At 71.5% G+C, this 42,906-nt stretch carries 37 protein-coding genes, 1 tRNA gene and 2 pseudogenes; 16 read left to right on the forward strand and 24 right to left on the reverse strand.

Going from position 1 to position 42,906, the window contains the following annotated elements; genetic code table 11:
- Positions 1-270 precede the first annotated feature (270 nt).
- Entirely contained in the window at positions 271-933 is a 663-nt protein-coding gene (locus AB0K65_RS16865; RefSeq protein WP_365717082.1) for a LysE family translocator, read from the reverse strand.
- A gap of 236 nt (positions 934-1,169) precedes the next feature.
- Here AB0K65_RS16865 and AB0K65_RS16870 point away from each other — a divergent pair, with 236 nt between their 5' ends.
- The 3 genes from AB0K65_RS16870 (at position 1,170) to AB0K65_RS16880 (ending at position 6,638) form a co-directional block, all read left to right on the forward strand.
- Positions 1,170-2,354, forward strand: coding sequence for a hypothetical protein (locus AB0K65_RS16870; protein ID WP_365717084.1), 1,185 nt, complete (start codon positions 1,170-1,172; stop codon positions 2,352-2,354).
- A 277-nt stretch (positions 2,355-2,631) separates the two neighbouring features.
- Positions 2,632-5,307: a cellulose binding domain-containing protein gene (locus AB0K65_RS16875; protein ID WP_365717086.1), complete on the forward strand. Its 2,676-nt coding sequence runs from the start codon at positions 2,632-2,634 to the stop codon at positions 5,305-5,307.
- A gap of 8 nt (positions 5,308-5,315) precedes the next feature.
- Entirely contained in the window at positions 5,316-6,638 is a 1,323-nt protein-coding gene (locus AB0K65_RS16880; protein WP_365717166.1) for an endo-1,4-beta-xylanase, read from the forward strand.
- Here the strand turns inward: AB0K65_RS16880 and AB0K65_RS16885 are convergent.
- On the reverse strand, positions 6,625-8,499 hold the full coding sequence (locus AB0K65_RS16885) for a rhamnogalacturonan lyase (protein WP_365717088.1): 1,875 nt from the start codon (positions 8,497-8,499) through the stop codon (positions 6,625-6,627). The two genes, AB0K65_RS16880 and AB0K65_RS16885, sit on opposite strands and share 14 nt — an antisense overlap.
- A 264-nt stretch (positions 8,500-8,763) precedes the next feature.
- On the opposite strand from AB0K65_RS16885, the gene AB0K65_RS16890 reads away from it, so the two are divergent.
- Together AB0K65_RS16890 and AB0K65_RS16895 are read left to right on the forward strand one after the other, a co-directional pair.
- Positions 8,764-8,837: transfer RNA gene (locus AB0K65_RS16890), tRNA-Met, on the forward strand.
- A gap of 199 nt (positions 8,838-9,036) precedes the next feature.
- Positions 9,037-9,684, forward strand: coding sequence for a dihydrofolate reductase family protein (locus tag AB0K65_RS16895; RefSeq protein ID WP_365717090.1), 648 nt, complete (start codon positions 9,037-9,039; stop codon positions 9,682-9,684).
- Positions 9,685-9,976: 292 nt separating this feature from the next.
- On the opposite strand, the gene AB0K65_RS16900 is transcribed toward AB0K65_RS16895, so the two are convergent.
- The 6 genes from AB0K65_RS16900 to AB0K65_RS16925 all read right to left on the reverse strand — a co-directional run bounded on the left by AB0K65_RS16900 (position 9,977) and on the right by AB0K65_RS16925 (position 17,175).
- Entirely contained in the window at positions 9,977-10,411 is a 435-nt protein-coding gene (locus AB0K65_RS16900; RefSeq protein WP_365717092.1) for a hypothetical protein, read from the reverse strand.
- Between the two features lie 237 nt (positions 10,412-10,648).
- A complete protein-coding gene (locus AB0K65_RS16905) occupies positions 10,649-11,125 on the reverse strand; it encodes a hemerythrin domain-containing protein (RefSeq protein WP_365717094.1) in 477 nt (158 codons plus the stop codon).
- A gap of 236 nt (positions 11,126-11,361) precedes the next feature.
- Positions 11,362-13,959, reverse strand: a complete 2,598-nt coding sequence (gene rph, locus AB0K65_RS16910; RefSeq protein WP_365717096.1) for a rifamycin-inactivating phosphotransferase — start codon at positions 13,957-13,959, stop codon at positions 11,362-11,364.
- A gap of 415 nt (positions 13,960-14,374) precedes the next feature.
- Positions 14,375-15,466 carry a PP2C family protein-serine/threonine phosphatase gene (locus AB0K65_RS16915; protein WP_365717098.1) on the reverse strand — a complete coding sequence of 364 codons (1,092 nt, stop codon included), beginning with the start codon at positions 15,464-15,466 and terminating at the stop codon, positions 14,375-14,377.
- 300 nt (positions 15,467-15,766) lie between these two features.
- Complete coding sequence (locus tag AB0K65_RS16920; RefSeq protein ID WP_365717100.1) at positions 15,767-16,411, reverse strand: dihydrofolate reductase family protein; 645 nt, start codon at positions 16,409-16,411, stop codon at positions 15,767-15,769.
- 341 nt (positions 16,412-16,752) lie between these two features.
- Positions 16,753-17,175, reverse strand: a complete 423-nt coding sequence (locus AB0K65_RS16925) for a MarR family transcriptional regulator (protein ID WP_365717102.1) — start codon at positions 17,173-17,175, stop codon at positions 16,753-16,755.
- Between the two features lie 175 nt (positions 17,176-17,350).
- On the opposite strand from AB0K65_RS16925, the gene eno reads away from it, so the two are divergent.
- The gene (gene eno / locus AB0K65_RS16930; RefSeq protein WP_365717104.1) at positions 17,351-18,658 is read left to right on the forward strand and encodes a phosphopyruvate hydratase; all 1,308 of its coding nucleotides are present in this window, start codon (positions 17,351-17,353) and stop codon (positions 18,656-18,658) included.
- Between the two features lie 346 nt (positions 18,659-19,004).
- Here the strand turns inward: eno and AB0K65_RS16935 are convergent, their stop codons facing one another.
- From AB0K65_RS16935 to AB0K65_RS16945, 3 genes are all read right to left on the reverse strand, one after another.
- Positions 19,005-19,280 carry a hypothetical protein gene (locus AB0K65_RS16935; RefSeq protein ID WP_365717106.1) on the reverse strand — a complete coding sequence of 92 codons (276 nt, stop codon included), beginning with the start codon at positions 19,278-19,280 and terminating at the stop codon, positions 19,005-19,007.
- Between the two features lie 204 nt (positions 19,281-19,484).
- Positions 19,485-20,009: a GNAT family N-acetyltransferase gene (locus AB0K65_RS16940; protein ID WP_365717108.1), complete on the reverse strand. Its 525-nt coding sequence runs from the start codon at positions 20,007-20,009 to the stop codon at positions 19,485-19,487.
- Between the two features lie 87 nt (positions 20,010-20,096).
- Complete coding sequence (locus AB0K65_RS16945; RefSeq protein WP_365717110.1) at positions 20,097-20,240, reverse strand: hypothetical protein; 144 nt, start codon at positions 20,238-20,240, stop codon at positions 20,097-20,099.
- Positions 20,241-20,652: 412 nt separating this feature from the next.
- Here AB0K65_RS16945 and AB0K65_RS16950 point away from each other — a divergent pair, with 412 nt between their 5' ends.
- Positions 20,653-20,847, forward strand: coding sequence for a DUF4236 domain-containing protein (locus AB0K65_RS16950; protein ID WP_365717112.1), 195 nt, complete (start codon positions 20,653-20,655; stop codon positions 20,845-20,847).
- A 124-nt stretch (positions 20,848-20,971) separates the two neighbouring features.
- On the opposite strand, the gene AB0K65_RS16955 is transcribed toward AB0K65_RS16950, so the two are convergent.
- Positions 20,972-22,504: a UDP-N-acetylmuramoyl-L-alanyl-D-glutamate--2,6-diaminopimelate ligase gene (locus AB0K65_RS16955; protein ID WP_365717114.1), complete on the reverse strand. Its 1,533-nt coding sequence runs from the start codon at positions 22,502-22,504 to the stop codon at positions 20,972-20,974.
- Positions 22,505-23,030: 526 nt separating this feature from the next.
- Between AB0K65_RS16955 and AB0K65_RS16960 the strand changes: the two genes are divergently transcribed.
- Both AB0K65_RS16960 and AB0K65_RS16965 read left to right on the forward strand, forming a co-directional pair.
- A complete protein-coding gene (locus AB0K65_RS16960) occupies positions 23,031-23,384 on the forward strand; it encodes a hypothetical protein (RefSeq protein WP_365717116.1) in 354 nt (117 codons plus the stop codon).
- A 927-nt stretch (positions 23,385-24,311) separates the two neighbouring features.
- Positions 24,312-25,073, forward strand: coding sequence for a hypothetical protein (locus tag AB0K65_RS16965; protein WP_365717118.1), 762 nt, complete (start codon positions 24,312-24,314; stop codon positions 25,071-25,073).
- A 146-nt stretch (positions 25,074-25,219) separates the two neighbouring features.
- On the opposite strand, the gene AB0K65_RS16970 is transcribed toward AB0K65_RS16965, so the two are convergent.
- Complete coding sequence (locus tag AB0K65_RS16970) at positions 25,220-25,588, reverse strand: VOC family protein (protein WP_365717120.1); 369 nt, start codon at positions 25,586-25,588, stop codon at positions 25,220-25,222.
- Between the two features lie 202 nt (positions 25,589-25,790).
- On the opposite strand from AB0K65_RS16970, the gene AB0K65_RS16975 reads away from it, so the two are divergent.
- A complete protein-coding gene (locus AB0K65_RS16975) occupies positions 25,791-27,221 on the forward strand; it encodes a DUF2252 domain-containing protein (RefSeq protein ID WP_365717122.1) in 1,431 nt (476 codons plus the stop codon).
- Between the two features lie 49 nt (positions 27,222-27,270).
- Here AB0K65_RS16975 and AB0K65_RS16980 read toward each other — a convergent pair whose 3' ends face one another.
- Both AB0K65_RS16980 and AB0K65_RS16985 read right to left on the reverse strand, forming a co-directional pair.
- On the reverse strand, positions 27,271-27,954 hold the full coding sequence (locus tag AB0K65_RS16980; protein ID WP_365717124.1) for a response regulator transcription factor: 684 nt from the start codon (positions 27,952-27,954) through the stop codon (positions 27,271-27,273).
- Positions 27,951-29,162, reverse strand: a complete 1,212-nt coding sequence (locus AB0K65_RS16985) for a sensor histidine kinase (protein ID WP_365717126.1) — start codon at positions 29,160-29,162, stop codon at positions 27,951-27,953. Before AB0K65_RS16985 ends, AB0K65_RS16980 begins: the two co-directional genes overlap by 4 nt.
- Before the next feature lie 278 nt (positions 29,163-29,440).
- Here AB0K65_RS16985 and AB0K65_RS16990 point away from each other — a divergent pair, with 278 nt between their 5' ends.
- Entirely contained in the window at positions 29,441-31,660 is a 2,220-nt protein-coding gene (locus tag AB0K65_RS16990; protein ID WP_365717128.1) for an MMPL family transporter, read from the forward strand.
- A gap of 413 nt (positions 31,661-32,073) precedes the next feature.
- On the forward strand, positions 32,074-32,478 hold the full coding sequence (locus AB0K65_RS16995; RefSeq protein WP_365717130.1) for a type II toxin-antitoxin system PemK/MazF family toxin: 405 nt from the start codon (positions 32,074-32,076) through the stop codon (positions 32,476-32,478).
- A 249-nt stretch (positions 32,479-32,727) separates the two neighbouring features.
- On the opposite strand, the gene AB0K65_RS17000 is transcribed toward AB0K65_RS16995, so the two are convergent.
- Positions 32,728-33,159 carry a hypothetical protein gene (locus AB0K65_RS17000; protein WP_365717132.1) on the reverse strand — a complete coding sequence of 144 codons (432 nt, stop codon included), beginning with the start codon at positions 33,157-33,159 and terminating at the stop codon, positions 32,728-32,730.
- Positions 33,160-33,208: 49 nt separating this feature from the next.
- On the opposite strand from AB0K65_RS17000, the gene AB0K65_RS17005 reads away from it, so the two are divergent.
- A complete protein-coding gene (locus AB0K65_RS17005) occupies positions 33,209-33,370 on the forward strand; it encodes a hypothetical protein (protein WP_365717134.1) in 162 nt (53 codons plus the stop codon).
- Positions 33,371-33,453: 83 nt separating this feature from the next.
- On the opposite strand, the pseudogene AB0K65_RS17010 reads toward AB0K65_RS17005, so the two are convergent.
- Positions 33,454-34,244: pseudogene (locus AB0K65_RS17010) on the reverse strand (chlorophyllase).
- A 150-nt stretch (positions 34,245-34,394) separates the two neighbouring features.
- Between AB0K65_RS17010 and AB0K65_RS17015 the strand changes: the two are divergent.
- Together AB0K65_RS17015 and AB0K65_RS17020 are read left to right on the forward strand one after the other, a co-directional pair.
- Positions 34,395-34,737: pseudogene (locus tag AB0K65_RS17015) on the forward strand (TetR family transcriptional regulator); the annotation flags it as partial.
- Between the two features lie 164 nt (positions 34,738-34,901).
- Positions 34,902-35,180 carry a GlsB/YeaQ/YmgE family stress response membrane protein gene (locus AB0K65_RS17020; RefSeq protein WP_365717136.1) on the forward strand — a complete coding sequence of 93 codons (279 nt, stop codon included), beginning with the start codon at positions 34,902-34,904 and terminating at the stop codon, positions 35,178-35,180.
- 435 nt (positions 35,181-35,615) lie between these two features.
- On the opposite strand, the gene AB0K65_RS17025 is transcribed toward AB0K65_RS17020, so the two are convergent.
- From AB0K65_RS17025 to AB0K65_RS17055, 7 genes are all read right to left on the reverse strand, one after another.
- Complete coding sequence (locus AB0K65_RS17025) at positions 35,616-35,780, reverse strand: hypothetical protein (RefSeq protein WP_365717138.1); 165 nt, start codon at positions 35,778-35,780, stop codon at positions 35,616-35,618.
- A gap of 174 nt (positions 35,781-35,954) precedes the next feature.
- The gene (locus AB0K65_RS17030) at positions 35,955-36,305 is read right to left on the reverse strand and encodes a MerR family transcriptional regulator (protein WP_365717140.1); all 351 of its coding nucleotides are present in this window, start codon (positions 36,303-36,305) and stop codon (positions 35,955-35,957) included.
- An 18-nt stretch (positions 36,306-36,323) separates the two neighbouring features.
- On the reverse strand, positions 36,324-37,262 hold the full coding sequence (locus AB0K65_RS17035; RefSeq protein WP_365717142.1) for an aldo/keto reductase: 939 nt from the start codon (positions 37,260-37,262) through the stop codon (positions 36,324-36,326).
- Positions 37,263-37,468: 206 nt separating this feature from the next.
- Entirely contained in the window at positions 37,469-37,939 is a 471-nt protein-coding gene (locus AB0K65_RS17040; RefSeq protein WP_365717144.1) for a DUF1877 family protein, read from the reverse strand.
- Between the two features lie 307 nt (positions 37,940-38,246).
- Positions 38,247-39,047 (reverse strand): SDR family oxidoreductase, encoded by an 801-nt coding sequence (locus tag AB0K65_RS17045; protein WP_365717146.1) that lies wholly within the window; start codon positions 39,045-39,047, stop codon positions 38,247-38,249.
- 194 nt (positions 39,048-39,241) lie between these two features.
- Positions 39,242-40,453, reverse strand: coding sequence for a globin domain-containing protein (locus AB0K65_RS17050; protein ID WP_365717148.1), 1,212 nt, complete (start codon positions 40,451-40,453; stop codon positions 39,242-39,244).
- Between the two features lie 568 nt (positions 40,454-41,021).
- On the reverse strand, positions 41,022-41,609 hold the full coding sequence (locus AB0K65_RS17055; RefSeq protein ID WP_365717150.1) for a CGNR zinc finger domain-containing protein: 588 nt from the start codon (positions 41,607-41,609) through the stop codon (positions 41,022-41,024).
- An 85-nt stretch (positions 41,610-41,694) separates the two neighbouring features.
- On the opposite strand from AB0K65_RS17055, the gene AB0K65_RS17060 reads away from it, so the two are divergent.
- The gene (locus tag AB0K65_RS17060; RefSeq protein WP_365717152.1) at positions 41,695-42,591 is read left to right on the forward strand and encodes an alpha/beta hydrolase; all 897 of its coding nucleotides are present in this window, start codon (positions 41,695-41,697) and stop codon (positions 42,589-42,591) included.
- Positions 42,592-42,906: the final 315 nt, after the last annotated feature.

Consider the following 42,906-nt stretch of genomic DNA (forward strand, 5'->3'; position numbering starts at 1 on the left):
CCGGGCTCCTCTCCATGGCCGGGCCCGCGCTGGACCGGCCGGCGAAGCTCACGGCCTCCGGGACGCACCGCCCCGACCGCGCGACCGTCGCGGTCAGCGTCGAATCCCGGAGCCGGCACGCCCGTGCCCGACACCTTCCTGCCCGCCTGCGCCGACGACATCGACGCGCCACGGGTCATCCCCTGCGTCACCGCGCCCACCCCGTCACGATCGTGGCGTACGTCGAAGAGCGCCTGACGACCCGTCCGGCCGATCACGTCCGGCAAGTCGTCAGGCGGCGGTGGCGAGCCCGATGCCGATGGCGATGAACAGCCAGCCGGTGGTGAGCTCCCAGCGACGACGGACCTTCGGCCGGGCGAGCAGGGACCGCAGTCGTGCGGCGACCAGGACGAGGGCGAACCAGTAGACGACGCCGATGAGAACGTCCAGGATCCCCAGGAAGAGGATCGGCTGCCACAGCGGACCGTCGCCGTCGACGAACTGCGGCAGGACGCTCAGGAAGAAGAGGGCGGCCTTCGGGTTGAGGACGTTCGTGACCAGGCCTGCGGCGAAGCCGGACCGCTCCTGCCCCGCGGCGTGAGCGTCCGCCCTCCCGGCGTCTTGTGATCCCCCCGCCGCGCGGGTGTCCTCGCGCCGCCGCCTCTCGCCGGCCCGCCTGGCGGCGAGGACCGCCCGCACCCCCAGGTAGACCAGGTAGGCAGCGCCCAGGAGCTTGAGGCCGTTGTAGAGCAGGGGGGACCGGGCGGCCACGACGGCGAGTCCGAAGGCAGCGGCCAGCATGTGCACGCACAGGCCGGCTTGCGCACCCCATGCGGCGGCTCGGCCTTTCGAGGGGTCCTCGGCCGCCGCTCGCACGACCACGAGGAAGTCCGGGCCGGGGACGACGTACGCCACGAGCACCACGCCCAGGAATCCGACGACGTCGACCGACATGGGCTCTCCTGTTCGTCCGTCCTCACGCTGGCGTCCGCGCGCCCTGGATCGCCTACCCCGTCGCCGCGCGACGACGCCGTGCGCAGTCCTCGGGCAGCTGAACGGGGACCCTCGCACGCACGTTCCGTCAACGGGGTGAATCGGTCGACATCTCAGCCGACAGCCCGCTTTTCCCACTGTCGGCGATGACGGAGACTTCCGACACGCGAACGACGCGGTGAAATGGGGGGAATCGTATGGACCTTGCCCAGGCGAAGCAGGCGCTCGGTGTGCTCAGGGCGGCCGAGCCGTCGTTCGAGCCGCCCGACGAGGCGCGTGCCAAGACGCTCCTCGACCAGCCCGATGCCGTCAACCAGGGGTACTACGGCACCTGCGGCCTGACCGCGATCGTCCGCAGCTACCTGCAGCACGACCGGGCGCGCTTCGTCGAACTGCTGCGAGCGGTGTACTCCGGGACGCCGTTCAACGGCATCGCCACCGGCCGGGACGTGCTGCTGGGCCGGCGTACGGTCCAGCGGGACAACAAGGCGGCCCAGGTGAGTCAGACGACCCCGGTCCCTTACGTCCCGCTCTTCGATCTGGACTTCGTGCTGGCGCGGAGCCTCGGCAAGCTCCTGAAGATCCGCTCGCCCGAGATGTACGAGGCGCAGGCCCTGGTGTCCGAGGAGATCGCCCGGCTGTTCAACGCGAAGGAGGCCTTCCTCGACGTGTTCACCCTGGACGCCGAACACGTGGCCGCGCTCGACGCGGCGGCGGTGGACCCCGGCCTCTCCTTCGACCTGAACCTGAAGGGGTGGCGGCTCGCTCAGGTCGCGGGCTTCACCGTGGACCCGGGCAGCCTGCGGATCCACCCGCAGACGCCGGGACGTCACTGGGTGCTCGTCTTCCAGGCCGGCGGCCGGGAACGGGTTCTGCGCATCCTGCGCGCCGCGACGGGAGTCCTTCGGGTCGCCGTCGACGTCCGCAACAGCGAGTCGGCCTTCCGCGACCAGGGAGACCTCGCCCTGGACTCCGACGGCCTGCGGACGGTGCTGCAGAACGTCGCCGGCGCCTCCCGTGTCACCGTCACCCGCATCAGGCCCGACAGCCCGCAGAGCGCCGTCGACGCGGTGAACGCGGAACTGGCGGGCGGCAAGCCGTACGTGTACGGGTTCGTCCGCAGCTTCGACGACTGGGCATCGGCACAGCGCGACGCCCACCAGCGCACCTTCGGCAAGGCGGCGACACCTCCCGCGCCGATCTGGGGCCGGGGGGAGCCCGAGGGCGAGCACATCATCGCGCTGAACGGTCCGATCCGGAGGGAAGGCGGCTCGTTCGTCGTCCCCGTGTGGACCTGGGGTGCCGCGTTCGAGATCCGGGTCGCCGAGGCGCACCTGGCGGGCTACCTCCCGGTGGTGGTGCACGGCCGGATCAGCGCCTGAGTCCTGGCGCCGGCGGGCGGGAGCGCCGTCGAGCACGCACAGGGGCGGGGACCCGAGGGTTCCCGCCCCTCGGCGATCCGGAGGCCCGTGCCGGAGGCGAGGCGTTCCGAGGCGACCTCCTCCCTCGGCGGACGCAAGGGGGCCGCGTCGCGGGCGGGTTCGACGGGAGGGGCCGGGCCGGGCAGTCGAACGCCTTCGACTCGGCACGCATCTTGACCGTCATCCGACAAGGCTTGAAGAGTGGGAGCGCTCCCATAGTCGTTCACAGGAGAACTCCATGCGCGGAAGACGCCCTCTGCTGGCCGGGCTCGCCCTGGCCCTCGGCCTGTTGACCGGTGCCCTGCCACCCACCGCCCACGCGGAGACGGCACCGGCCCCGTCCCCGTCCCCGGCCGCCGCCGACACGTACACCTGGAAGAACGCCCGGATCGACGGCGGCGGCTTCGTCCCCGGCATCGTCTTCAACCGGTCCGAGAAGAACCTCGCCTACGCACGCACCGACATCGGCGGCGCCTACCGCTGGGAACAGGCCACGAAGTCCTGGACCCCGCTCCTCGACGCCGTCGACTGGGACCATTGGGGCCACACCGGAGTGATCGGCCTGGCCTCCGACTCCGTCGACCCCGACCGGGTCTACGCCGCCGTGGGGACGTACACCAACGACTGGGACCCGGGCAACGGAGCCGTCCTGCGCTCCACCGACAGGGGCGCGACCTGGCGGAAGGCCGACCTTCCGTTCAAACTCGGCGGCAACATGCCGGGCCGGGGCATGGGCGAGCGGCTCGCGATCGACCCGCACCGCAACAGCGTGCTGTACCTCGGCGCGCCCAGCGGCAAGGGCCTGTGGCGCTCCACCGACTCCGGCGCCACCTGGGCGCAGGTCACCTCCTTCCCCAATCCGGGGAACTTCCGGCAGGACCCGACGGACACCAGCGGCTACGACTCCGACAACCAGGGAATCGTCTGGGTCACCTTCGACGAGTCCACGGGCTCGGCCGGCGCGGCGACCCGGAACATCTACGTCGGCGTCGCCGACACCGAGAACGCCGTCTACCGCTCCACCGACGGGGGCGCCACCTGGACCCGTCTCCCCGGCCAGCCCACCGGGCACCTCGCCCACAAGGGCGTCCTCGACGCGGCGAACGGTCATCTCTACCTCGCCTACAGCGACCGGGCCGGACCCTACGACGGCGGCAAGGGCACCGTCTGGCGGTACGCCACGGCCACCGGCACCTGGACGAACATCAGCCCCGTCGCCGAGGCCGACACCCACCACGGCTTCAGCGGGCTCACCGTCGACCGGCAGAACCCCGGCACCGTCATGGTCGCCGCGTACAGCTCCTGGTGGCCCGACACCCAGTTCTTCCGCTCCACCGACAGCGGCGCGCACTGGACCAGGGCCTGGGACTACAGCTCGTACCCGACCCGCGCCAACCGCTACACGATGGACGTCTCCTCCGTCCCCTGGCTGAGCTGGGGCGCGAACCCCGCGCCGCCCGAACAGACGCCGAAGCTCGGGTGGATGACCGAGGCACTGGAGATCGACCCGTTCGACTCGAACCGGATGATGTACGGGACGGGCGCCACCGTCTACGGCACCGAGGACCTCACCAAGTGGGACACCGGTGCCGCCTTCACCATCAGGCCGATGGTGAAGGGCCTGGAGGAGACCGCCGTCAACGACCTCGCCTCCCCGCCCACCGGTGCCCCGCTGCTCAGCGCCCTCGGAGACATCGGCGGGTTCCGTCACACCGATCTGACCGCCGTGCCCCCGATGATGTACACCGGGCCGAACTTCACCTCGACCACCAGCCTGGACTTCGCCGAGACCGCGCCCGCGCGGGTCGTCCGGGCCGGGCACGCGGAGAGCGCCCCGCACATCGCCTTCTCCTCCGACAACGGCGCCACGTGGTCACCGGGCACCGACCCCGCGGGCGTCACGGGCGGCGGCACGGTCGCGGCGTCGGCCGACGGCAGCCGCTACGTCTGGAGCCCCGAAGGCACGGCCGGAGTCCAGACCGGCACGGGCGGCTCCGGCCCCTGGACCGCCGCCACCGGCATCCCCGCGGGCGCGGTCGTCGAGTCGGACCGGGTGGACCCCCGGCGCTTCTACGGTTTCAAGGCCGGGACCTTCTACGAGAGCACGGACGGCGGCGTGTCCTTCACCACGCGGGCCACCAACCTCCCGGTCAAGGGCGACGTCCGCTTCAAAGCGGTCCCGGGCACCGCCGCCGACCTCTGGCTCGCGGGCGGCTCCACGGACTCCGCCTACGGCCTGTGGCACTCCACGGACGGCGGTGCGCACTGGAGCCGGATCGGCGGCGTCGAGCAGGCCGACACCATCGGCTTCGGCAAGGCCGCGCCCGGAGCCGCTTACCAGACGCTCTACACCAGCGCGAAGATCGGCGGCGTCCGCGGCATCTTCCGCTCCACCGACGCCGGCGCGAGCTGGGTGCGGATCAACGACGACGCGCACCAGTGGGGCTGGACGGGCGCGGCGATCACCGGAGACCCGCGCGTGTACGGGCGGGTGTACGTGGCCACGAACGGGCGGGGCGTCATCTACGGCGACACGACAGGGGTGACGGACCCCACCGACCCGACGGACCCCACCGACCCGCCTGCGCCTTCGGGTGCCTGCTCCACCACGTACAAGATCACCAACCAGTGGTCCGGCGGCTTCCAGGCGGACGTGACCCTCACCAACACCGGCACGACCGCCTGGACCGGCTGGTCCCTCGGCTGGACCTTCCCCAACGGACAGAGCGTCACCCAGATGTGGAACGCCACTCCCGGCCGGGCCGGGACGGCGGTCACCGCGTCGAGCCTCGGCTGGAACGGGGGAGTGCGGCCCGGCGGCTCGGTCTCCTTCGGCTTCACCGGATCCTGGTCGGGGACGAACGGCGCCCCGACCGCCTTCACCCTGGGAGGTGCGTCGTGTTCCGTCTCCTGACAAGCGCGATGCTCGCCGCGACGGTGGCCGTCCTGCCCCTCCTGGCCGACGGACCGGTCCTGCGCGACCTCGCGGACACCCGCGGCATCACGTACGGCACGGCCGTGACCGCCTCCAAGCTGACCGGCGCGTACGGTGAGTTGGCCGGTGAGCAGTTCGGCGCCCTCACCCCCGGCAACGAGATGAAATGGGAGTCCGTCGAGCCCACCCGGGGCTCCTACTCCTGGTCCGGCGCGGACCGGGTCGTCGACTTCGCCGAGGCGCACGGGCAGAAGGTGCGCGGCCACACCCTGGTCTGGCACAGCCAGCTGCCGTCCTGGCTGACGGGCGGAGGGTTCCCCGCCGCCGAGCTGCGGACCCTGATGACCGACCACATCGCCGCCGAAGCGGGCCGCTACAAGGGTCGCGTCGACTACTGGGACGTGGTCAACGAGCCTCTCGACGAGGACGGTTCACTGCGCCGGTCGCTCTGGTACGAGCAGCTCGGCGAGTCGTACATCGCCGACGCCTTCCGCGCGGCCCGGGCCGCCGACCCGGACGCGAAGCTCTACGTCAACGACTACAACACCGACGGACTGGGCGCCAAGAGCGACGGGCTCTACGCGCTGGTCAAGCGGCTGATCGCCCAGGGCGTCCCGATCGACGGCGTCGGCTTCCAGGCCCATCTGATCATCGGCCAGGTGCCCGCCACCCTGGAGGCGAACCTGAAGCGCTTCGCCGACCTCGGCCTGGACGTCGCGGTCACGGAGCTCGACATCCGGATGGCGCTTCCCGTCACCGACGCCGGACTCGCCCAGCAGAAGGCCGAATTCGCGAGAGTCACCACGGCCTGCCTGGCCGTGGCGCGGTGCGTGGGCGTGACCGTCTGGGGCTTCGCCGACTCCGACTCCTGGATCCCGGACACCTTCCCCGGCCAGGGCGCGGCGACCCCGTACGACGAGAACTACGTGCCGAAGCCTGCGTACACCGGCATCGCGGAGGCGCTCGGCTGGACCGGAGGGGGCGATCCGCCCCCGGCCGGCTCGTCCTGCTCGGTGACGCACACGGTGCAGAACGAGTGGGGCAGCGGGTTCACCGCCGCACTCACCGTCCGCAACACCGGTACGGCGCCGCTCGACGGGTGGAAAGTGACCTGGGAGTACGGGGCGGGCCAGCGGGTCACCCAGGCATGGAACGCCACGGTCACCCAGTCCGCCGCCCGGGTCACGGCCGTGAACGCCGCGTACAACGCCGCCGTCCCGACCGGAGGTTCGGTGACCTTCGGACTCAACGGAAGCCGGTCGGGGACGAACCCGCCCCCGACCGGACTCCTCTGTACTACGGGGTCGTGATCAGCGGCCGCGGCGCCGTCCGCATTCCGCTCCCGATGTGGAAGCCCGGGTGCGGAGGCTGGTTGTAGGCGGTGTTCTGCCAGGCGAGCCCGGTGCGGTACATGGTGTCGTGCAGCAGGGTCGTGATCCGTGTCCCGGTCTCGAACGGCGTCGAGTAGATCCGCAGCGCGGTGTTGTCGCTCGTGCGCCACACCACCTCCTCACGCCAGTCGCCGAGGATGTCGCCCGACAGGGCGGGCGTGGCCTTCGTACCGTTGTTGGAGGCCACGCCCGCGCCGGTGAGGAGCCGGGTGTCGCCGCCCGTCCCGTACTTGTCGACGCGGGTGCCGTCGAGGAGTTCGCGGGTGGTGTCGCCGTCCCACCAGCTCAGGAAGTTCGCGGACGAGGGCTCGCGTCCCTTGGCGGCCCCGGCCTCGTCCCGTATCGAGGTGTCGGAGGAGGACCACACCTCCGCGCCGTCGTTCCCGGAGTGGATGTCCCCGGCGACCCCCCGCCCGTTGTCGCAGCAGGCGCCGAGCTGCCAGCGCACGGTGCCGTTCGCGGGGTCGACGTAGAGCGCGGCGGGCTGCGAGGTGGACTCGGACACCTTGAAGTACTCGAGGCCCGCCCTGCCCGGGTCGAGGTCGCCGAGGTGCTGGGCGTCACCGTGCCCGGTCCGGGTGGTCCACAGACCGCTGCCGTTGTCGTCGACGGCCATCGACCCGTAGACGATCTCGTCCCTGCCGTCGGCGTCCACATCGCCGACGGACAGACTGTGCGAGCCCTGACCGTCGTATCCCCTGCCGGCGTTCGTGGAACTCGACGAGTCGAAGGTCCAGCGGCGGGTGAACTGCCCGCCGCGCCAGTCCCATGCGGCGATCACGGACCGCGTGTAATACCCCCGCGCCATGATCAGCGAGGGCCGCGCTCCGTCCAGGTACGCGGTGCCGGCGAGGAAGCGGTCGACTCGATTTCCGTAGCCGTCGCCCCACGAGGAGACGGTGCCGCGCGCCGGGACGTAGCCGGTGGTGCCCAGCGCGGCCCCGGTCCGCCCGTCGAACATGGTCAGGTACTCGGGCCCCGCCAGCACGTACCCGCTGCTGTTGCGGTGGTCCGCCGAGGCGCTGCCGACCACCGTGCCGCGCCCGTCGACGGTGCCGTCGGCGGTCTTCATCGCGACCTCGGCCCGGCCGTCGCCGTCGTAGTCGTACACCTGGAACTGGGTGTAGTGCGCCCCCGAGCGGATGTTGCGGCCGAGGTCGATCCGCCACAGCCGCGTCCCGTCGAGCCTGATGCCGTCGACGATCGTGTTGCCGGTGTATCCGGCCTGCGAGTTGTCCTTGGCGTTGGTCGGCTGCCACTTCAGGACGAAGTCCAGGGCGCCGTCCCCGTCGAGGTCGCCGACGGACGCGTCGTTCGCCTCGTAGGTGTACGCCACCCCGTCGGGCGTCGTCCCGCCGGCCGGGGCGCTGATCGGCACGTCCTTGTATCCGGCGCGGAACTGGACGGCGTGCACCGAGTCGGCCTGCTCGACCCCGCCGACCACGGCGCGGACGGTGTAGTCGGCGTGGCTGGGCGCACCGGCGTGGAAGTAGTTGGTGGACGCGGTCACGGGCGAGGCGTTCACCTTCGTACCGGCCCGGTACACGTTGAAGGCGACGCCGTCCGGATCGGTACCCAGCCAGCGCCAGCTCACCAGGTTGCCGGTCCCGGTGTGGACGCTGACGACGCCCCGGTCGAGTCGCTCCGCCTGCCGGGCGACGGCTGCGGACGCGCTCCCGGCGGTGGCGGTGAGCCCGGCGACGGCGACGACCCCGGCGCACAGGGCGGCGAGCAGGGCGCGAGGCCGGTACGGGTGGGGGTGCGGGTGCGGGTGCTGCACGATTCCTCCTGGGGGAAGAGAGCGTTGCGTACCTCACAGTGGTCGCCGGTCCGGGTTTGGTTGCCCGGCATGAGCGTGGCCTCGGTTCATCGCGCGGAGGCTCCGCCTCCGCGCTGGTGATCGGCGCGGTGGGGCGGCCACTGCGGCCGGCCTCCGGCCGGGAGCGCCTGGCCTCGCCGAGGGGGACGACCGCGCCTCCCGGCCGTGGCCCGCTGTGCGTGGGTCACGCCGCCCCGCGGAATGTGTGTAGAGTGGCGTTACCGACGCGGGGTGGAGCAGCTCGGTAGCTCGCTGGGCTCATAACCCAGAGGTCGCAGGTTCAAATCCTGTCCCCGCTACGAAAAGGAAGGGGCCCGGCACAAGCCGGGCCCCTTTCGCGTTCCCGTGGCCGCGTCCGGCCGTGTGCGCCGTGAGCGGGGGGCGCCGGACGTCGAGGGCAGAGGGTTTGCTCCCGATTCCGAGCGGTCACGGATGCAGCGATGAGTCTCGGCGGCCCGGAGAGTCTCACCACCGTTGCCGACAACACAGGAGGAACACGTGGCTCAGCTGCTGAGAGTCCAGAACTTCAACGTCTCGAGCGACGGGATCGGCGCCGGTGAGGACCAGAGCCTCGAGAGTCCGTTCGGCCGCGCCATCGACCCGTCGCAGCTGTTCGCCTGGGCCGGTGCCACGGCGAGCTGGCCCATGCGCACCGATCCCGGAGGCAGCCGGGGCCTGGACGACTACTTCACGCGCGACTACACGCGCAACATCGGCGCCGAGATCATGGGCCGCAACAAGTTCGGTCCTCAGCGCGGGCCCTGGAGTGACCACGAGTGGCTCGGCTGGTGGGGTGACGAGCCTCCGTTCCACACCCCGGTGTTCGTCCTGACGCACCACAAGCGTCCGTCGTTCACGCTCTCCGACACCACGTTCCACTTCGTCGACGGCTCTCCGGCCGCGGTCCTGGAGCAGGCGCGGGAGGCGGCGCAGGGCAAGGACGTCCGGCTCGGAGGCGGGGTGAGGACCATCCGGGAGTTCCTGGACGCCGACCTCGTCGACACCCTGCACGTGGCGGTCTCGCCCGTGAAACTGGGGTCCGGGCTACGGCTCTGGGAGTCACCCGATGAGCTGCTCGACCGGTTCCACCTGGAGGTCGTGCCCAGCCCGAGTGGCGTGACGCACCACCTGTTCTGGCGCAAGTGACCGGACCCCGGGCCGGCGCCGGAAGGCGGCGTGCCTGCCTGCCTCATGGCTCTGTATCCCGCAGGGCGTGCGGACTGACGTGCCCGGCCGGCGGCTTTCGCCACCTGCTCCGGACGCGTTGTCGGGGGACACCGTTTCGGGGGAGCCGCCCTTGGTTCCGCATCGCGCTCGGCCGCGGCGGCGACGGTGCCGTGGGGGGCGAGGACGAGGACATCGTCGCGGGTCCTCGTCACCGGCGTCGTGCTCGCTGCGTTCGCGCACGCCAGGGCCGCTGTGGCTGCGCAGGGAAAGGTCATGGGGAATCGGAGGGCGGGGAGACGGGATGCCGCTGTTCGCCGGATTCACCACGGGGCGCGGGCGGCTCGTCCGGCGCCGGCAGCGTGACGCCGTGAGCTGTGAACGGGGCGGTGTAGGAGGCGTACTGGTCGGCCGTCAGACGGTCGCGCTTCCAGACGGCCTGTGCCGTCAGGGTCGTATGCGCGAGGGCGGCCCGAAGCCCGCCGGGACGCCCGGCTCTGAGCTCCTCGCAACGGTGGCCGAAAGCCTCACGAACCAGTTTCCTCAGGGCGCTGAACTCGGAGGCGGACAGCCCGGGGACGTCGGAGGGGCCGTACGCTCCGGAGGCCACCGCCACGGCGGTGGCCTGCCGGATCGCGTCCAGCGTTCGCTCGGGCAGCCGGGCTGCGGCGGCGACGAAGGCCGTCACGTCGGGCGGAACCATGGACATGCGCCCACCGTAGCCGGTGGGTGTGCTGTCGTGGGCGCAGCCCCCGTGCCGGCGTACGCCACGACAACGGGAAGCGGGCGGACTTCGTGGGGCCCGCCCGCCAGGGGAGCGCGGTGACCCGTGAGCCTGGAGGACGTGCGTCAGCCTTCGATGCGGACGCGCGTCGGCCGTCGATGCCGGCGGCGTGCGGGACGTGCCCCCGCGCAGGTGTGCCCCGCCCTCGAACGGGCCCCGGTGTCATCGGCTGCCGGCGCTGGGAGTGGCCAGCGGGTCCCGCGGCGCCTTCGGCTTCTCGGCCTCCAGCCGTTCGCCGACCTCGGTGAGCCGGTTGCGGCCCATGGCCTTGCGGACATCGGGGAACCACTCCTTCTCCTCTTCCTCGACGTGGTGGCGGACGTTCTCCATCAGGACGCTCATCTTCGCCTTGAACCGCTCGTCGGCCGCGTCCATGCCTTTGAGCTCGGACAGCATCCACACGACCGCGTGGTGCTCCTCGATGCTCTCCAGGATGTGGTCCGTGGTCTCCGGCGCGGCTTCCCGGGCGGCGGGGTAGAAGACCTGTTCCTCGATCCAGGCGTGGACGGTCAGCTCCTCGATGACCTGATCGGCGATCCTGCGCCGTTCGCCGGTGTCCTCGTCTCCGGTCTTCTCGAATTGCTTGAAGAGCTTCTCGACGGTCTTGTGGTCGTCACGCAGAAGCACGATCGCGTCCATAAACTTCCTCCGAACATGCGGCTCACGGGAGAGACGTCTGTGCGGACATCGCCTACCCGCGGAAAGCGATTCCTTGCCGTGGAGGCGCACCGATGCCGCCCGAGTGGACCAATCCCCTCGCTGGCCCGGACGGCGTGCGCCTGAAGGGGCCGCTGCCATGGCCCCCACGCGGGCCCTCGGACGTCGTGACCGAGCGCGGCGGCAACCGCGTACAGCCGGGGGAGGCGTGTCGTCGGTCAGGACAGGATCTCGACGTACCCGTCGGCACCGTGCACGCGGATCCGCTGGCCGTCCCGGATCAGGCGCGTGGCCTGCTCCACGCCCACGACCGCGGGCAGGCCGTACTCCCGCGCGATCACCGCGCCATGGGTCATCAGGCCGCCGACCTCCGTCACCAGGCCCGAGATGCCGACGAACAGCGGCGACCAGCTGGGATCCGTGAACGTCGTGACCAGGATGTCGCCCGCCTCCAGTTCGGCTTCCGCCATGTCGAGGACGACACGGGCCCGCCCTTCGACGGTCCCGGTGGAGACCGGCAGGCCGATCAGGGCGCCGGCCGGTGCGTCATCGCGACGGTACGCCCCGTTGATGGCCTCGCCGTCCGACGTGAGCACCCGGGGCGGGGTGAGCGCGTGGTACGAGCGGAAGTCTTCCTTGCGCTGCCGGATGAGCCGCTCGTCCACCTGCCGGGAGCGCACGACCTCGTCGAACTCCTGGAACGTGAGGTAGAAGGCGTCCTCCCTGTCGGCGAGCACGCCGGCCTGCACGAGGCGTTCGGCTTCTTCCAGGAGAGCCCGCTTGTAGAGGAAGGTACGGCAGACGATGGCGTACTTCGGGTACTCCCGATACCCGACGAAGGTGCGAACCCGGTCGATCATCCGCTTGGTCTCGTCGGCCTTCTGTGCCCCGTCCGGCAGGAACCGCAGGCGCGCCAGCACGTCCCGCTCCTTCTTCCGCGCCTCCTGCCGCCCTTGCTCGAAGCGCCTCGCGGCGGCCCCAGGCGCGAAGTTCCCGACGTGGTCGAGGAGTACGGGCACGAGCGTGGCGGGGCGCTCGCGCCAGCGCGGCCTCGTGATGTCGATCTCGCCGACGCAGCGCATGCCGTACCGGTCGAGGTAGGACTCGATGGCGTCGCGCGCCTCGGGTCCGCCCGTGACCTCGACCAGCTCGTCCAGGAAGTCGTCGTCCTCGACGTCCCGCAGGAACGCCACCACCTCCGGGAAGGGGCGGACGACGTCCGCGACGTCGAGCAGAGCCAGACCCATCTGGGAGGTGACATTGCCCGGCGCCGAGAGCGTGAGCGCATCGGCCGCGTTCTTCTCGCCGAGCCACTCCTGCAGCTTGTCGTTGAGCCACCACGTGGCCTCCATCCCCGCCATGATCGCCTGCATGCTGAGCGGATCGCCGAGGACGCGCTTGTGCTCCCGGAAGGCCTCCCGCAGGAAGTCGAAGAGCTCCGGTCCGCTCTTGCCCCGGATGTCGCGCTCCAGGGCGGCGATGGACTCCCGGCTGCGTCCGATCAGTTCGGTGACGATCGCGGGATCGGTCTCGATCGGGGCAGGCGCACCACCGGCCGGCGGCCCATCGGGAACCGCGTCCGGGAGGAGGGGCACGAAATCGTCGCGATCGAGAAGGGTCTGCAGCGCGTCCGTGATCAGCGGGTCGGACCTTCCCATGAGGCCGAGGAGATGGGCGCGGCTCGCGGGCGAGGCCAGTGCGCGGGTGGAGTCGACGAAGAGCCTTCCGCCGGCCGCGCGCATCGGCGCCATGGCGGTCAGCTGCCACATGGAAAGCCCCAGGGGCTTCATGGGGTCGGTCATCATCTGCTGGTGACCGACGGAGACGTAGACGTGTGGGTCCTGGTCACCGGCCTCGGGAACGGGGAAGAGGGTGGTGATCGGCCGGCTCTGCACGATGTGGAAGTCGTCGTCCACCAGGCACCACTCGATGTCCTGCGGACGGCCGAAGTGCCCTTCGATCCGCCGCCCTAGGTCCACGAGCCGCACGGCCTGTGCACGCGTCAGGGCCGGCCGCTCCTGTTGCCATGCCTCGATCGCCGTCTCCCGCGTACCGCCGCCCGGCAGGGCACGCACGGCGAGCCGCTTCGTGCCGATCGTCTCGGCGATGACTTCGCCGTCTCGCACTCTGAAGACGTCGGGGTTCACCAGGCCGGAGACCAGGGCTTCGCCGAGGCCGAAGCCGGCGTCCACGGTGGCGATCCTCCGGTTGCCGGTGACGGGGTCGGCGGTGAACAGGACGCCGGCCGCCTGCGGGAAGGCCATCCGCTGCACGACCACGGCCATGTGGACCGTACGGTGGTCGATTCCGTGGCGCTGACGGTAGGTCACGGCCCTCTCGGTGAAGAGCGAGGCCCAGCACCGGCTGACGTGCCGAAGGATCGCCCGCGCACCCACGACGTTCAGGTAGGTGTCCTGCTGGCCGGCGAAGGACGCTGTCGGCAGGTCTTCCGCCGTCGCGCTGGAGCGGACGGCGTAGGCCGCTTCCTCGCCGAGCCGGGCGAGCGTGCCGGTGATCGCCGCCGCGATCTCGCCCGGGACGGCGGTCTCCTCGACGATGCGGCGAATCTCCGCACTGAGCGCGCGGATCGCGTCACGGTCGTCCGGGTCCGTACGCGTCAGCTCGGCGATCCGACGCTCGAGCGCCGGATCCCCCGTCACGCTCCGCCGGAAGGCCGCGGTCGTCACGCAGAACCCGGCCGGCACGCGGACGCCGTCGATCCGCGACAGCGCGCCCAGATGCGCGCCCTTGCCGCCGACGGCCGCGGCCTGGGTCTCGTCGACCTCTCGGAGATCCCACACGTACTGCTCGGTCACTGCGTTCCCTTCGTGGCAGCGGGCTCCGCTGCCCTGCTGTGCCGTACACCGACGCGGCGCCGCAGCGGGCGCCGCCGGCTCGTCCGGCCTTCCGATCGGCCCAGGCGTCATGCGTGGTCGCGCTCTTTTCGGCAGGTCGGTCCTCTCTCGTCATCCGGTCTCCGCCCGCGCGCCGAGTGAGCGCCGTTTCCGCAGGTGGCGGACGTGATCCCGATGATTCTGCGCCCCGCCCCCGGCCTTGCCGCAAGCCCCCCGGTGCGCTATAACTTGGGAGAGGCAAGGAGAGGGATCTCCTGCCTTTTTCTTTTGCCTCGTTGCGGAACCGACGCCTTGACGTGGGCTTCGGGCGCCTCCGGGCGGGAAGCCGAGACCATCCCCGGCGGCGGTCCGGGCCGCCCCGCGGGACTCCGGTGGCTCAGAGCTCGCTCAGGCGTACGGCGAGGGCGGCGATGTCGTCGTCGAGGCGGCCTCTGGTGTAGCGGCGGAGATCGCGGTGGAGGGCCGTGAGCAGCTCGCGGGGTGGTGTCTGGGGCTGGAGGCGCATCCACGCCGTCAGCGGGAAGAACTCACCGTCGCGGGCGCGGGCCTCGGCGATGCCGTCAGTGTAGAGAAGGAGCAGGTCGTCGGGGGCGAGGCTGAAGGTGTCGATGGTGTACCGATCGCCGATCAGCTCCGCGAGACTGAGCAGTGGCGAGGGGTTGGCCGACTCGAGGACGCGGACTTTCCCGCGGTTCAGGAGCAGCGGCGGAGGATGTCCGCAGTTGAGGATGCTGATGTGCCCGCCCTCATGCGGGATTTCGACGAGAAGGGCGGTGGCGAAGCGCTCCATCGGCCCCTCGGGCGGGAAGGCGGCGTTGTAACGGGTACTGCTGGCGTCCAGCCTGCGCGCGACGTCGACCATGTCGCTCTCGCCGTAAGCCGCCTCCCGGAAGGCGTTGACGATCGCCGCTGCCGCCCCCACTGCCGGCAGTCCCTTCCCCCGTACGTCCCCGATGAGCAGCCGGACTCCGAAGGGCGTGTCGACCACCTCGTAGAAGTCTCCGCCGATGCGGGCCTCCGCCGCGGCCGCGAGGTACAGCGACTCGATCTCGACGCTGCCGAAGCGGCGTGGCATGGGGCTCAGCACGACCTGCTGCGCAGCGTCGGCGACGAGCCGCACCTGGAAGAGAGTGCGCTCCCGCTGCAGCCGGACATGGCTCCCGTACGCTGCGGCCACGGTGACCGCGATGATTCCCGCGGCGGTCCACCACGTCCCCAGGTCGGGGAAGACCATGCCGAGGCCGATCATCAGAATGAGGCAGACCGTACCGAGCAGCACGGTGGGAAGCACCGGCCACATGGCTGCCGCGAGGGCGGGCGCCGCGGGCAGGAGGCGGCTGAAGGCCAGCTCCGGCGGAGTGGCGTACGCCAGGCTGGCGATGACGACGGTCAGAAGGACCGGCGACAGCCGCACGAACCTTCCGCGGCCGTAGCGCCGACGGTGCCGCGGCCGTCCAGACTCGATCACGCTTACCACCATATCCGGGCAATAGGGGCATAGCGCTCCGATGCGCAGGGGCCTCCAGCTGTCCGGCTCCGGGGCGGGTACGTGTGCGGGGGCCCGACTCCGTCGCCGAATCGCTTCACTGCTCAACCTTTGCCAGGTGAGGGCCTGGGCCTCACGAGGCGCTGCCCGGGGCCACCCGCACGTGTGCGGCGCGCACGTCCCGGCCACTGTCCCCGCGCCGCGGCCCCGTGGCCCGAAGCGGGGCAGGGGTAGGGCCGTGTCGGTGGCGCGGCGACACGGGTCCGCGAAGCGCGGCGTACCTCAGCCGCCGCTGCCGGCGCCGCGATCGGGGGCGCTCATGTCGCCGGTCGCGGGAATGCCGTCGGCGAGCCCGTAGCGCAGATATACGGTGCCCTTCGGCCCGGCTGCCGGGGGCGCGAGGAGCGTGACGTTGGTGGGTACCGTGCCGTCGTCGAACACCTTCTTCCCCACGCCGAGCGTGAGGGGGTGCAGCCAGAGGTCGAGGCGGTCGAAGAGCTTCTCGCGCAGGAGGGTCTGCACGAGGTTCAGGCTCCCGACGACCTTCACGTTCTCATGCCGTTCGCGGACCTCACGCACCGCGGCGGCGAGGTCCGCCCCGAGCTGTGTGGACCCGGCCCACGAGAGGTCGGGCGTGCCGCGGGAGGCCACGTACTTCGGGACGCTGTTGAAGAGCGTGGCGATGTCGTCGTCCGCGCCACCCTCCTGGTGAGGCCAGTAAGCGGCGAAGATGTCGTACGTCCGCCGGCCGAGCAGGAGGGCGTCCGTGCCCTCGTACGCGGCGCTGACCTGCGCTCCGGCGGTCTCGTCCAGCAGGGGCGCCTGCCATCCGCCGAACGGGAACCCCACCGGGTCCTCGTCGGGGCCGCCGGGCGCCTGCCCGACGAGATCGAGGGTCGCGAACAGTTCGATGTGGATGAGGCCCATGGCTTGCTCCCGATGAGTAGGTCTTCCCTCAAGGGATAGACCGCCGGGTACCTGCGGACTCATCGCCGCGACCGAGCCCGCTTCCGGCCCACCCGTCGGGCCCAACCGGCCTCGGCGTCGGGCGGCGGAAGCGGGGTGCCGCGCCGGAGCGGCGGTCGGCCGGCGGGCCGCTTCCCGCTCCAGCGGCCCGGTGGGCGCATGGCCGGCGCAGTGACGGGCCTGCCGTCCATCAGGCAGAAGCCCTCGGCCGGCCCTCGGCCGTCGTCGCACGGGCCCTGCCCGGCCTTCCGGCCGGGCCGACAGGAGGGCTCGCGGCCTCGCGGCCGCTGCCTGTCAGGTGCCTACCGGGTGGCGAGCCGTTCCAGCAGCGCGGCGCTTCGGGCCAGCAACACCTGCTCCTCGGCCGTGAGTTCGGCCTCGATCGCCTGCGCGAGCCAGCCGGCCCTGCGGCTGCGCTCCGCTTCGAGCGCGGCCCGGCCGGCGTCCGACAGTTCGACCAGCGTCTTGCGGCCGTCCGTGGGGTGTGAGCGCCGTGTGACCAGGTTCTGTTCCATGAGCAGCCCCACCGCCCGGGCCATCGACTGCGGGCGTACGCGCTGGTCGGCGGCGAGATCGCTGGTGGTCATGGCGCCATCGCGGTCGAGTGCGCCCAGCACGGCGACCTGGCCCAGCGGGATGCGGTCCTCGTGGGTGACGCGTCGGGTGAGCTTGCCCATCGCGGTACGCAGTTCGGCGGCGATGGCGGCGGCTTCCGGGGTGGGCATAGGGCACTTTACCCCGTTGGTCAGCAAAGCTGTGCACCTGACCTGTACAGCGAAGCTGTGCAGCCAGACTGAACAGTAAAACTGTACAGTTTTGCTGTATGGTTTGGGTTGTCGGGCTCAGCGCCAGCGCTGTCGCAGCCAGGGGCACGACACACGACGACGCGAAGGACCTCCCATGTCCGCCATGACACCCGGAACCGTCAACGCCGCCATCGAGACCGTCATCGCCCGCCGGATCATCGACAGCCGGGGCAATCCCACCGTCGAGGTCGACGTCGTCCTGGCCGACGGGTCCATGGGGCGCGCAGCCGTCCCCTCCGGTGCGTCCACCGGCGCCCGCGAGGCCGTGGAGCTGCGCGACGGAGACTCCGCCCGCTGGCACGGCAAGGGCGTCGACCGGGCAGTGGCACACGTCAACGGAGAGATCGCGGCGTGCGTGCGCGGCCGGGACGCGTCGGACCAGGCGGGCCTGGACGCCGCACTGGCCGCCCTCGACGGGACCGCCACGAAGTCCCGGCTCGGCGCCAACGCGATCCTCGGCGTCTCCCTCGCCGTCGCCAAGGCCGCCGCCGCGGCGCACCGCCAGCCCCTCTACCGCTACCTCGGCGGCGCCGAGGCCCGTCTCCTGCCCCTGCCGATGATGAACATCGTCAACGGCGGTGCCCACGCCGACAACCCGCTGGACTTCCAGGAGTTCATGATCGCGCCCGTCGGCGCGGAGACCTTCGCCGAAGCCGTCCGCATGGGCAGCGAGGTCTTCCACACCCTGCGCCGCGATCTCCTGGCCGCCGGCCACTCCACGGGCGTGGGCGACGAAGGCGGCTTCGCGCCCGCGCTGCGCACAGCCGAGGAAGCGCTCGACTTCGTGACGACCGCCATCGAGAGCACCGGCTACCGCCCCGGCACGGACATCGGCCTGGTCATGGACCCGGCGTCGTCGGAGTTCTTCCGCGACGGGGTGTACGACTACGCCGGCGAGGGGGTACGCCGTACTCCCTCCGAGAACGCCGACTACCTCGCCACGCTCATCGACGCCTACCCGATCGTCTCCATCGAGGACCCGATGGCGGAGGACGACCTGGACGGCTGGCGGGAGCTGACCTCCCGTGTGGGCGACCGCTGCCAGCTCACCGGCGACGACGTGTTCTGCACCAACGAGACGCTGCTGCGCGAGGGCATCCGTACGGGCGTCGGCAACTCGGTCCTGGTCAAGGTCAACCAGATCGGGACCCTGACCGAGGCGCTGGCCACGGTGGCCACGGCCCATCAGGCCGGCTGGACGGCTGTCATGTCGCACCGCTCGGGAGAGACGGAGGACACCACCATCGCGGACCTGGCCGTGGCGACCGGATGCGGCCAGATCAAGACCGGCTCACTCTCCCGCTCCGACCGCACCGCGAAGTACAACCAACTGATACGGATCGAAGAGGAGTTGGGCCAAGCCGCACGCTACGCCGGCCGCTCCGCACTGCGTCGGGCCTGAACGCGCGGGGAGGGGGGCACGTGGGCCCCGAGCGCGATCGGGGGCCCGCCTCGCGTGCCGGGGCGCCGCGGCGACCGTATGCCGCTCCGGCGTAGACCTCGCGGGCGGCGGGGGCGGCCCGGTTCCGGGCGGCGGCCTCGGGACCGCCGCTCGTCGGCCGTCGCGTCTCGGGCGTGGACGGCTGCGTCACCCCGCGAGGGTGTCGGGCCGGTCGTTGCGGATGCGCAGAGGAGCGGCGCAACCCCGGCCCCTCATCTGCCGGCCGGCCGCGAAGGCGCCCGGCGGCCTCGCGCTCACGAGTGCCTTCGCCTCCGCGTCCGTCCTCGAAACGCTGCGGGCCGGTCGGCTACCGCTCCGGCGTCAACGTCACCTCGACCTCGCCCACCCGGGCCGTCCACCGCACCCCCCGGCCCACGGCGGCGCGGCCCTCGCTGAGCATCCGCTCCCGCATGATCCGTGCGGAACCCCGCAGGGCTGCCGCGCGGACACCGGTGACCACCTGGAAGTCGTCCAGTATCCGCAGTACCGACCTGTCGAACGCCTCGAGGGCTCCCTCGATGTCGTCTACGTTCCCGCTTGCCGAGGCGATGGGTGCGACCGACCAGGTCATCCGGAGAGGCATGGGTCAACTGTGCCCGGTCGCGGAGGGCCGGGCCCGGAGGTGCGCCCAACCCACTGCCGGGGCGATTCCTCGGCCCAGCCTCTCCTCAGCGGGTGAACGCGTCACTCGGCACCTGCGGCACCTCGGGGACGTGCCGCTTGCGGCCGCTGTCGAGCGCCGACGCGTTGCGGCCTTCGTACGCCAGAGCCCGTGGGCAGACGGCGGCTATGCCGCTGCGTCCCGTACGGACTTCTCGAGGAGCGTGAACGACTTGGGCGTACCGCCCGGCTGCGGCTTGCCCCCTTTGCGTCCGACGGCCCGATAACCGGCGTCGCGGTAGTACGCGTTCAGACGTGTGTTGTCGGCCAGACAGTCCAGACGCACCCATTCCCGACCCGCCTCGGCCACGCGTCGCTCCGCGGCCCGCAGCAGCTGTCGGCCTGTTCCGGGCGGGACACTGCCGTGGTCCACCATCAGCCGGTGCACATAGCCTGCGGTCGGCGGCTGCGGCCCCCAGGCGTCCTCGTCCTCCCACCACAGCTCCCAGGCCCCGACCACGCGATCGGCGACCTCCGCGAGCCACACCTCTCCGCTCCGAAGGATCCGGTGGAAGTGGTCCCTGCCCAACTCGCCGGGCCGCCACTGACCCGTGACGCCCCGGGCCAGCATCCAGCGGGCGGCATCGTCGCGCAGACGCACGACAGTGGACAGGTCGGTGGCATCGGCACGACGGAAACGCAGATCGGTCACGTGGCGATCCTCCCATGGGCGTGCAGCCTGGTTGCGGAGGGATCTGCGCAGTCCTGGGCGGAGTTCCGGAGGTGCGAGGCCCACGGATCACCGACGTCGGCGAAGTTCGCTGTGCCCCTCCGCTGCGAGGCGGCGGCCGGCGTCCCGGAGGCGCGGGTCGCTCAGTGCCTTGCCGTCGGCTTCCTGCTTCATGCCTCGGATGACCTTGAACGCTCCGCCGATCTTGCTCACGATCTGCTTCCTTCCGCTGTCCGCGTGGCTCGGGCCGGGCCGAGAGTGACCGGCACCTCCGCACGATTCCCCGCTCAAAAGCGGCAAAACATGCAAAACGGAAAAATGCCGCTGCCTTCTGAGGGTCCTGCCGGTGTCGGCCTCGGCGCCGGATCGGGGGGAGCGCTCAGTCGATACGGAAGTCGTTGCCCTCTTCTTGGTCTCCGCCATGGGCGCACCCTGCCGAGACCGACGCGCCTGGCGGCGTGGCCCACCGGTGCCGTCCCACGGGTGCGCCCGGGTGCTCGGTACGGCGCCGCGCCGGCGGAGGGCGCATGAAAGGGGCGGTGCCGGACACACGTAAGCCAACCGGCCTGACCGCAAAGGCAGTCGGGCCGTCCCAACCCTACGTGCACCGAGGAAGCGAGACGTCATGCCGCTGACATTCCGCAAGAGCTTCAGGATCCTGCCCGGTGTCCGGCTCAACATCAACCGGAAGTCGTGGTCGATCACCACCGGCGGCGGCAAGTACGGCCCCCGCCGCACCCACAGCACCACCGGACGCCGGACCACCTCGGTGGACCTGCCCGGCCCCTTCGGCTGGCGCAAGACCAGTCGCCGCGGCTGATCCGCAACGCGCGCGCCACAGCCGGAACCCCGGCCGGGGGACAGGCTTCGCATGCCTCCGGAATGCGGCGACTCCTTCGTGTACCAGAAGAGATGAGGGGGGGCGCGGCTCGCGGCTGCCGTCGCTACGAACGGAGAGGCGGCGGACCGGCCGGCCGGGGGCCGGTGGCCGGACGGCCTCCATCCAAGGTGAGTTCGCGCACGGCGGCCATGTCGCTGAACGGCAGCAGCTCCTCGCCGACGATCTGGTGCGGCTCGCTGCCCTTGCCGGCGATCAGGACGGTGTCCTCGGGCGCCGCCGCGGCCAGGGCGAACGCGATGGCCGCGCGGCGGTCGGCGATCCGCTCGAAGGCCGTGCCGGTCGCGGCGAGACCGGGGGCGATCTGATCCAGGATGGCGTCCGGATCCTCGTTGCGCGGGTTGTCCGACGTGAGGACGCACAGGTCGGAGTGGGTGCCGGCGATCCGTCCCATGTCCGCCCGCTTCGTCGTGTCCCGGTCGCCGCCGCAGCCGAAAACGGTGATCACGCGGCCTCGCGCGTAGCCGCGGATGGTGCTCAGGACCTTCTCCAGGGAATCCGGCGAATGGGCGTAGTCCACGATCACGGAGGTACCCCCCGGCGTCTCGAAGCGCTCGAACCGACCCGGAATGGGCGGCATCCGGTCCAAAGCGGTGACGAGCGCGCCCAGATCGTGACCGAGGACGTGGCAGGCGGCCAGTGTGGCGAGCGCGTTGGCCACCGAGTACCGCCCGGGGACCGGGATCGACGCCGGATACGTACGCCCGCGGTGGTGGAGGGTGAAGCGCGTGCCGGACGCGCTGACCGCGAGACCGGTCGCCCGGTAGTCCGCCGGCCCGTCGAGTGCGTACGTGGTCACCGCACCCGGCATCATCGCCACGATCCCCGCGCCCACGGGATCGTCGGCGTTGACCACCGCACGCCGGCACAGCCCCTGGAAGAGGCGGAGCTTGGCGTCCCGGTAGTCCGCCATCGTCCCGTGGTCGTCGAGGTGATCCTGGGTCAGGTTGGTGAAGACCCCGACATCGATGAACGTTCGGTCCACCCGGTGGGTCAGCAGGCCCATGGACGTGGCCTCCAGCACCACACTGCCGGTCCCGCGGTCGCGCATGTACCCCAGGACGTACTGCAGGTCGGGCGACTCCGGGGTGCTGAGAACCGATCGCGGCATCGGGATCAGCTCGTCGCCGATCCGGCTGCCGGCCGTCCCGATGACTCCCACCTTCGCGCCCTCGGAGATCCGCAGGGCAGACTCGACCATGTACGAGACGGACGTCTTGCCGTTGGTACCGGTGACCGCCACCACGTCCATCTGCCGCCCCGGTTCGCCGAAGTAGCGGGAGGCCACGACCGCGGCCGCCCTCCGGATGTCCGGCACCCGCACGGCACACGCGCCCGGCGGCCAATGCGCCACCGACGACGGTTGCGTACCGTCGACGAGTACGGCGGCCGCTCCACGGGCCAGCGCGGGGGCCACGGAGGCGGGCCCGCCCTCCCGGTGCCCGGGCACGGCGATGAACAGGCAGCCGGGTGTCACCCGGTCCACGTCGAAGGTCGTCCCCCCGGTGATCGGCGTCCTGCTCGGCTCGCCCTGGAGTACGTGGTGCTCCTGACCGGCCAGCAACTCGCTCAGCTTCATGGGATCCCTTCGAGGTGGCTCGGCCCGGTCGTGCGGCCATAGCCAGGCGGCAGCGCCGGCGAGTGCCGGAGGGCTGCGGTGACGATGTGGAGCAGGGCGGAGACCGCCCGGTGGCCATCGGCCGGGCGGGCGCGCTCGGGGGAAAGGCCGGCGCACGGCATGGAAACGCGCCACGCCGGGGGAGGAGTGGCGCTAGCCGTGGCCGTGCGGCGCGGTACGGCGGATCCGAGGTGCCTCGACGTCCGGGGCCGCGGCCGGGTCGACGACGGGAGGACACCCTCCCGAGGCGGCCTGACACAGGCCCTGCCTCGTGCACCTCGTGCGACCCATGGAGCGAGTGTACGGCCGTTCCGGCGGCCCACCGACCGCCTCACCAGGGCGCTCAGAGCGGCGGAGTGCTGCGTGTGGTCTCGACCGGACCGATGGCCGGCCGCCGGAAACCGCATGGCCGGCGAGTCCTCGGCGGGGGTAGCGTCCGGTCATTCGGGCCCGTGCGTGAGCGGCCTACGTGACGAGAGCGATGGACATGACCAGTCGGCAGGCCACGACGACCCTGTGGCGCCCCACCGGCCCGAAGGAGCTGGATCTGGTTCGGGAGCTGAACTGGCGTGCCTGGCCGCCTCGGTTGCCCGAGCAGCCGATCTTCTACCCGGTCCTCAACGAGGACTACGCGATCAGGATCGCGCGGGACTGGAACGTGAGGCACGACGGCGCCGGCTTCGTCACCCGTTTCGAGGTCGAGTCGCAGTTCGTGAGCCGGTATCCCGTCCAGCAGGCGGGCGGGCGGACGATCCTCGAGCTCTGGGTACCGGCCGAGGAGCTGGACGACTTCAACGCCCACATCGTCGGCGAGATCCAGGTGGTCCACGAGTTCCGCTGAGGCGCAGAGGGGCCGGGCACGCCGGCTTCCCACGGCAACCGCGGGCACCGTACGGTGCCCGCGGTTGTTCTCCTGCGCAGGCGATGCGTTCACCCCGATGGCAGCCGGCGCCTCCGATGTCCGTGACCTCCTCCGCCCATGATCGTTACCTGCGGTGGCGGGTCTGAGGGCGGCGGCATCCCCACCCCTTCGCGTTCGGGGCGTGAGGACGACGTCGGGCTGCAACGGAGAGGAACGACGAGTGGGCGGCTGGATCAGTGTCGGTCTGGGGGCCGCGGCAGCCCTGTGCCCGTTCCCGCCGCACGGCGACGTCGCCGTGGTCATGGACCTCGCCGCCACCGGCGATCGCCTGGCCGTGTGTGCCCCGGACGCATGGGTGGACATGGGCTACGGCGAAGAGGCACCTGCGACGCCGCGCCCCGCGTGCACCCCGCCGTCCCTCTCGTCCCCCGAGCCGTCCCCACCCGAGCCGATCTCCACGGCTCCGACGGCAGCGCAGCCGGCACCCACCGCACCGGCACCCACCGCACCGGCACTCTCCGCACCGGCACCCACCCCGCCGGAGCCCGTCGCCCCGGCGCCCCCCGCTCCCGGGCCGACGGTGCCGCCGGCAGCGAGCGAGATGCCGTCGGCCCCAGCGGTGCCGCCGTCGTCGCACCCCGCGAAGGCGGCTCAGGCCTTCCGGTGGGTGCCGCGCTCGCAGTACACCGGAGGTCCGTCGCGTCCGGCTCCGGCCGACATCTCGATGACCATGTCCACAGTCGTGATCACGCTGCCGGCCGTGCTGGCCGCGGCCGCCCTGCGGCCGGGGTCCCGCCGCCGACGCGCCTGACCGTCCTCGCCCCGAAGCGGCCGGCTCTCCATGGCCGGCCCACCCCGTCCACACCGTCTCGTTCACGTCGCATCGCTCGTCCTGGAGTCGTACAAATGCCGGAATGGCTCGTCTACACCCTGGCCTCGGTCCTGGTCTGCGTTCTCGTCGTCACGGCGACCGTCGTGCGCCACCGACGCGTAGCGGTCGATGAGGACACGTCACAAACCCCGGACGTACTGGAATACATGGTCATGATGGTCGGCGTCGTCTACGCCATCGTGCTGGGCCTGGCCATCGCCGGCGTGTGGGAGGCCCGCAGCGCGGCCGAGGACACCGTCCAGCGCGAGGCCCAGGCCCTGTACGAGATCGACCAACGCCTGGACGTCTACCCGGCAGCCTTCCGCACGCAGATCAAGGAGCACATCGACGCCTACGCCCGGCACGCCGTCACCGCCGAATGGCCCGCCCTGAAGGACGGCACGCCCGTCGACGACACCGGTGCCGAGCTGCTGGGCCGCATCCGCAGTGACATCGCCCACCGCACCCCGGCCGACGAGCTCCAGGCACAGGCCTACCAGCCGCTCCTCGACCAGGTGGCGGCAGCGGACGACGCCCGCCACCAACGCCTGGACACCTCCGGCACCACCCTGCCCGCCGCGCTCTGGTTCGGTCTCGTCGCGGGCGCCCTGGTCACCCTCGGCCTGCTCTACACCCTGCAGATCCGCCGCTCCGCGCGCGAACTGCTGCTCGCCACCACCTTCAGCGCTCTCGTGGTATTCCTGCTCTTCCTCGTCTGGAGTTTCGACGCGCCCCTCGGCCACTCCGGAACGGACTCGGCCCAACCCCTGAGCGACCTGCTCACCACCGCGGCCTGATCGCATCCCTGCCCGGGCCCCGGCATCCCGATCCGGGTCACACGGACGACATCACCGCCGCCCGACGCCGCCACCGCACCTGGCGGACGTGCATCGGGCGGCCGTGGTGTCTCCGGCCGGCTCGTGCTTCCCCGGCTTGGACAGCGTCACTGAACGGGGATCGGCTGGGTGAGGTTCACCGGGTTGCCGTCGGGGTCCTTGATATGGGCCACGCGCTGCCCCCACGGCATGTCGTTGGCGCCGCCACCGACCGAGCCGCCCAGGGCCGTCACCCGGCCGAGCGTCTCGTCGACGTCGTCGACCTCGATGCTGAGCAGGATGCGCGGCGCCCCCCGGCGCCCCGCGTCCGCCTCGGCCACCAGCCCGAGGTCGCAGTCGCCGATGCGCAGGCCGCGGTAGAAGACCGGGCCCTCCTCCGGGACCCGGAAGGTCTCCTCGGCGCCGAACAGGGCCGTGTAGAAGCCGAGCAGGACGTCGGGGTCGGCGGTGATGATCACCGGCTGGATCGTGGACATGGCACTCCTCGCGAGAACGGTCGTGTCCTGGACAGACCGTCCGGGAACGGTGAACTCATCGGCGGGACCGCCTGAGGAAGGGTCTTGGCCCCGCTGGGCGGCGCCCGGCCGCCCCCGCCCCGGTGACCCATGCCCGTGCGGGAGCACCGGATGGGACCTACGGTGGGAGGGGATGCCGCAGGTCCAGGCAGGAGGGTCTCGTATGTCCCACCACGCGACCACGGGGATGCGAGCGGCACCCCACGCCGCCCCGGAGAAGCGCGCCCGCCTCGGCAAGGAGGCCCGGCGCCGCTCACCGCGGATGGGCCACGCCGACTACGAGCCGTCTCCGGAGAGGCCCGACCCCCTGGCGATCCTGGAGGCACAGTCCGCGGCGCGGGTGCCCGAACTCGTACCGATCCGCTACGGCAGGATGACCGAGTCCCCGTTCCGGTTCTACCGCGGGGCCGCCGCGATCATGGCCTCCGACCTGGCGGGCACCCCGCGATCCGGACTCACGGCCCAGCTGTGCGGCGACGCCCACATGCTCAACTTCCGGCTGCTCGCCTCGCCCGAGCGGTCGTTGCTGTTCGACATCAACGATTTCGACGAGACTCTTCCGGGCCCTTGGGAGTGGGACGTCAAGCGGCTCTCGGCGAGTCTCGTCATCGCGGGCCGGGCGAACGGCTTCGACGAGGCCCACCGCGCCCGCATCGTGCGGGCGACGGTCCGTTCGTACCGCGAGGCGATGATCCGCTTCGCGGGCATGCGCAACATCGACGTCTGGTACGCCAAGATCGACGCGCACCGCCTCGAGTCCCTGGCCGCGGACCGGCTCCACAAGGGTGGTCGGAAGAGACTGGCCCACGCCATGGCCAAGGCCCGCACGCGCGACAGCCTGCAGGCCTTCGCCAAGGTCGCCGCCACGGTCGACGGCAAGCCCGTGATCGCGGCGGATCCCCCGCTGCTCGTCCCGATCGGCGACCTTCTTCCGGATGTCGAACGCGGCGCCCTCGAGAACCTGTTCCGCGGCCTGATCGAGCGGTACGGCCGCACGCTGGCCTCCGACCGGCGCGCGCTGCTCGAGGACTACCGACTCGCGGACGTCGCCCGCAAGGTGGTCGGCGTCGGCAGTGTCGGCACCCGCTGCTGGATCTTCCTCCTCCTCGGCCGCGACGATCAGGATCCGCTCTTCCTGCAGGCCAAGGAGGCCGACACCTCCGTGCTCGCCGCACACGTCGGCGCGAGTCACTACCGCAACCAGGGCGAGCGGGTCGTCTCGGGCCAGCGGCTGATGCAGGCCGCGAGCGACATCTTCCTCGGCTGGGAACGGGTGGACGGGATCGACGGCAGGAAACGCGACTTCTACGTCCGGCAGTTGCGTGACTGGAAGGGCATCGCCATGCCGGAGACGATGAGCCCGAGGCGCATGGGAGCCTTCGGCGAACTGTGCGGCGTCACGCTGGCTCGCGCGCACGCGCGTTCCGGCGACCGGATCGCCATCGCCGCCTATCTGGGCACCGGTGACGTCTTCGACCGCGCCCTCGCCCTCTTCGCGGAGGCGTACGCGGACCAGAACGAGCGCGACCACCAGGCCCTGGTGGACGCCGTGCGCGCGGGCCGGCTGCCCGCGGAGCAAGTCGGGGCGGACTGACCCCAGAGCGGCTTTTGCGCCTCCGCCCGCCCGCTACCTCCGGCCGCCGCTATCTCCGGGTGCCCGCTTCGATCAGCCCCGTCTCGTACGCGGCGATCACCGCCTGGGCGCGGTCGCGGACCGCGAGCTTGGCGAAGAGGCTGGTGATGTGGTTCTTCACGGTGGACACGCTGATGTCCATGGCGTGCGCGATCTCCGCGTTGTCGAGCCCCGTGGCCATCAGCCGCCACACCTCCTGCTCGCGAGGCGTGAGATCGGCCGGCCCCACCTCGGGCGGCTGCGGAAGACTGGGAGCCACGACGTAGGCGGAGATCAGCCGGGTCAGCAGCCGGGGCGCGACCGCCGCCTCCCCGGTGTGGACCACCCGTACCGCCGCGACCAGGTCCTCGGGCGAGACGTCCTTGGGCAGGAAGCCGCAGGCGCCGGCGCGCAGCGCCGCCACCACGTACTCGTCCATGTCGAAGGTGCTCAGTGCCAGCACCCGGCACTCGGGCAGCGTCCGCGCGAGCCGTTCGGTCGCGCCGACCCCGTCCAGCACGGGCATCCGGATGTCCATCACCACGACGTCGGGGCGCAGCCGGTGCGCGAGAAGCACCGCCTCCTCGCCGTCACCCGCCTCGCCGACCACCTCGAAGTCCGGGTCGGGGGCCAGGATCAGGGCCAGTCCACGCCGCACCAGCGGCTGGTCGTCCGCGATCAGCACCCTGATCGCCTCCGTCGTCCGTGCGCTCATCGCAGCGCTCCCTCCTCGGCCTTCAGCGGCAGCCGGGCCGCCACCCGGAACCCGCCCCCGTCCAGCGGTCCGGCCTCCAGCGTGCCGCCGTGCAGAGCGACCCTCTCCCGCATCCCCATCAGGCCGTAACCGGACCCGGAGGGCGCGGCCGCCACCCCGGCCCCGTCGTCCGACACCTCCACGGCCAGCCCGTCCGTACCGTACGTCAGCCGTACGGAAGCCCGTGACCGGCCGGCGTACTTGCGCGCGTTCGTCAGCGCCTCCTGCACGATGCGGAACACGGTCAGGCCCACGCTCGGCGGCAGCGGGCGCTCCTCGCCCCGTACGTCGAGGTCGACGGGCAGCCCGGCCCGGCGGGTCTCGCCGACGATCCGAGCCAGGTCCCCGACCCCGGGCTGCGGTGCGGTGGGCGCCTCCTCGGCGTCGTCCCCCGCGCGCAGCACGTCCAGCAGCTGGCGCATCTCGCGCAACGCCATCCGCCCGGAACCCTCCAGGGTGACCAGTGCCTCCCGGGCCACGTCGGGGTCGCTCGCCAGGTTGGCCCGGGCGCCACCGGCCATCAGCTGCATGGTGGTGATGTGGTGGGCGACGATGTCGTGCAGCTCCCGGGCGATGCGGCGCCGCTCGTCCGCCACCGCACGGTCGGCGAGCAGGCGGCGGTTGGTCTCGTTCTCGCGGTCCCAGCGGTTCATCGCGGCCGCGGTGGCGAGTACGAACAGCACGTTGGCCACACTGCCGAGCACCCCCACGGTCACCGGCCACGGTGACCGTCCCACCAGCGGCATCACCGCGGAGACGAACGCGGCCGGCGTCACCACGGCCGCGCCCCGGGACCGGGCGACCGTGTAGAGCGCGACCACGGTCGTGGCCGTGAAGTGCTGACCCACCGGAACGCTCAGATTGAGCGCCAGGTCGAACAGCAGGACGGCCGCGAGCGTCCACACCGGGGCGCGGCGCCGGGCCAGCAACGGCAGTGCGGCCACCACCAGCAGCACGCAGCCGGCCGGTGGGACGTACCCGTGGTCGATCTGGCTGCCGAGCGAGAAGCTGAGCAGGTCCACGATGGCCGCGCCGACGGTGACCAGCGCGTCGTTGCGCGTCCAAGGCAGGGCGTCGTCGGACGCCCCGCGCGCGCCGTCCGGCAGGGCGTCGCCACCCGGCCCCCTCCCGGCGCCGCCGTAACGCCCTCGCCTCGTCGTCTTCGGCATGCCGTGACCCCTTCCCCCCGCGGGCGCTCCCGCCGACGGCGGCCGGTGCCCACGACCGACTGTCGTCCCGGGCCCCATTCTGGCACCGGTCGCGGCACCCTCCCCGGTACCCGGAGCCGATCGCGACCCAGGACCAGGGTCCTGGGTCGCGGCGCGCCCCGGCCCCCGCTCCCGGACACCGTCTCGTCCTGCGCTCGGACGATTCCGCCGCGTTCCGCTGATGAGCTGGAGATCAGCCGGGAGACCCCGGCGAATCACCCACCTTCGGAGGACGACACGTGATCCGCGCCCTGACCGGGTTCTCCACCCGCAACCCGTGGAAGGTCATCGCCGCCTGGGCGGTGCTGGGCCTCCTCCTGACCGTACTCGGCCAAGCCCTCCTCTACCGCGTGACCGAGCCCCAGAGCGGAGAGTTCCTGCCCGCGCAGTACGACTCGGCCGCCGCCCTGCGGATCGCCGAGGAGGAGTTCGGGGCGAAGCCCGACGGCAACGCGGTGACGGTGCTCGTCGGCCGGGCCGACGGCAAGCCCCTCTCCGCGGCGGACGAGCGGCGCGTCGGCGCCGTCGCACGGGACCTGGGCAGCCGGCGCGTCGAGATGCCCGCGCCGAAGGAGGACGACCCGCCCGCACTGCTGAGCAAGGACCACTCCCAGACTCCCGGCGTCGTTCCCGCCATGACGGCGCCGGACCGGAGCTTCGAGCTGCTGTCCGTCAGGCTGACCGGCAACTCCATGGATCCCGGCCTCCAGAGCGTGTACCGCGTCTTCCGCGACCAGGCGGAGGCGGCGTTCGAGGAGGCCGGGATGCGCACCGGCTTCACCGGCGGCCTGGCCGACCTCACGGACACCGCGGACGCTGAGAAGACCACCCAGACCGCCGTCGGCCTCGCCATGACCGGCCTGATCGTACTGATCAACATCCTGGTCTTCCGCAGCATCCTGGCGGCCTTCGTACCGCTGGTGGCGGTGGCCGTCATCGGCGGCGCGGCGGCGGGTGTCGTGGTCGGCGGCGCGGAGATCAGCGGCATCAGGCTGGACCCCTCCACGCCGAGCCTCATCGGCGTCGTGCTGGTCGGCATCGGCGTCGACTACTTCCTCTTCCTCCTCTTCCGGTTCCGCGAACAGCTGCGCTCCCGGCCGGAACAGCCCGCCCGCGAGGCGGCGGCCGAGGTCAGCGCCCGCATCGGCACGGCCATCACGTCGGCCGCCCTGACCATCGTGGCCGCCTTCGCCACCCTCGCCATCGCGACCTTCGGACAGTTCCGCGTCCTCGGGCCGGCCGTCGCCGTGTCGGTCCTCGTCATGCTCCTGGCCAGTCTCACGCTGATGCCGGCGCTGCTCGCGGCCTGCGGACGCGCGATGTTCTGGCCGTCCCGCGCCCTGAAGCGGCAGCCCTCCGAAGGTGCGGCCGGCCGCTTCGGAACCCTGGTCGCCCGCCGCCCGGTGAGCCTCGTCCTCGCCTGCGTCGCCCTGCTGGCCGCACTCTCCGCCGGACTCGTCGGCATCCGGATGGACTTCGGACAGAGCGGCGGCGATCTCGACACGCCGGCCACCGCCACCGCCGCGGAGATCTCCCGCGCCCTTCCCGCCGGGGTGTCCGACCCGGCCACCGTCTACGTCACCGCGCGGGACGGCCGCACTCTGACGGCCGACGCCATCGAGGCGCTCCCTCGCGCCCTGGGCGCGCTCGACGGCGTCGGCAGGGTCGGCGCGACGACCCTCAACGAGGACCGCACGGCCGCGCGGTTCGACCTGTACCTCACTCACGGACCCCAGACCCGGCAAGCCCGCGATCTCGTCTCCGGACCCGTCCGCGACACGATCGCCCGCGTCGCCCCCGCGGGAACCGACGCCCATGTAGGCGGCACGGCCGCGATCTTCGCCGACATCTCCACCGCCGTCGACCACGACCTGCGCATCGTCTTCCCGGTCGCGGCGGTGCTGATCGCCCTCATCCTGCTCGTCCTGCTGCGCAGCCTGCTCGCCCCCGCGATCCTCATGATCGCCGTCGGCCTCGGGTTCGCGGCCACGCTGGGCGCCTCCGCCCTGTTCTTCCAGCACCTGCTCGACGAGCCGGGCGTCAACTTCACGCTCCCGCTGGTGCTGTTCCTCTTCGTCGTCGCTCTCGGCACCGACTACAACATCCTGATCAGCGACCGCATACGCGAGGAGATGGAGCGCCCCGGACCGGCCCGCGCGGCCGTCGCCCGGGCCGTACGGCACACCGCGCCCGCGATCGCCACGGCGGGTGTCGTCCTGGCGGCCTCCTTCGGAAGCCTCGCCGTCAACACGAATCCCTCCACCCAGCAGATCGGCTTCGCGACGGCGCTCGGCATCATGCTCTCCGCGTTCGTCCTGTCCATCGTGCTGGTGCCCGCGCTGGCGGCGCTCCTCGGCCGGAGCACGTGGTGGCCGGTCCGCCCCGGCGGCACGCGGGACCGTGACCAGGCCGGCCCGCCGGCTTCCCGCCCGCGAGAGGAGCACCTCCCCGTGGGCTGAATCGTGTTGCCGAGAGTCCCGCCCGCCCTTCGGGCGGGACTCTCGGCCCCGGCGGCGGTCGGGGCCGGAGGTCCAGGAACGCGGAACATGGAGTTCCCGGTCGATCGCCGCTTGCCTCGTGGGGTCCAGGCAAGGCCACTCGGCGATGGTCCAGCAGTCCTTGCGTGGTAGGTCCGACGGCAGGCCGAGTACCGACTGCCCGGCCAGGCTCCGGGTTCGGCCCGCCTGAATCGCCCGCATCCGGCCCTAGGCCCTCGAACGCCTCCTGCCGGTGGGCAGGGTCTAGGCTGTGACCTCCGGCCACCGCGAGGTCTTCCGTCTTCGCGCACCGCTGATCAACGGTGGCCGCACCCGTCTCCACAGCGCGTCGGGTCGCGCAGCGTCTGTCCGCCGTCCCGAGTACCGGAGGGCTTGTGCAACGAGGCGAAGTCTGGTGGGTCCGGTTCGACGAGCGGAGGCTGGTCGTACTGCTGTCAGGAGACGACGCGTCCGGGATCCGGGTGATGCAGATCGTCGCTCCGGCGGGCGTCGACATCAGCGGCCTGGGCGTCGAGGTGATGGTGGGCGCCGGTGAAGGAGTGCCGTTCGAAGGCGTGCTGCGGCTCGCGCTCCCGCGTCCAGGCTTCACCCCTTGCACGTGGCTGACCACCGTGTCCCGGGACGACCTGATAGAGCGGGCGGCCGTCCTGTCCTCGGCGAAGCTCAGCGAGATCGACGACGCCCTCCGACTCGCTGGACACGTGCAGGAGCAGACCCCGGCCACGACCGCGAAGCTCAGCGAGATGAGGGACGCCCTCCGTCTCGGTGAACTCGGGTAGAGGGAGAAGGAGCCGACGGCGTCGGCGGTCCCGGCCGGATGGCCGAGGCTGTACGACTGTCGCCTCGGCTCCCTCACCACCCAGATCACGATCCACGGCTGCAGCACCACGCCGTGTGCCGAAAGTGGATCTTGAGCGTCGAATGATCACGGTTCATGGGGCGGGGAGATCTCACGGACGAAGAGTGGGCGGTGCTGGGCACCGTCCTCGTGGCCGCGATCAAGGAGTGGCTGTGATCAGCGCGTGTCCCTAAAGCTCATGGTCCTGGGCCAGCTCGTCCCAGCGAATGCTGCGAAGAGCGGGATCAGCATCCTGGCCCGACGGAATCTCCGGGGTGGCCTGGAACCAGGCCACGATGAGAGCAGAGCGGTGCAGCACTGCGTCGAGTTCGGGATCGACCGCTGTCGAGCCGAAGACACCGATGCAAGCCACGGAGGGCAGCACCTCCACGGGGCCGAAGGCGCCGGCGGTCTGATCCGGGTACGCGCGGGAGGGCGGAACGAGATGAACCGGCGCGAAGGAGAACGCATGCTCGGCCTGTCGCAGGAGGCCGCTGACCGCCATGTCGTTGATGCGCTGGCACGGATAGCCCTCCAACACCCCCCCGTAGGTCGTAGACATCCGCAGCTCGGTGAGTGCGATCGAGCGACCGGACGAGAGAGCTATGTGGCTCAGCGACATGCCGACACCCTATGCGCATGATCCGCTTCCGCTGCCCGCCCTGGGTGTAGTGATCACGACCAGTAAGCCGAGGGAGGCCACCACGCCGATACCCACGAGAAGAACCGGCAAGGCGAAGACCGTGTTCCCGGCGATCTCGAGCGGCGAGTGGCACGGCGTCCAGTCCTACGAAGCGGCCGTCGCCCTCGCATCACCCCTGACGGGGGCGTGACATCCGACGACAGGACCCATGCCCCCTGGACAGGCCCGCGGGACCTGCGGGACCCTCGGGTCCGGCCGATCGGGGGTATCCGCTCAGCCTTGCGGCGCTGCCGGTGCCTCCTTCGATTCGACGCGTCCTAACCGCCCCCGGGCCGGTCGTCAGTGCCTCGCACGCGGCCTGCCAGGCACTGCCGCCGGGGTGGAGCCGGGTATGGAGACAGGCCGCGGTGAGCCGGGCGAGGGCGGCGACACGTTCGGGGTTCTCGTCGGTGGTCTCGGCGGCGTCGTACCCGGCGATCCCGCCGAGCCCGTGCTCAGCGTCGAACAGGGTGAGCAGGGCCTTCGGCCCAGGAGCCAGGGTGTAGGGGTCCGCGTGCCAGTCCGGGCCCATGTCCGTGAGATGCCGGGAGTCCGGCACCCAGCAGAAGGGCGGCGGTGAAGCCGCCGAGCGAGTGTCCGGCGAGGGCGACCTTGCCGGGATCGACGCGTCCGGCCAGTTGCGGCACCGCGTTCTCGGTCACGTCGAGCCGGTCGAGGACGTGGGTCATGTCCTCGGCGCGGGAGCGCCAGAAGTCGGGCGCGCCAGGTGCGTCGGCGACGAGGTGTCTCAGTGCCCTGGAGGTGAGGTGCGTGGGCTGGACGACGACGAACCCATGGGCCGCCCAGAAGTGGGCGAGTGGAGCGTGGCCGTTGAGGGAGGAGAGGTTGTTCGAGGGGCCGTGGCCATGGGAGAGGAGGATGACCGGGAGGCCGGTTCCCGTCGCGGGTGCGCAGACGCGTACCCGGAGGTCCACGGGCCGTCCGGGTACGGACAGGACGACGGGGCCGAAGGACAGGACCGGGACGGGCGCGCCCAGGGCGTCGGTGCTGGTGGAGGTGGTCACGGTGGCGGGGCCTGTCGGTGACGCCTACCGCCTGCCGGTCTCCTTGGTGCCGGAGCGGACACGGCGGCCAGGAGCGGCCCGCCGGCGGCTCAGCTGAAGCGGAACGCTGCTCCATTTAGTATTCGGAGCGCTGCTCCGTCCTCGTTCACCGCCGTGTACCAGCACCAGATCGAGGCATGCGCCGAAGCCGGCCCGAACCTGCTGGAAAGCGCCGACTCCCCGCTCGACGCACTGCGCCAGTGGATCGACCTCTTCGTGGACTTCCTCGTGACCAAGCACGGACTCGCCGACGCCCTGCAGTCCGACAGCGACCGCTTCGCCGATCTCCACGCCTACTTCCTCGACCGCCTTGCTGCCGGTCTGCGCCGCGCAGTTCGACGCCGCGGTCGAAGACGGCAGCATCAGGTCCCGCATCGAGCCGTACGAGCTGATGCGCGGCATCGGCAACCTCTGCATCGGTCGGGACGACGACCCTCGTCGCCTCATCGCCCTCACGTGCGCCGCGGACGCCGCCACATGGCTCTCCCGGCCGACGGGTCCACCGCCGCGCTGTACCCGCCGCGACTTAACGATCAGCGACTCAGGACGTTTGGAAACGTCCACAGGGTGAAGACGATCGTTAACAAGGACTTTATCCACCGAGGTAGGAGGCACATCATGGGCATTCTGGCCTGGATTCTCATAGGTCTGATCGCGGGTCTCATCGCCAAGGCGCTCATGCCGGGCAAGGACCCCGGCGGCATCATCATCACCATGCTCATCGGCATCGCCGGCGGCCTGCTCGGCGGCTGGCTCGGCAAGGTGATCTTCGGTGTCGACTCGATCGACGGCTTCTTCGACATCTCCACCTGGGTGGCCGCCATCATCGGTTCCGTCATCCTCCTCGCCGTCTACCGCCTCGTCACGGGCAACAAGCGGCACCACCGACACGCCTGACCCGCGCAGTCCGCTCACAGACGGAAACGGCTCCCCCTCCTTGAGGGCGGAGCCGTTCCGCTGTTGTGCCACAGGCTGTGAAGTCGCCGCATTCCGCCCGTCGTCCCCGCGATCTCCACCGGCCTCGACGGTGCGCGCTCAGCCGTCGCGCGCACTCCCTCTGATGCGCGGTGCGACGGGCGAGGTGCTCGCCGAAGATCCGGCTCGCGGCCTTCATCAGCGACTCCGCACCCCTGATGCCGCCGCCCGGGAGCCGGCAGGCGGCGGTATGGCCCTGAGCCGGCCGCACGACGCTGCACGCCGGTGCGGCTGGGGGGCCGCATAGTCCGGACGACGGGGCCACGCGTGTCCCCGGCGGCCGGCGGAACACCGTGACGAGCCCTCGGCCCGCGCGTGCACGGCAGCACGATCGAGCCGCACTCTCGGCCCGTACGCTCAGACCGTGCGTATCGAGCCGAAATTGACCACCCGGTCCGCTTCCTCCAGCACCTGTGCGGCCACCCGCTTGACCTCCGCGGGCACGTCCCCGCGCTCCCGGACGAGTGTCGCGTAGATCGGAGCGTCGCCTGTCGGCCGGCCCGTATGGTCGTACTGGTTCACTGCGTGGTCCTCCCTGTGGCGGAATCGGCTAGCGAGTCTACGGGTCCCGGACGCGCCTGGGCCGTGCGGGTTGGTCGTACGGAACCCACCTCCGCTGCCGGGCAGGCCGGCGCCGGCACCGGACCAGGGTGCCCTGCATGCCGACCCGCGCGCGTACAGCCGACGCGAGGTTTCTCAGCTGTAGTAGTCGATCTTCTCGTCGAGGACCTGCATGGCCCGGCGCAACGCTGCCACCCGCTCCTCCAGGCCGGCACGCCGCTCGCGGAGGAAGGCCACCCGGTCCTGCGGAGGGTGGTCGGCGCGCAGAATGGCGACGAAATCCCGCAGGTCCGCGATGCCCAGGCCGGCCTCGCGGAAGCACGTGACCAGGCCGATCCAGAAGACGTCGTCCTCGGTGTACTCCCTGCGCCCGCCGGCGGAGCGCCGTATCGGGCCGATGAGCCCCTCGCGTTCGTAATAGCGCAGCGTGTCGATGGAGACACCGGTGCGGTCGGCGGCCGCCGCCGGAGTGAGGCTGGTCATCATGCTCCTTCGCGTCACCGCCTACCGCGCTTCGGCGAAGCGCGCCATGTGCTCGTCACCGAGCCGCACACGCCGTGCGGCGAGTGCCTCCTCGATCTGCTCCACCCGGCTCACTCCGACGATGGGATCGATCCCCTGCCGCATCAGCCACGCGAGGACGACCTGATTCCTCGTGGCCGCGACCTCGCCGGCGACCTCGTCCAGGACCGAGAGCACCTGGGTGGTCCCCGGGTGATCATAGGACCGTGGAAGCGGCTTGTCCGCGCGCACGTACGAACCCCACATCAGCGAGCTGTACGACCACACGGCCAGCCCCTCCGACCGCGCGAGGTCCAAGTCCTCGGCGGTGAGCATGCGGTGGCCGGCCTCCGCGAGGGGGGTGTCCGGGCGCGTCTGGACGAGGGAGTGGCGCAGCTGCAGAGCCGTCCACGGTTCCACGCGCCGCTCCCTGGCGAGCGACCGGGCGCGCTCGACGCGCCAGGCGGCATGGTTCGCGGCCCCGACCCGCAGGGCCACTCCCTGCGAGACCAGCTCGCCGAAGGCTCCGACCGTTTCCTCCAGCGGCACCGTGCGGTCCTCGGCGTGCGCCCAGAGCAGGTCGATGTGATCCACGCCAAGGCGGTCCAGACTCTCCTTCACACCGGCCTGGATGGCGTGGGCGGAAAGCCCCTCGGCGCTGGCCGGCCAGGAGTGGGGGATGAGCGGGTTCTGCCGGACCTTCGTCGCGATCCGGACCGCGTCGCGTGCGCCCGGGCGTGCCTGGAGCCATGCCCCGATGACGCGCTCGCTGGCGCCGCCGACGCCACTGGGGTCGGCCCAGAAGGAGTAGCAATTGGCGGTGTCGAGCCACACTCCGCCGGCGGCGACGAAGGAGTCAAGGATCGCGAAGGACGCGTCGCGGTCGACGTGGGTGCCGAAGCCCATCGTCCCGAGGACGATCTGAGGGTCAGTGATGTTCATGCCGCTCATGTTCGGACCTGGAGCGCGCTCCAGATCAAGAGAGTGCGGCGAAAGATGCGCCTCCGGCTGAGAACCGGCGAACGGCGATCGGTTCCCCCGTACTGCCGTGACCGTGGACGCGAGACGTTCCGGGACGCCCGCGGGCTCGCTGCGCTCTGCTCTCAAGGGCTCTCACCGTAGGACCGCCGTCACGGGCGAGCGCGAGGCTAGTACCAGAAGGCTTTGACGACGGCGCGGTGTGCGTGGGCCGCGTGGCCGTAGAAGTCCCGAAGGCCGGTGTGGTGGGCGAGGTAGTTCTGCTTGGCCGCACCTTCCGGATCCTTCCACTGAGCGTACGGCGCACTGAGCCTGCTCCCCTCCACCTGCCAGAGAGCTTCGAAGGAGGCCCCCGCGAGCAGCTCCGCGACCGCGGTGACCTGGGCAGGAGAGAGGATGACGAACGGCGGTTGGTGGTCGGTGCGGGCGGGAACGATCCTGCCTCCGTAGATCGGCAGATCCCATGACGAAGCCTCGCCGCCGCGCGTGGGACCCGCCAGGTAGGAGTCGTTGAGGGGGCCGAAGTCCTTGGCGATGGATCCCGCGATGCCTGCCGCGTATTCGGTTTCGTGGTTGTGCCAGGCCGCGCTCATGAACTCCTCCAGCGAGGCGTGGTCGTCTCGGACCTCATCTTCCGCCACAGCTCGAAGGTGAAGATGAAAGCTCATGTTCCGGTCTCCTCGTGACTGCCTGGCTCGATCTTGCATGACGGTCTGTCGGTGTTGTCGGCGACGGGCCGATTCGCCGTCGCGGCGTGGCCGCAGGTACGCAGGTGCTCGGCTGTCGCGTCGAGGAGCACCGGGTCGTCCGCCTCCCGGATCGAGGCCCACTCGGCAGAACGGGACGCCGGCACCGGTGAAGGGTGGGGATGTGGCGGGCCCCGACGTCGTGGTCCCAGCCGCGGAGACGGCTGCGGGGGTGCTCGGCGCTGCGGGACGGGGAACGCCGCTAGGCGATGCCGCCGTTGCTCATGAGTAGTTGGCCATTGATCCATCCGCCCTCCCCGGAGCACAGGAAGTCCACGAGGTGCGCGGTGTCCTGCGGAGTGCCCAGGCGGCCGAGTGGGGTCTGGCGGAGGCAGTGCTGCCGTACGTCCTCGGACATCCAGCCCGTGTCGATCGGGCCGGGATTGACGGCGTTCGCTGTCACGCCCAGGTGGGCCAGTTCGCGCGCGGCGGCCAGGGTGATGCGGTCCAGCGCCCCCTTACTCGCGCCGTAGGGCAGGTTGCCCACGGTGTGATCGCTGGTGAGGCTGATGATCCGACCGGTTCCCGGATCCGCGGCGAGGCGGCGTCCGAACTCGCGGATGAGCAGCCAGGGCGCGCGGGCGTTGACGGCGAAGTGCCGGTCGAAACTCTCGACGGAGGTGTCGAACAGTCCGGAGTCGACGGACTCGCAATGGCACATCACCAGAGCGGTGACGCTTCCCAGTCGCTGTTCGACCTCGTCGAAGACGCGTCCCGGGGTGTCCGGGTCGGTGAGGTCCGCCTCGATGGCCGCGGTGGACGCACCGCGGTCGGACAGGGATCGGCTGATCGCCTCGGTCGCGCCGGGCTCCCTGCCCCACGTCATGCGGTCGTCGTAGGGCGCCCAGTGGGTGAAGGCGATGTCCCAGCCCGAGGCCGCCAGTCGGCGGGCGATACCGGCGCCGATGCCGACGCTCCTGCCCACACCGGTGACCAGGGCGATCGGGCGGGCGCCGGGGGAAGGCCGGCCAGGGGAGGGGTGCTTCCGATCGCTGCTCGTCACGGTCCGGAATCGTTCACGACCGGCGCCGGAGCGTCAATCGCTTTTCCCGGGCGCCGGGGAGACGTGCGCCCGGATCGGTACGGGCGCGGTCCCACTGCCGCACCCCCGTGCCGCGAACGGCCCGGGGAGCGAGCAACTCGGCCCCGACTACGGGCCGGTGAGCGCGCGGCGGCAGCGGAGGCGCCCGCGGTGTCTCAGGAGGTGGCCGGGAGGGGGGCGTCGAACGGGTCGTGATGGATGCGATCCGGCGACGTGCCGTGGTGGGTGAGCGACTGCCGGGCCGACGCGACCATGGCGGCCGGGCCACTGAGGAAGACGTCGTGCTGGTACCAGGGTCCGTACTCGGCCAGCACGTCCGGCAGGGACCCCCGGATCCCGGGGACGTACTCGTCGGACACCGCTCCCCTGACGGTCAGCCAGTGATGCCGCTGAGCCATGCGCAGCATGTCGTCCACTCCGTACAGCTCGGCACCGGTGCGGGCCCCGAGGAAGAGGTTCACCTGGTGCCGGCCGCCGCGCCGAGCGACCTCCTCGAGGAGCGCGCGGATCGGGGCGAGGCCCGTACCGCCGGCCACGAAGAGCAGGTCGCTGTGAACGGCGGCGTCCAGCACCATCTCGCCCATCGGCGCGCCGAGGTGGACCACGTCACCCACCGCGGCACGGTGCACCAGTGCGTTGCTGACCGAGCCACCCGGCACCGCACGGATGTGGAAGGTGAGGGTGCCGTCCTCGCGTGACGCGTTGGCGGGGGAGTAGGGGCGCCACTGCCTGGGATGCCAGGGCGTCTCGATGCTCGCGTACTGACCGGCGGCGTGCTCGTACGGTGCGTGGGGCTGAAGAGTGACCTCGGCGATGCCGGGTCCACGGGGAGCGCGGTGCACGATCGTGGCGGCCCAGACGGCTGGCCGTACCTCCGCGTCCTGCTCGGCGGCGCTGATCATGACGTCGGCGACCACTCCGTACGCCTTGGTCCACGCGGCGGCGATGTCGTCGGTCCAGGCGGGGCCGGCGTAGCGGGCCAGAGCAGCGAGAAGGCATTCGCCGACGGCGGGGAAGTGCGCCCGGAGGGTGCCGTACTTACGGTGGTCACGCCCGAGGTGTCCGCAGAAGCGGACCAGACTCTCCGGATGGTCGACCAGGTCGACGATGCGGAGCAGAGCACGCAAGAGGCGGTCGCGTTGGGCGTCCATCCCCTGCGGGAACATCGGCCGTACCTCGGGATGACGCGTGAAGAGGATCGCGTAGAAGTAGACCGTCATGTCCGCGGCGAGCGGCTCGACCACCGACACGGAGGCGCGTATGAGCGCCGTCTCGTGGGCGGACAGAGGCGCCTGGGTGACCTCTGACCCGGCAGTCCGCGCGGCGGGGGTGGTCGCCGAGTCGTCCTGGCAGGGGTCCGCGGGCATGGGGCCCGGGCGTCTGATCCGGAACCTCAAGGGGCCAGAGCTCCGGCGCCGGGTATGCCCGATGGCCGTGCCCGGGTGCGCCGTCGCATGGAGGACTTGACGGAACAGCGCCCGGGGCGGGAGCGGCGAGCGGCGACTTCACTGGCAGGCATAGGTCCTCGAGAGGGAAGCACGGAAGCGGATTAGTCGGCTCCGGACGCTACCCGATCGGGTGGGTGACTCAGAAGTAGCCAAAGGGCGTGACGGCCCGGCGGGCCGTCTGTCCGCGCTGCCTGTCCCGCCCGCGGTCGTGCGCGCGTCTGCCTGAGGTTGCGGGGGTGGTGCGGCGTTTGCCGGGGGCTGAGGGGGTGGTGCGGGCGTCTGCCGGACCTGGTGGGGGTAGGCCGCGCGTCTGTGGGGGGTTGCGGGGGTGCCACGCCTGCTCGCTCGGGCCGGAGCCGGTCGTGACTCCGGCTTCCGCGCTCCGGCCTCTGCGCTCCCGCTTTCGCGCTCCGGCCTCTGATCGCTCAGCGCCGCGCTGCTTCAGGCTCCCGGGCGGCAGGCGGCTCGCCGTCGGCGGAGTCCGGTTTCACTGGTGCGGTTCGGGGGGCTGCTTGTGGCGGTGGTAGTACCGGGCGACGCGAGCACGGTTGCCGCAGCGGTCGGGCGAGCACCAGCGCCGGCGAGGGTGGGCGGGGAGGAAGAGCATCACGCAGTCGTCGGCCTCGCACTGTCGGAGCTTCGCGATGTTCGGGTCGGCGAGCAGCTCGGCGGTGGCTTCGGCGAGTAGGGCGGCGAGTCGGAGGCCGAGCGGGCCGGTACGACGGTATGGCGCCGTCACCCTCTCACCATCCCAGACCGGTTCGCGTACGGCGGGCGCGGCCCGCTGCGCGTCGGTGAGGGCGCGCAGGTCGGCGGCAGAGGGTTCCTGCCCGTGGAGCACGGCCTGGACGGCGGCCTCGACGTGGGTCCGTACGGCCTGGACGGCGGCGAGGTCGGCCTCCGTAGGCGCGTCGCCACCCGTTTCCGGACCGAGCCGGGCCTCCTGAAGCGCGAGCCAGAGGGCCAGTCTGTGCGGCGTGTCGAGCAGGTCGGTGGGGCCGTGGGCGCTCATGGGGCGGGTGTTGACGAGGTCGAGGGCCAGTGGCTCGCCGGTCAGCGGTTCGCTCTCACGCATGCGCTAACGGTACACGGCCTGCTTGACGCATTAGAACCCCATCGGGCAGCCTCTAATGCATAAACCTTCCAAGGAGGCATGTGAAATGACGGGTTCTGCTGCCCTCTCGCGGGTGTCGGTTCCGGCCCGCGTCACCCACCGCTCCATCGAGGTCGACGGCGTCGAGGTCTTCTACAGGGAGTCACTGCCGGAACGTTCCGACGCTCCGCTTCTGCTGCTCCTGCACGGTTTCCCGTCCGCCTCGCACCAGTTCCGGCGCCTGATCGACAGCCTGGGCGCGCACTACCGGCTGATCGCCCCCGACTACCCCGGGTTCGGACACACGCGCACCCCTGAAGGCTTCACCTACTCCTTCGAGCGCCTGGCCGACATCGTCGAAGGCTTCACCGAGCGGCTCGGGCTGACCCGCTACGCGATGTACCTCTTCGACTTCGGCGCGCCGGTCGGCTTCCGCCTGGCACTGCGCCATCCCGAGCGGGTCACCGGCCTCGTGGTGCAGAACGGCAACGCCTACGCGGAGGGCCTGTCGGACGCCGCCCGCGACTTCACCGCGCTCACCCCGGACACCCCCGGCGCCGAGAGCAGGATCCTCGATCTGTTCACCCTGGCGGCCACCCGAGGACAGTACGAAGGCGGTACCGCCGACCCCACGCTGGTCGCACCGGAAGGATGGCTGCTCGACCAGTACTTCCTCGACCAGCGCGGCCGCAAGCAGGCCCAACTCGCCCTCGCCTACGACTACAAGAGCAACGTCGCCGCCTACCCCGACTGGCAGGCCTGGCTGCGCGAACACCGCCCGCCCACCCTCATCACCTGGGGTACCGGCGACCCCTTCTTCACCACACCCGGCGCCCGGGCCTACCTGCGCGACGTGCCCGACGCCGAACTCCACCTCTTCCCTACGGGCCACTTCGCCCTGGAAGACCACCTCCCCGACGTCGCCCCGCTCATCGCCGGCTTCCTCGACCGCGTGGGGGAGTGAAGGGCAAGACCGGAATCGCCGCTGCGCAAAGGGCCTCCGGAGGAGGGCAGGCGACGCCCGGTCGGTCTGCTGCGGCTGAACCGGCCGGCAGCCCCGGCACCGTGCCCCTCGGTCTTCGTCCGTGGGGACGGGTCGGTGCCCTTCGCGTGCTGTGGCTGATGGGAGCCTGGCCGTGATCCGGCTGCTCATCTCCGCCCGCCGAGGACGCCTCCGCGACGGTGAGGGTCGATACGGGGAGCCAGGTGCCGACGGCGGTAGCGCTAGAGCGTGTCTCTTTGGTCGATTGGTCAGTTGATCGGATGTGTCCGTTCGGTT

This window comes from Streptomyces sp. NPDC053755 (assembly GCF_040677675.1).
Lineage (GTDB): Bacteria > Actinomycetota > Actinomycetes > Streptomycetales > Streptomycetaceae > Streptomyces.

Bases quoted from the DNA above. Each gene is read 5' to 3' on its own strand.
- AB0K65_RS16865 (WP_365717082.1), bottom strand. From the start codon at position 933: ATGTCGGTCGACGTCGTCGGATTCCTGGGCGTGGTGCTCGTGGCGTAC.
- AB0K65_RS16870 (WP_365717084.1), top strand. From the start codon at position 1,170: ATGGACCTTGCCCAGGCGAAGCAGGCGCTCGGTGTGCTCAGGGCGGCC.
- AB0K65_RS16875 (WP_365717086.1), top strand. From the start codon at position 2,632: ATGCGCGGAAGACGCCCTCTGCTGGCCGGGCTCGCCCTGGCCCTCGGC.
- AB0K65_RS16880 (WP_365717166.1), top strand. From the start codon at position 5,316: ATGCTCGCCGCGACGGTGGCCGTCCTGCCCCTCCTGGCCGACGGACCG.
- AB0K65_RS16900 (WP_365717092.1), bottom strand. From the start codon at position 10,411: ATGTCCATGGTTCCGCCCGACGTGACGGCCTTCGTCGCCGCCGCAGCC.
- AB0K65_RS16905 (WP_365717094.1), bottom strand. From the start codon at position 11,125: ATGGACGCGATCGTGCTTCTGCGTGACGACCACAAGACCGTCGAGAAG.
- AB0K65_RS16920 (WP_365717100.1), bottom strand. From the start codon at position 16,411: ATGGGCCTCATCCACATCGAACTGTTCGCGACCCTCGATCTCGTCGGG.
- AB0K65_RS16925 (WP_365717102.1), bottom strand. From the start codon at position 17,175: ATGCCCACCCCGGAAGCCGCCGCCATCGCCGCCGAACTGCGTACCGCG.
- eno (WP_365717104.1), top strand. From the start codon at position 17,351: ATGTCCGCCATGACACCCGGAACCGTCAACGCCGCCATCGAGACCGTC.
- AB0K65_RS16935 (WP_365717106.1), bottom strand. From the start codon at position 19,280: ATGCCTCTCCGGATGACCTGGTCGGTCGCACCCATCGCCTCGGCAAGC.
- AB0K65_RS16950 (WP_365717112.1), top strand. From the start codon at position 20,653: ATGCCGCTGACATTCCGCAAGAGCTTCAGGATCCTGCCCGGTGTCCGG.
- AB0K65_RS16955 (WP_365717114.1), bottom strand. From the start codon at position 22,504: ATGAAGCTGAGCGAGTTGCTGGCCGGTCAGGAGCACCACGTACTCCAG.
- AB0K65_RS16960 (WP_365717116.1), top strand. From the start codon at position 23,031: ATGACCAGTCGGCAGGCCACGACGACCCTGTGGCGCCCCACCGGCCCG.
- AB0K65_RS16965 (WP_365717118.1), top strand. From the start codon at position 24,312: ATGCCGGAATGGCTCGTCTACACCCTGGCCTCGGTCCTGGTCTGCGTT.
- AB0K65_RS16970 (WP_365717120.1), bottom strand. From the start codon at position 25,588: ATGTCCACGATCCAGCCGGTGATCATCACCGCCGACCCCGACGTCCTG.
- AB0K65_RS16975 (WP_365717122.1), top strand. From the start codon at position 25,791: ATGTCCCACCACGCGACCACGGGGATGCGAGCGGCACCCCACGCCGCC.
- AB0K65_RS16980 (WP_365717124.1), bottom strand. From the start codon at position 27,954: ATGAGCGCACGGACGACGGAGGCGATCAGGGTGCTGATCGCGGACGAC.
- AB0K65_RS16985 (WP_365717126.1), bottom strand. From the start codon at position 29,162: ATGCCGAAGACGACGAGGCGAGGGCGTTACGGCGGCGCCGGGAGGGGG.
- AB0K65_RS17000 (WP_365717132.1), bottom strand. From the start codon at position 33,159: ATGTCGCTGAGCCACATAGCTCTCTCGTCCGGTCGCTCGATCGCACTC.
- AB0K65_RS17020 (WP_365717136.1), top strand. From the start codon at position 34,902: ATGGGCATTCTGGCCTGGATTCTCATAGGTCTGATCGCGGGTCTCATC.
- AB0K65_RS17030 (WP_365717140.1), bottom strand. From the start codon at position 36,305: ATGATGACCAGCCTCACTCCGGCGGCGGCCGCCGACCGCACCGGTGTC.
- AB0K65_RS17035 (WP_365717142.1), bottom strand. From the start codon at position 37,262: ATGAACATCACTGACCCTCAGATCGTCCTCGGGACGATGGGCTTCGGC.
- AB0K65_RS17050 (WP_365717148.1), bottom strand. From the start codon at position 40,453: ATGCCCGCGGACCCCTGCCAGGACGACTCGGCGACCACCCCCGCCGCG.
- AB0K65_RS17055 (WP_365717150.1), bottom strand. From the start codon at position 41,609: ATGCGTGAGAGCGAACCGCTGACCGGCGAGCCACTGGCCCTCGACCTC.
- AB0K65_RS17060 (WP_365717152.1), top strand. From the start codon at position 41,695: ATGACGGGTTCTGCTGCCCTCTCGCGGGTGTCGGTTCCGGCCCGCGTC.